Raw genomic sequence first — 55290 nt, forward strand, 5'->3', positions numbered from 1 at the left:
TCCCCATTATCGGGGACACTCACAAGGTAACGGGGCATTGGCGCGCTACTACTCGTGAGCCGTTTTTCACCCCTGACGGCCAACCCATCGACTAGCCCCTACAGTGGGGCTTTTTTCATACCTAAAAAGGGAGGAAAAGAGATGACGATTTTCGGTGTCGACGTCTCAGAACACCAAAACGGCATGAGCCTCGCACAAGCCAAGAGCGAAGGTATCAGCTTCGCAATCCTACGGCTGTGTGACGGCACCTACCGCGACAAAGTTTTCCACTCGCACCTCAAAGACGCAGAACGCGCCGGGCTTCTGATTGCGACCTACTGGTACCTGCGCGCACCGTCCGAGGGTACGACGATTGCTCAGCAGGTTGATGTCATCGACCAGCAGATGGGTGGCCGTCGTGACTTGTCGGTGTGGATTGATGTGGAGAGCGTCGCAGGGAACCGGAAACTGCTCACAGAAGCGGACGTGTGGGCGGCTAAACGGGAGCTAGAAAAGCGCGGATACCACGTGCCGGGAATCTATTCCGGCGCGTGGTACTGGGAGAACATGCCCGGTGGCGAGCCGTCAATGTCCGGACTCGGTGCTCTGTGGGGATCCAGCTACGGACGCAACCGAACACTGCCATACCGCGCCGCATACGACGGTGACGGCGGCGACAACCACAGAGGGTGGGACTACCCGCTAGGCAACAAGAAGCCAGACATTCTGCAGTACGGCTCAAATGGCCTCGTCGCTGGCTTCAAGGTTGATGTCAATGCGTATAGGGGAACCATCGACCAACTCAAACTCGTTTTCACAGGCGCACGTGCGACACAGCCTGCGCCTCAGCCGGGACGAGAAAGGAAACCCATGGAAAAGATGCTCGACTACCGGCGTGACCAGATCTGGCAAGACACCGGCTACAACTGTGGCCCTGCGTCGGCTCAAACCATCATCAGAGCCGCCACCGGTGTTCTTCTGCCGGAGGCGACCCTGGCACGTGAGATGGGCACAACGACGCGGGGCACCGACTGGATTGGCCAGATTAAGCCTGTGCTCGACAGGCACGCGCCTGCGGGGAAGTGGGCTTTGGCGGAAATGCCGAATGACCCGCCAACCGGGGCGCAGCGAGACCAGCTGTGGCAGCGAGTCACCGCCAGCATTGATGCCGGTTTCGGTGTGTTGGCCAACATTGTGGCCCCACCGTCGAACTACCCGCGCGCAAGCTACAAGAGTCGTCAGAATCTCGCGTACTCCGGAGGCACGGTCTACCACTACCTGTGCGTGATGGGCTATGCCGTCGATGACGCGGGGCAGCGGCATGTGTGGCTCGCCGATAGCGGCTTTCAGCCCTACGGGTCGTGGGTTACGTTCGAGCAGCTCGCAACGATGATTCCGCCCAAGGGCTATCTGTATTCCACTGTGGTGAAGAAAAAGGAGGCGCCTATGACCGCACCGCTTACGCTCAACACTCCGTGCAAGAGCCATGTTCCTGGCTCGAAGCACATCGCACCACTTGCTGACTACATCATGTATGCGGACGCGGGAGTGTTCGCACTGCGGCAGCAGGTAGGAGAGCTACAGAAGCAAAACGCGGAAGTACTCAAGCAACTCGATGAGCTCAGGCAGCTTGTCGCTAACAATAAGTAAGCACCCCGCCGGGGTGCTTTTTTCATGCCTGCGTCAATACCGGCGCGGGCATTTTTCATACCTCAAAGAAGGAGAAACAATCATGGAAACCATTCGTAATTTCATTCCAGCGTCTGCTCGTGCCAGCTGGTACGCGGTAGCGTCAGCGCTCGTCGCAGCGCTCGTATCCTGGGGCGTCCTGGACGACACCGCAGCACCAGCCATCACCGGTGTCATCATCGCAACCGTCACCCTCATCTTCGCTCTGCTGCACTCTGACACACCATGGCGTCAGGCCGTCTACGGTCTCGCCGCAGCGCTCGGTGTCCTCGGCGTCTACCTCGGCTGGGGCAGCGAAGTGCAGATGGATGCGCTGCTGGCGGTTATTGCCCCGGTTCTCGGCCTGGGAACCGCCGCTGCGACCACCAATGCCGGCGAGTATGTCGGTGAGCACCGGTTGGGCGAGTAGGGGTTGGCGCGGTGACGGAAAAACTGTTCAACCCGCGCCTCATCGCTACGGTCTGGGCAATCTATGCTGCAGCCACCAGCGCCGGATACTACGGGCATTCGGTGACCGCACTCACACCAGTCGAGGCAGCGCTGCCCGCCGGTAGCCCGGCGTTGGCATGGGCGGCCGCATCGCTGCTTCTGGCTATTGGTGCGGCCACTCCGCCGAAAGGGAAGTGGGCTGCGCTTGGCAGAGTCAGCCGAACCGCAGGCATTGCAATCTGCGGGGCGTTGCTGACGATGTGGGCGAGCTCGTATGCGATTGACGCGATTCGCGATGGGTCACGCATGTGGGTGAGCGCGAAGAATTATCTGCTGTTGGCTATTACTGCGGCTGCGTCTGCCACAGTGATGGGGCGAAACCGCTCCCGTGGGGAGGTTGCGTATGGAGATCAACTGGGGAAGCTTAATTAACTCCATTCCGGGAGCTTTGGTCGGCATTATCGTGGCGTGGATTGGCTGGAAGGGCCGTAAAGAAGAGTCGTCGGTGACTTTCAACGGGACGCTTCTGCAGAGCCAGGACAATCGGATTAAGAAGCTTGAGGACAGGCTCGATAGCGTCGAGAGTCGCCTGCGAGACACGGAAGCAATGCTCCGTGTGGAGGAAGACCGGACGCATCTTCTTCGCCGTGGTCTCACGGACGCGATTGATTGGCTACGCGAGTTCATTGACTGGGCGCGTTGTGGTGCGGAGGGTGCTGCTCCGGAGCCGGACCTTGCGAGGCTGACTGGGATTGTGGGAGATTCGCAGGTGTTGCCGACGGCGCGGAACCCGCCGACCGAGGAATAAATCAAGGATCTTTGCCCCGCTGGTTTGAGCTGTTCGGAATTTCCGAACGGTTCGCCAGCGGGGCGTTTTTCATGCCTTGAGTCAGGAAAGAGGGAATCGTAAACAGGTTCGAGCTGCCCGCGATTGCAAAACTGCAGGATTCAGCAGGCAATACGTGGCTCATTTTTGGCTCATTTTTGGCTCAAAAAGTCGCAGAATAGGGCGTAATCAGGCGTAAAGATAAACGCCGATAAACAAGTAAAAACCCGCTACCACCTCGTAAAACGAGAGGTGAGAGCGGGGGTAACAGTTGTGCCCCAGAGAGGAATCGAACCTCCGACACCGGCTTTAGGAGAGCCGTGCTCTATCCACTGAGCTACTAGGGCAATCATCTTCCGGGTAAAACAGCCGTGAAAACACATTCTCGGCGGCCGGAAAATTACTTCATCACTTTAACGCATCTGCGAGCTCTAGTGGCAATTGGGTCCTCGACCTGACACGCAAACATGCAGGAAGCTCGCTATTACCCCCATGTGCTTTTGTGCTCGGCGGTGCCGCCCGGAATCTGGCTAACATGGTTTATAACGAGCGACTTTCTTGCGCTTGCGGTCGCAACAGCGCTACTTATTTTCCGGTCGCTGTTTTGGAGGAGGATGACAATATGATTAAGCCAACTTTCACGGATGTCAACGGTGTCAAGATTAAGTGCTCCATGACCACGGACTCGGACAAGCCGCACCTTTTGGTTTCGCGCATGGAAGATGATGGCTCTTTGACTCCGATTCTGGAGATGAACGTGTACGACTCCAAGTACATGGCCAACGCTTGCGAGATTTACTTGAAGCAGGCCGCTTCGGCTAACCTTCAGGGTTCGATGGCTGGCCTGTCTCCAGATGAGATGGCTGAACAGTTCGGTTACGAGGGAGATCCGACCAATCACTAGTCGAAACGACGCCGCCCGCACTCAGGCCGAGAGCCCTGTATACAGCGGATATGTCGATGTAGACGTCATCGGAATCGGCGCCGGTAGTCCGAGCCACATTACGCTCGAGGCTATCGGCGCTCTTGCTGATGTCGACGTAGTTTTTGCTCTCGACAAGGGTGATGCCAAAGCGGACTTGTTGGCTGCGCGACAGGCGATCGTCGATAAGCATGCGCCGCATGTCGAACTCGTTACCGTTCCCGACCCGCCACGTGACCGCACGCCCGATAACTACGGCGCAGTCGTCCGTGACTGGCATCAGCGCCGTGCAGAGCTGCTTGCCGACGCCTTCGTCGCTCACCTCGGACGAGAGGGCAAGCGCCGCGGTGCGTTCTTGGTCTGGGGTGACCCCTCCTTGTATGACTCAACATTGCGGATTTTGCAGCGCGTCCGCGACCTTGGGCTGGACGTGCGCTCGCGAGTTATCCCCAGTGTGACGGCGATTTCCGCGCTGACCGCAGCGCATGGAGAGTGCCTGAACCAGATTGGTAAGCCGGTATTGATTACCACTGGTCGGCGCCTGGGGGAGCGTGCGCCTGGCATGGATGCGGTGGTGATGCTCGATGGCGGTGCAGCCTGGCTCGAGCACGCGGACCCGGAGGAAGAGATTCTCTGGGGTGCATTCCTGGGAACGGAGCTGGAGACGCTCCGCCGTGGTCGCGTTGGCGACGTCGGCGAAGAGATTGCGGAGCTGAAAAAGAAGCTCCGTGCGGAGCACGGTTGGATTATGGATATCTACCTGCTGCGTTCCGGCGCCTAGGACTGAGCAGTCGCAGCGGTGCCAGTTCGGCTAGCTGACTTTCTTGCCCAAGAAGCCCTCTGCCCATCGGTGGAGGGCTTTTTCGGCGGCTTCGACGCCGTCGGCGACGGTTACCTTGGTGAGGACCTGATCGTCGTTAGGCAACACGCGTGCGGGATCGCCTGCGGGACGGACGGTGATGCTGACGTGGTCGGCATTGATGACCTCGACGGTTGCTAGTGCGAGCATCTCGACGTTCGTCTGCTCAGCAACCGCAAAGCGGTAGGCGGTGTCGTTTTCCCACTCGGTGGTGGAGTTCCGAAGGAACTCGGCGACGGAGTCAGGGGCCAATTCTGTGAGTAATTGGGTTGCGACCGGGGCGTCATCGACGCGGGAATCGTGGCGCAGCGGACGGCAGTAGAAGCGGCCGGCATTTACTTCCATGGGTTCCATACCGTCCACTCTAGACGTCCTGAACAGTGTTTAAGGGCGCCGGGGGAGGGGCTGAAAAGAATCAAGCGGGGCTGGCTGCGAATCCCATCGCAACCAGCCCCGCTTAGAGCTTTAGAACTACTTCAGTTCCATCAGGACATCGCCCTTGCCGACACCTGAGCCAGCCTCGGTAGCCAGACCCGTGACAACGCCGTCCTTGTGAGCCTTGACTGGGTTTTCCATCTTCATGGCCTCAAGGACAACCACGGTGTCACCCTCGGAGACTTCCTGGCCCTCTTCGACGTTGACCTTGATGACGGTGCCCTGCATCGGAGCAACCACAGCGTCACCGGAAGCGGCCTTCTTGGAACCGCCAGCGCGCTTCTTCTTGCTCTTCTTCTTGGCACCAGCGTTGCCGCCGCCCAGAGCCAGGTCGCCCGGCAGGGCTACCTCGACGCGGCGACCGTCGATCTCGACGACAACCTTCTGAGCCGGAACGGTGTCGGTGTCAGCGTCGGAGTCACCGTCGTACGGAGCAATCGGGTTGTCCCATTCCTCTTCAATCCACTTGGTGTAGACGTCAAACTTCTCGCCATCGCCGACAAACGCCGGGTTCTCCACAATGTGGCGGTGGAACGGAATGACCGTTGCCAGGCCCTCAACCTGGTACTCGGACAGAGCACGAGCGGAGCGGCGTAGGGCCTCTTCGCGGGTCTCGCCCCAAACAATCAGCTTGGCCAGCATGGAGTCGAACTGGCCGCCGATGACGTCGCCCTCCTTGATGCCGGTGTCCATGCGGACACCCGGGCCGGACGGTTCGACGTACTTGGTGATGGTGCCCGGAGCCGGCATGAAGTTGCTGCCGGCGTCCTCGCCGTTGATGCGGAACTCGAAAGCGTGACCGCGCATCTCCGGGTCTTCCTTGATGGACAGTTCCTTGCCTTCAGCAATGCGGAACTGCTCGCGGACCAGATCGAGGCCGGTAATTTCCTCGGTGACCGGGTGCTCCACCTGTAGACGAGTGTTGACCTCGAGGAAGTTAATCAGACCGTCAGCGCCAACCAGGTACTCAACGGTGCCCGCACCGTAGTAGCCAGCCTCGCGGCAGATGTCCTTAGCGGACTGGCGCAGGCGCTCATCCTGCTCTGGGGTCAGGAACGGAGCGGGTGCTTCCTCGACGAGCTTCTGGAAACGACGCTGTAGCGAGCAGTCACGGGTGGAGGCGACAACGACGTTGCCGTGCTTATCAGCGAGAACCTGGCACTCGACGTGGCGTGCCTTGTCCAGGTAGCGCTCTACGAAGCACTCACCGCGACCGAAGGCCGCAACGGCCTCACGGGTAGCGGACTCGTAGAGGTCGGCGACCTCTTCCATCTTGTGTGCGACCTTCATGCCGCGGCCACCGCCACCGAAAGCGGCCTTAATGGCGATTGGCAGACCGTGCTCCTTAGCGAACGCGACGACCTCGTCTGCATCCTTAACTGGCTCCTTGGTGCCTGGAGCCATTGGAGCGTCAGCCTTCAGCGCGATGTGACGAGCGGTGACCTTGTCGCCCAGGGCGCGGATGGACTCTGGTGACGGGCCAATCCAGATCAGGCCAGCGTTCTCAACAGCCTCAGCGAAGTCGCCGTTCTCCGACAGGAAGCCGTATCCCGGGTGGATGGCATTAGCGCCGGACTTCTTTGCGGCGTCCAGAATCTTGTCGAAAACTAGGTAGGACTCAGCGGAAGTGGTGCCACCGAGAGCAAAAGCCTCATCCGCCATGGTCACGAAAGGAGCGTCCGCATCCGGCTCAGCGTAAACGGCGACGGAAGGAATGCCGGCGTCCTTCGCAGCGCGAATAACGCGAACGGCAATCTCGCCACGGTTGGCGACGAGAACCTTCGTGATTTTTTCAGTGGTCTGCTCGGACACGAAATCCTCCATTTTTCGTGGGCACCCCGAGAATTGGCCCTCGGGGCAAGGTTGCGACAGTCATTTGTAGGAATCACAAGCAGCACTGCAGTTAACTGAGTGGTGAACCGCAATGCGGTTCACCACGCGGTAGCTAACAGCGTGTGACCCAATGTCTCCATTGTGTCACAGGTGCGGTAAGCAACCTCTTTTTGCTCGCTACATAAGGGGGTAGGGATTGTGGTCTTGAGCAGCGTTCAAGTGGTCATGGGGGCAGCTGAAGTGGCTATTTTCCGCCCAAAAACCTAGGTTTGTGGTTAAAATTATCACCCAAGAGTGCAAGAGCCGCCCCCTTGATTGGGGGCGGCAGGGGGAAACTAAATCTCCGGTGTAGCGTCAGCCGCTGACGCTGGAAAAACGGTGGGGGAAGCGCCCACCGGTTGCGTCGATCGCCTACAGGCTTCCCGGCTCCGAACCGTGGGCAATGGGCATGCCAATCATATTGCCCCACTCAACCCACGAGCCGTCGTAGTTGCGAACATTCTCGTGGCCGAGCAGGTGGTGCAGTACAAACCAGGTGTGCGCGGAGCGCTCGCCGATGCGGCAGTAGACAATCGCCTCATCTTCAAATTGGACGTGCGCGTAAATCTGCTCGAGCTCTTCGCGATCGCGGAAACGCGAGTTCGGGTGAACGGACTGATTCCATGGAATGTTTACCGCGGTTGGAATGTGGCCACCACGCAGGACGCCTTCCTGTGGGTAATCGACCATGTGGGTTCGTGCACCGGCATACTCCTCCGGAGTGCGCACGTCGATAATCGGAGCCTTTCCAATGAGCTCACGTGTATCGCTGAAGTAGGCGCGCAGTGTCTTGTCGTCGCGCTCGACGACAGGGTAGTCAGTGCGTGGGTAATTGGGGACCTCGAAGCTCGTGTCTCGTTCTTCAGTCATCCAGGCATCGCGGCCACCGTTAAGCAGGCGCACGTCGGGATGCCCAAAAAGCTCGAAGACCCAGAGTGTGTAGGCGGCCCACCAGTTGGACTTGTCGCCGTAGATTACGACGGTGTCATCGCGCGAGATGCCCTTCTCGCGCATGAGCTCGGCAAAGCCTTCGGCGTCGATATAGTCGCGGCGCACGGGATCGTTAAGGTCGTGATGCCAGTCGATGCGAACCGCGCCCGGAATATGTCCAATGTCGTAGAGCAGTGAGTCCTCGTCGGATTCAACAACGCGCAGACCGGGAGAGCCCAGTCGGGCAGCAAGCCAGGAGCTAGAGACGAGGCGCTCAGGGTGGGCGTACTGCTGGAACTGGGGGTGCGGGTCGTGCGGAACAGCCATCGGATACTCCCTTGGCGCAAGTTGGGTGGGTGGGACTTTCTGACGTTTATCGTCAATTGCATATCTAGTTTACGGGTCGCGTGGCGAACGGCGGAATAGTCCCCAGTGTGAGCGCTTTCCGACGGCAACAATTGCGTCCGCGGCCACCCTGGGATACGCCTCACAGTTGGGGGTAAAAGCAGTGTTTTCAGCGCGCTTGGAGTCCAGGTAGTGCCCTAAAATTTAGCTGAGAGTTAGCGCAAAAACTGTGTTGATTCGTATCACTGGAAAATGGGCTGAAATGGGCTATCTGCCTGGGTATTCGCTGCGTTACGGAGACAATTGAGTGCCGGAAGTCCATGTATTTTCTTAAAAGGAGTGCCTGTGCACAAGAACATTGTTGTATTCGAGATCGAGGGCGGCTCGGACAAGTACTTCGACGGACACCGCAAGGACACCATGCCAATCGTCAACGCTATCCGCGAAGCCGGTTGGTCCGCTGAGGTCGTCTACTACCGACCGGAGTGGAAGGACGACCTGTACGACTACGTCTCCCAGAACTTCGACGGCTACATCTCCCGCGTAAACCCGGGCAACATCCCGGGTGGTGAGAGGGGCTACTTCGAGCTTCTGACCAGTCTCTCGGTCGCTGGTTTGGTTGGTATGTCCACCCCGGGCGAAATGATGGCCTACGGCGCAAAGGACGCACTGGTCAAGCTCAAGGACACCGACCTGGTTCCGTCTGACACCGCTGCATACTACGACGTCGAGGCATTCCACAGCACTTTCCCGACCTCCCTGTCCTACGGCGAGCGCGTCCTCAAGCAGAACCGTGGCTCCACCGGATCTGGCATTTGGCGCGTGCGTATCGCTGACGAAGAGGTTGCTAAGAACGTTGAGCCGGGCACCCCGCTGCCGCTGAACACCAAGCTGAAGTGCACCGAGGCCGTGGACAACCACACCGAGACTCGCGAGCTCGGCGAGTTCATGGATTTCTGCGACCAGTACATCATCGGCGATAACGGCATGCTCGTGGACATGCGCTTCATGCCGCGCATCACCGAAGGCGAAATTCGCATTCTGCTGGTCGGTCCGCACCCGGTCTTCGTGGTTCACAAGAAGCCGGCCGAGGGCGGCGACGCTTTCTCCGCAACCTTGTTCTCTGGCGCGAAGTACACCTACAACAAGCCGGAAGAGTGGCAGGACCTCATCGACATGTTTGCTGAGGCTCGCCCGGTCATTGCCGAGAACCTCGGTGGCGACAATATCCCGCTAATCTGGACCGCTGATTTCATGCTGGCAGACGGCGAGAACGGCGAGGACACCTACGTTCTCGGCGAGATCAACTGCTCCTGTGTCGGCTTCACCTCCGAGCTGGATATGGGTATTCAGGAGCTTGTTGCTCAGGAGGCCATCAAGCGCGTTGAGGCTGCTAACAAGTAGTCTCAACAGCTAAGAAAACCGCACCAATTTGGTGCGGTTTTTGCTTTACGACGTCCTTGCGATGCCTACCGATTCCAGAACTGGGAGACCGAATAGCCGTAGCGATACAGAGCTCGGCGCACGACAGGTAGCGACAGTCCGATCACACTGGATGAGTCGCCATTGATGCCATCGACAAACCAGCCGCCTAGAGCCTCCAAAGTAAACGCGCCAGCGCACTTCAGCGGCTCGCCCGTCGCAGCGTAGGCACGGATGTCCTCTTCTGGGACTTCAGCGAAATCGAGGGAAGTAATCGCCACCTCAAGGTGCTCGCCCTTTGGTGTCACGACACAGTGACCAGTAATCAGCTCAGCCGTCCGGCCACTCTGTTGATGCCAGCGCTCAATGGTCTTTTCTTCCGTGTGGGGCTTGCCCTGCAACTGCCCGTCGAGAAGCAGCATTGAATCCCCGCCAATGACAATGTCATTGGGGTAGGCCGGAGAGGCAGCGTGTGCCTTGGCCTGTGCGAGTTCCTCGACGATGCGTACCGGCGATGCGTCCGGAAGGGCTGTGATTACGGCATCCTCGTCGACGTTGGGCGCTACTGTGATGGGCTCGATGCCTGCAGAGCGCAGAATGTGCAGTCGCGAAGGGGAAGTGGAAGCCAAGACGATTCGGGGGCTGCTCATAGTTAGTGATTTTAGTGAGGGCGGAATCGTAAAGCCTAATTTTTGTGGCAAACATGCGTGGGGTTGGCCCGATTGTAAGAACAGGCAGATTTTTTTAGATGGCAGCTGCCTTCTAGTGATGTAAAGTAAAGTGGACATCAAGTTAAAGAAAGTACACAGATGAGTGGGGAAGAACGTTCGAACCAGGTCAGGAGATACCGACGCTGGTTGGAGCTGAGCCAAGCGGATTTAGCCGCGAAGGTGGAGGTCTCGCGGCAAACCATTGCAAATATCGAGCGGGGAAATTACTCGCCTTCGGTGTATTTGGCGTTGCGTATCTGCAAGGTACTGGGAAAAACAGTCGAAGAAATTTTTGGTGAGGAAGGATACTGACAATGTCCTATGCGGATGTCGTAATTGAACGCAACAGCGCCACGGTGGACGATGAGTATCAGCAGATGTTGCTGCATAAGTCCTACACGTACGGGTTCACAATGATGATGTGGGCTAATTACGTGCTTGCAACGGTACTGATTTGGCTCATTCCAGAGCCAAAGATGGTGGGCGTGACAGTGGCAATCATCTTGATGCCGCTGGTTGGACTCCTGTTTTCGCAGCGGTGGTTGCGACGTCAAGTGCCAATGCCGAAGATTAATGGTCTTACAAAAGGCGAGATTGCAGCACTCGTAGCCGTCATTGGGCTGTGGCTGATTGGTTTTATCAGAGTGCAAATGCTCTCTGAGGCAAGCGCTGGTGGGGCACTATCGGAATCGTGGGGATTCATTGCCGGCGCTGTGGTGGGTGCTGCCATCGGTCTGGCGTTTGTGTATTTCCTGTTCAAGGTGGTGTGGCCGGTAGCTCGCAACCGTGATCAGCGTCGGCTGGACCGGGAGCTCGATGACGAGTTTGATGGCGAGTCGCTGGGTGAACAGCGCTAGTAATAAGCAGTGGTCAAGGCTAAGGCAGTAACAAAAACCAAAGCGCCACCATCGGAAAACCCGATGGTGGCGCTTTGTGCTAGCGAATCGACGCAGCTAGCGTGCGGTAACGACTACGCGGTAAGCGGTAGCTGTACTAGTAGAAATGGACGTTGCGGAACGTGCCCGGTACGTGCTGGTGCGGCTGGTGGAAACCCTCTTCCAGCCGACCCCAGTTGTTGCGCGGGCCGCGGTCCTCTGGGGCACCGCCGGCTGCTGCCATACCTGCGAACAAAAGCGCGAGCGTGGCGGTTTCAGCGTCTGACGGGTTGCCCTTGAGGACGGACATGAACGGTGCAGCCGGGGCTGTAGCGGCGTCCTTGTCTTCGGTTGCTGGGGTGTTTTTGGAATCGGTCACAGCGGAATGTTCCCATGCTTCTTGGCGGGTACGTTAACAACCTTGCGATCCAGCAGACGCAGACCCTCGATGATCTGGCCGCGGGTCTCGCTCGGCGGGATAACGGCGTCGATGAAGCCGCGCTCAGCAGCCATGTACGGGTTGACCAGGGTGGCCTCGTACTCTGCCTCGTACTCCTTCTGCAGTGCGACGACATCCTTGCCCTCGGCCGCAGCAGCCTTGAGCTCCTTGCGGTAGATGAAGCCGACAGCGCCGGAAGCACCCATGACCGCAATCTGAGCGGTCGGCCATGCCAGGTTGATGTCAGCGCCCATGTCCTTGGAGCCCATCACACAGTAAGCTCCGCCGTAGGCCTTACGGGTGATGACGGTAATCTTCGGGACGGTGGCCTCAGCATATGCGTACAGCAGCTTGGCGCCACGGCGGATGATGCCGTCGAACTCTTGGTTGGTGCCCGGCAGGAAGCCTGGAACGTCAACCAGCATGATGATCGGAATGTTGAAGGCGTCACAGGTGCGGACGAAGCGAGCCGCCTTCTCGGATGCCTTGATGTCGAGGCAGCCAGCGAACTGAATCGGCTGGTTGGCGACGAAACCGACCGAGCGACCCTCCACGCGACCGAAGCCGATGACCACGTTCTGTGCGTAGTCCTCCTGAATTTCCAGGAAGTCCTCGTCGTCGACCAGACGGGTGATGACGTCCTTGATGTCGTACGGCTGGTTTGGGGAGTCCGGAATCAGCGTGTCGAGCTCGAGGTCAGTCTCAGTGATGTTGTCAGCGATGGAGCCCTCGAACGGCTCAGCCTCCATGCGAGGAGCCTCAGCGCGGTTGTTGGACGGCAGGTAGCTGACTAATTCCTGAACGAAAGTCAGAGCGTCTTCGTCATCAGCGGCGGTGTAGTGCGAAGTACCGGAGGTGCTCATGTGAGTACCAGCGCCACCCAGCTCTTCCTGTGTGACCTCTTCGCCAGTGACGGTCTTAATAACGTCCGGGCCGGTGATGAACATCTTGGAAGTGCCATCGACCATGACAATGAAGTCGGTCAGAGCCGGGGAGTAGACGTGGCCACCAGCGCAGGCGCCCATGATCAGGGAGATCTGTGGGATAACACCAGAAGCCTGGGTGTTTCGGAAGAAAATCTGGGAGTAGAGGCCGAGGGAAACAACGCCCTCTTGGATGCGGGCACCAGCACCCTCGTTGATGCCGATAATTGGGACACCGGTCTTGATGGCCAAATCCATGATCTTGACAATCTTTTCACCGTAGACTTCACCGAGCGCGCCACCGAAGATGGCGCCGTCCTGCGAGAAGACACAGACCTGGCGGCCATCGATGGTGCCGTAGCCTGTCACAACACCGTCAGTGACAGGGCGCTTGGCGTCGAGGCCGAAGTTCTTGGAGCGGTGACGTGCGAGAGCGTCAACCTCCACGAACGAGCCCTCGTCCAAGAGGAACTCGATGCGCTCACGAGCGGTCATCTTGCCCTTGTCGTGGACGCGGTCAATGCTGGCCTGGCCCATTGGAGCCTGGGTCTCTGCGAGACGGGCTCGCAGATCGGCCAGCTTTCCAGCAGTAGTGGTCAAATCCGGGGTTTCACCGGTTGATGTATTTGCGGCAGTCGTCATACCAACTAGTTTACGTTTCGAAAACGGGGGGAGGTAGTTGGGGGCAATCGCTGTTAACAAAAGTAGGGGTAATGACTAGCTCGTTGTACAGCAAAAAGCCTGCTCTTACAGTGGAATATTGCCGTGCTTGCGCGCAGGCCACGGTACTTTCTTTGAAGTTAGAAGGCGCAGATTTTTTATCACTCGAGTTCGTGTCTCGGAGGGGAGGATGACTTCATCAATTAACCCCCGTTCGGCGGCACGATAAGGCGTGAGCATGTGTTGCTCGTATCCCATTTCCAGTTCAGCAATGAGTTCTTTCACACTCTCGGGAGTGCCAAATCTATCGGCCGCTGGGTCTGCTGCGAGAGCTGCTTCGGTGGCGGTTCGAATCTCGGCACGATGGAGGAAGCGTACTGCGCCTGAGGCGCCCATCACGGCGATCTGTGCCGTCGGCCAAGCCAGATTTACATCCGCGCCGAGCCCCTTTGATCCCATCACGCAATACGCGCCGCCATAGGCTTTGCGCATGGTGACGGTGATTTTAGGAACGGTTGCTTCTGCATACGCATAGAGCAATTTAGCGCCACGGCGCAGAATTCCCTGGTGTTCTTGATTTGAACCGGGGAGAAAGCCGGGTACGTCTACGAGAAAGACGAGTGGAATGTTGAAACAATCGCAGGTTCGGACGAATCGCGCGGCCTTCTCCGCTGCATCGATATCTAGGCAGCCCGCGAATTCCATGGGCTGATTAGCGACAAACCCAACAGATTGACCGTTGAGACGGCCAAGGCCAATCACGACATTGGCTGCTCGGTTTTCCTGGATTTCCAGGAACTCCGCATCGTCGCAAAGCGCGTAGATGACTTCGTGCACGTCGTACGGCGTGGATGGGCTGTCGGGAATGAGACTGTCGAGGGTGCGATCGGTGTCGGTGATTTCGTCACTGGCATCGGAATCCCAGCTGGGCGCGGGGGAGGTTGTGTTGTTGGGGAGGTAGTCGAGCAAATCGCAGACCCAGTCGAGTCCATCCTGCTCGCTAGCGGCGGTGTAGTGGGAGTTTCCGGCGATCTCCATATGGGTGTCGGCGCCGCCGAGCTCGTGCTGGCTGATTTTTTCGCCTGTGACTGTTTCGATTACGTCAGGGCCGGTGACGAACATACGGGAGTTTTCCTCCACCATGACAACGAAGTCCGTCAGTGCTGGGGAGTAGGCATTTCCGCCCGCGCAGGCGCCAAAAATGACTGAAATCTGCGGAATGACGCCGCTGGCGCGAACGTTGTGGTGGAACGTCTGGGCAATAAAGTCCAGTGAGACTGCGCCATCTTGGATGCGGGCGCCGGCACCTTCGTACATGCCAATAAGGGGGCGGCCGGTAGTGATGGCAAGTTCCTGAATCTTGACCATCTTTTCGCCGTAGACCTCTCCGAGTGCACCACCGAAGATTGTGCCGTCCTGAGAGAAGATGCAGACCTCACGGCCGTCTATGGTTCCCCAGCCGGTGATGATTCCGTCGGTCGCGGGGCGTTTGGCTTCCATCCCAAATGCGGTAGTGCGGTGGCGGGCTAGCGCATCAAATTCGACAAAAGATCCTTCGTCCAGCAGGTAGTCAATGCGCTCGCGGGCATTCATGCGCTCAGTCAGTTTGAGCTTGTCGTAGCCCCGCGACCCCATCGGAGTCAGTGCAGCAGTGCGTCGGCGTAGAAGGTCTTCATTGAGGAAAGCGGTGGTGTGTTGCTCCGCCGCCAAACGTGAGGAAATAGTCATGTTATGGAATGTAGTGTTTGGGAAGGAAAATAGTAAAGCAGGCGAGCTGTGATGATTCTCACGCTGTAGAGCTCTTGAGAAAGGTCACGACTCAGTGAATCCGGCCATGGCGCTAGACTGCTGTGCATGACCAACCCCAGGATTGTTGCTTCCCGCAAGCCTCTTGACGCCACGCGTGTGCGCGCAGCCGCGCCGGGCTGGAATTCCATTGAGGTTGTCGAAACCACTGGTTCGACCAACGCTGATCTTCGGAAACAGGCGGCACTGGGGCAGGTGGCAGATCTCAGTGCGCTTATCGCCTCGGAGCAGACCGCAGGTCGCGGTCGACTGAGTCGTAGTTGGACGGCCCCGAAGGGTGCGTCCATTGCACTCAGCGCGCTGCTGCGCCCGGAAGGGCTCGCACCCGAGCAACTGGGTCTGTTGCCGTTAGTCGCGGGCCTCGCAGTTGTCGATGCTGTTGTGGAAGTTGCGGGTCTTGCGCCTGAACGCGTTTCCCTGAAGTGGCCGAACGATGTCCTGGTTGACGGTCGTAAGCTCTGCGGAATTCTGGTGGAGGCCGCGTCGCTGACACCGCCAATTCTCATTCCGGGAATCGGCGTCAACGTTTCCCTGCAGGAAGATGAGCTGCCGGTGCCACACGCCATTTCGCTATACCTGGCGGGAGCGGAAAACCTCGACCGCGACGACATCTCCGCTGGTGTGCTGCGTGCGCTGGGACGTCGTCAAGCGCAGTGGCGAAAGGGCGATGCGGAGCTGCTGCGGGACTACGAGGCGGTGTGCGCGACCATCGGTTCGAACGTGCGCGTGGAGTTGCCGGGGGATCGCGTGCTGGTGGGCAAGGCGGTTGGCGTGCGTGCCGACGGCGAATTGATCGTCACCGATGAAGCTGGCACAAGTCACTTTGTTGCGGCCGGTGACGTGTTCCATGTTCGTGCCACTGACGGCGGCTATGCGTCCCCGCAGGCTGATTCGGAGCGGGGGTAGTGCTGTATGACCTTTCCCGATGATGAGTTGGACACGCGCGAGGCAATTCTGCTGGACACCAATCCAACTTTTGGTCGGCTGGTGTGGCCGCTCTTGGAACTCATGGTTATCACGGGCGTCTGCTGGTTGCTGATTGGTTTTATCGACGGCCCTGCGATTGCTCCGGGAGATCTGCAAGGTGTGCGTCAGCTGCTGCTCTTCGCGTGGCTGGGGCTTATTCTCTGGCGCGTCGTTCGTCCGGTACTAAGTTGGTTGGGGGAGCGGTTCGTACTAACTGATAGGCGAATTATTCTGCGCCGTGGCATTCTGCGCCCGCAGGTGGTCTCGATTGATCTGCGTTCGGTACGTGCGGTCAATCGCAAGGGCGGCGTGCTGTATCTGCACACCCGCAGTTTCGGCCCGCCGCTGGCTGTGGAAGATATTCCCAGCTCTCGTAAGGTGGCTAAGTTGGTCTCCCGGTTGACTTAGAATTTTGGGTCATAACCTACAATCAGGGGTGTGATTGCTTCGGATACCCCTGAAAACTCCACTAATTCCACTTCTAATTCCGCTGCAGCGCTAACTGCTGCGCAGCATCCCGCGCATGCTGATGGCGTGCCGGTTGTGGCGGTGATTGGTGACGGTCAGCTGGCTCGTATGATGCAGACTGAGGCCATTGAGCTGGGACAGTCCATCCGTTTGCTCGCCGGTTCGCCGGATGCTTCCGCAGCGCAGGTGTGTGCGGACGTTATCATCGGCGACTACCACGTCTGGGAAGATGTTGAGCGCGCTGTCGCCGGTGCGCAGGCCGTGACTTTCGACCATGAGCACGTTCCCACCGAATTCCTCAACAAGCTGACCGAGATGGGCTACTCGGTTCAGCCTCAGCCGTCGGCGTTGCTGTACGCGCAGGATAAGCTGCTGATGCGCCAGCGCCTGGAGGAACTGGGCGCTCCAGTACCTGCCTACGCTGCAATTGAGTCCGCCGAGGATGCCGAAGCATTCTTCGACCGCGTTGACGGTGCCGTCTGCCTGAAGGCTCGCCGCGGCGGTTACGACGGTCACGGCGTGTGGTTCCCGAAGGACCGCGAGAATCTGCGCACGCTTGTCGACGAGCTGTTGGGCAAAGATGTGCCGCTGATGGCCGAGCGGAAGGTCGCGCTGGTTCGTGAGTTGTCGGCCATGTGTGCGCGCACGCCGTCGGGCGAGGTCAAGGCCTGGCCGGTCCTCGAGTCCGTGCAGCGTGACGGCATCTGTGTTGAGGCAATCTGCCCGGCGCCAGGGCTTGCCGACGACCTTGCGAGAGCGGCCGAAAAGCTCAGTGTGACCATCGCTTCCGAGCTGGGAGTAACCGGCGCGCTGGCAGTTGAGCTGTTCGAAACCGTCGATGCTGACGGCAATCCGGAGATTTTTGTCAACGAGTTGGCCATGCGGCCACACAACACTGGTCACTGGTCGCAGGACGGCTGTGAGACCAGCCAGTTTGAGCAGCACCTGCGTGCAGTTGCTGACATGCCACTGGGTTCCACTCGCCCGACTGCGCCGGTGACGGTAATGGTCAATACGCTCGGTGGCGATGAGGCCTCGGATGTACCTATTTCACAGCGTTTTGCTGAGGTATGGCGTCGTTTCCCATCAGCGAAGATTCACTGGTACGGGAAGGATTGGCGCCCTGGACGTAAGCTGGGGCACGTCAACCTGTGCGGCTACGACGCAAGCCCGGAAGGCATCGCGGAGACCCGGCGGGTTGCCAACCTCGCTGCTGGCTACATCGTCGATGGCGTGTGGGCAGACGGCTACACCGCATAGGTGGCTGGCGCTGTATAAGAATTAGATTGCTATCTCAAGGAGACAACATTGGCTGAAGCAAACCAGGTGGCAAGCCCGAAGTTGGCCAACGTAACCGGTCCGCTGGTCGGTCTGATTATGGGGTCGGACTCGGATTGGCCGACCATGGAGCCCGCAGCGGAGGTCTTGGCTGAGTTCGGAATTCCCTTTGAGGTAGGTGTGGTCTCTGCACACCGCACTCCGGAACGCATGATTGACTACGCAAAGTCCGCCGCTGACAAGGGGCTGCGCTGCATTATCGCTGGCGCCGGTGGTGCAGCACACCTGCCGGGCATGGTTGCGTCGGCCACTCCGCTGCCGGTTATCGGCGTGCCACGCGCGTTGGAGAACCTGGAGGGCGTCGATTCCCTGCTGTCAATCGTTCAGATGCCGGGCGGCGTTCCGGTGGCAACCGTCGGTGTGGGCGGCGCTAAGAACGCTGGCCTGCTGGCTGTGCGTATTCTCTCGGCCGGTTACCCGGAGCTCATTGTGGCGATGGAGAACTACCAGGCCAACATGCGCGATCAGGTCCTGGAAAAGGACGAGCGTCTGCGCAAGAAGCTGATGGGTGAGTAGGGCGCGCAACCAGCCCCGAACTACCCGCGCATATGAACTGCGGGGTAGTGGAACGTGTCCGGGTCGGCGGTCTCCCAGGCTTCGGCCCAGTTGTGGAAGCGAGTTCCGCTCAGCAGCTCGCCTGGCTGCAGCCAGTTGTAGAGCTCCGCGTAGGTCTCACCGACCTGCTCATTGGTGCGCCGCAGCAGGTGGGACGGCCCCAGCTCAGAGAAGCTATTCAGGCCCATCGATGCCAACAGGCTAGCTGCTTCCGCGACCGTGGCATTGTGATAGTTGGCCACACGCTGACCCTTGTCGTCGACATCCAGGGCCTTCCACAGGCTCGGATCCTGGGTAGCCACACCCACCGGGCAGGTGTTTGTATGACATAGCTGAGATTGGATACAGCCGGTGGCCATCATCATGCCGCGAGCCGAGTTCACAAAGTCAGCACCGATGCACATGCGCTTCACAATATCGAAGCCAGTAATGACCTTGCCGGACGCACCGAGCTTAATGCGATCTCGCAGACCGGCACCTACGAGCGCGTTATGGACGAGAATCAGGCCGTCGGTAAGCGGCAGGCCAACGCGGTCGGAGTATTCCAGCGGTGCAGCACCGGTGCCGCCTTCAGCGCCGTCGACGATGATGAAGTCCGGGGTGATGTTCTCTTCCAGCATGGCCTTGCACACGGCGAGGAACTCAAGCTGGGAGCCAACACACAGCTTGAAACCGACCGGCTTGCCACCGTTGAGCTCGCGCATGGTGCCCATAAACCGAACAAGTTCACGCGGGGTGGAGTAGACGCGGTGGTACGGCGGGCTCATCACACCCTTGCCAACTGGTACGTGGCGAGTAGCCGCGATTTCCTCATTGACCTTGTGACCTGGCAGCATGCCGCCGAGTCCAGGCTTTGCGCCCTGGCTAACCTTCAGATAGGTTGCCTTGACCTGCGGAATCTTAGCCTTTTCGCGGAAGAGCTCCGGATCGAAGTCGCCATCCTCGGTACGCGCACCGAAGTAACCGGAACCCAGCTGCCAATAGAGGTCGGCACCATACTTCAAATGGTAAGGGCTGATAGCGCCCTCGCCGGTGTCCTGTACGAAGTTGCCCAGCTTCGCGCCCTTATTCATTGCCATGACAGCGTTAGGGGACAGAGAGCCGAAACTCATGGCTGAGATGTTGAAGATAGACGCTGAGTACGGCTGGGCGCAGTCCGGACCGCCAATATCTACGCGCGGATCCTCGATGACGTGCTGGCTCGGCGCCATCGAGTGGCGGACGTACTCGTAGCCGGGCGCATTAATCTTTCGCTCAGTACCGAATGACTTCTTCGAGGACAGCCCCTTCGCACGCTCGTAGACCACGGTACGGGTATCGCGGTCGAATGGAGCGCCGTCGAAGTTGCGTTCGATGAAGTACTGCTGCATCTCAGGGCGAATGGTCTCACCCATGTAGCGCAGATGGCCGATGACCGGGAAGTTCCGCAAGATGGAGTGCTTCCTCTGAAGCATGTCATAGATAGCCACAACATCCAGGAAGAGGATGAAGGCCATCAGAATCCACCACCATGGGCTCAGATCCCATACAGCCAGTGCGCCCAAGACGTTGATGAGGGCGAGAATCGCAAGAATATATGGTCGGGTAATCACGGTTTCCAGGTTATCGCGACTACTTAGAGCGCTTCTCGACGGGACAGCTGCGACTAAATCACACGGGCTTTTTCGGCCGTAGAAATAGCAGTGACACGCTCGCTATCGCCACCGCGCACGACGACGGCAGCACCTCCACGAACCCAAGCCGACAGCACATTACATGCCCATTTATCTGCGGTGACCTGTGAAGAATCAGGCACCAGCCAGCCGTCGGAAACGACGCGGGAACCGGGCGTGAGCTGCATCTCGTCCGCATAATCGCCAGCAGATGAAAGCAGTTCTGCAGCCGACTTTTCCCCAATAACGGGGGTTTGGTCGGAGTCCGGGCCTGCGCCTAGATATGCGTCTGGGTGGAAACGAACTTCCGGACCAAAGTCAATGACTCCCGGTGGAATATCATCACCGCATTCCACGACACCGCGGCCAAAGGGATCGTCGGTAAGCACTGCGAGGTAGGCATCTGGGAACTTCTCTTCCCACGTGCTGACGTTGCTGACAGTGGTGAATACGACCAGCGGCTCCTCATCGCTAACGGTGACGCCAGCACGCTCGCAGCCCAGGATGATGCAGGCGGACTGCCAAATCAACGGCAAGTCAATCCATACTTGGTCTCCGGCGACGAGGTCGAACTCATCGTGCAGCATGTTGGCGATCTTGCTGGCCCAGTTGTCCAGAGTTTGGGCCGATAGATCAGTACGACCGCCGGTAGTTTCGTCATAACAGGTCAAACGAGGCACGGACGGGTCGGCCTCGAGAAGTGTCTTCAGAATCTCCACGCCTCCAAGGGTAACGAGATTCTCTCCAGGCCGTCGGGAAGAGTCCCCTAACTCAACAGCAGGGTGAACAAAAGGACCGTCGGCAAGCAGGCGATTGTCGTAATCACGCCACAATCGCGCGCCTGTTCAAGGTTCCGGCCGAAACGGGAGGCGAAGGTGTAGACGTTCTGGGCTGTCGGCAGGCCGGCGATAATCACAGCTGCCAGCAGCGCATGCCCGCTGAGACCAAAGACAAAATGGCCGAACAGGAGAGCCAGCGCGGGGTGCAGGAAAAGCTTCAGCGTAGACGCCACCACGACGGCGCGACGAGGGGAGCGGCCGGCTTCCATAAACGGCATGCCATGCAAACTAATACCGAAGGCCAAAAGTGCCATTGGCACCGCGGCCTGCCCCAATAGCCCCACTGGATGCGCTACGAACTGAGGTAGTTTGATAGCAAACGCATTAACCGCAAGTCCCACCATCGCCGCCAGAAAGATCGGGTTCTTCAGCGGTGCCATGATGACATTGCGCGGTCGGAAATGGCCGCGGTTAGTGAGGATTTCCAGCACGGTCATGGAAGCGGGCGCATAGAAGGCAATCTGAAAGATAAGGGCTGGGACGACGGCGGTAGCGTCGTGAAGCACTGCGACAGCGATGGGCACGCCGAGATTAGCGACGTTGTTGTAACTCGACGACATCGCGCCGACCACAGCATCGGCGCCGCGCTGTTTGAACATGGGTGCCACAAAGATCCGGTAAAACGCCGCCGTGCCAAGCGCCGACAGTGCCGCGACGCCAAACGCCGAACCGAAGATGCTCGCCGAATCCGCCGTCGCGAGCGTGTGCGCGAGCATGCACGGCATCGCAATCCAGAACACGACCATATTCAGGGTAAAAGATGCCCGCTTATCGACGATCTCACTGCGCCCAAACAACCAGCCAACAATGATCAGTACTGCGACGGAACCAAAGCCGGTGAATATTTCGGTGAGAGCGGGCATAAGTGCATATTTTAGACAATAAAAAACGGACCCAATCCAATCCCCTTGGTGGGGAAGGACTGAGTCCGTTTTACGCTGTTATCGCATGTATCGTCATGCGGCCAGCGCGTAAATAAGGCCTTTCGGCGGGTATTCGAATGATCGGCTCCCGCCGACCAGCCATCTTTAGCGGCTGGTGAACGGCAGGAGTGCCATCTCGCGGGCGTTCTTCACAGCGGTAGCGACCTGGCGCTGCTGCTGCGGAGTCAGACCGGTGACGCGGCGGGAACGAATCTTGCCACGGTCAGAGATGAACTGGCGGAGCAGGTTAATGTCCTTGTAATCAACCTTCTCAACGCCTGCGGCCTTGAGCGGGTTCTTCTTCGGGCGGCGGGACTGCTCCATCCGCGCCTTCTTGTTAGAGTGATTGCGCTTCATTGGTGCTCCTCGACTTACCAGCTGGACTTACGGACGCCCGGGAGTTCGCCACGGTGGGCCATCTCACGAACGCGGACACGGGACAGACCGAACTTGCGGAGGTAGCCGCGCGGGCGACCATCTGCAGCGTCACGGTTGCGGACGCGAATCGGGGACGCGTCACGCGGCTGACGGTTCAGCTCGTACTGTGCGTCCATGCGCTCTTCGTCAGTGGAGTGCGGGGACTTGATGATGCGCTTCAGTTCAGCGCGACGTTCTGCATAACGAGCGACGATTTCCTTGCGCTGCTCGTTCTTGGCAATCTTGGACTTCTTAGCCATGAATTAGCGCTCCTCGCGGAATTCGACGTGCTTGCGGACAACCGGATCGTACTTCTTAATGGTGATACGGTCCGGGGTATTGCGCTTGTTCTTACGGGTCACGTAGGTGTAACCGGTGCCCGCAGTGGACTTCAGCTTGATGATTGGACGAATGTCATTACGTGCCATTTTTTAGATCTTCTCCCCACGTGCACGAATCTGAGCAACAACAGCCTCGATACCGTACTTGTCGATGGTCTTCAGACCCTTCGGGGACACATTCAGAGTGATGTGACGCCCCTCAGAGGCGAGGTAGAACTTCTTACGCTGCACGTTGGGGTTCCAACGGCGCGACGTGCGCCGGTGGGAGTGGGACACGGTCTTGCCGAAAGACGGCTTGCGTCCCGTAACCTGGCAAATCGCCGACATAGGGATTCCTTTGCTTCCTTGCCGCCCAATGCCGACATCACTGGTGCGCCACGCCGGACTATTGAATAACCGAGGAATCCACCTGGCCTTTTCCGGGGCGCTGCCCACTGACACTCGACGCTGAGCGCGTAAACGAATAACTAGACAACAGCGAGAGAACAGTTTACACACGAGTTGCGGGATAACCTAATCGCTGTTCCACTGTGGTTTTCTCGGTGCGACTCTCGAGTGTCGTCATAGAGTTCGTGCTTGTCGACGGGCGTTAGTGCAGGGCCCTTTTTTAATTTTCGGGCTCGAGCCTGTAATATTCCATCGAGTGTCACATGCCGGTTTATAGAAATATTGACCCGGTGCGTGTCATTGTAAGTCGTGTTCGTACCCAACTCAGGCACGATTCTCTCACTCTTAGCTGGGGGAAAGCGACCTGAAGTTCAATCCTGAGGGAAACGAGAATTAATGAAGAAGGACATCCATCCTGATTACCACCCGGTGGTTTTCAAGGACGCAGGCACGGGTCACTCTTTCCTTACCCGTTCCACCGCCACCTCCGACCGCACTGTCGAGTGGGAAGACGGTAACGAGTACCCGCTGATCGTCGTTGACGTCACCAGCGAGTCGCACCCGTTCTGGACCGGTGCTCAGCGTGTCATGGACACCGCTGGTCGCGTCGAGAAGTTCCAGCGCCGTTACGGTAACCGCATTCGCCGCGCGAAGAAGAACTAAGAATAGGAGGGGAATAAGAAAATGGCAGTACCAAAGCGTCGCATGTCGCGTGCTAACACCCGCGCTCGCCGTTCCCAGTGGAAGAGCAACAACGTCGCTCTCCAGGAAGTCAAGGTAAACGGTCGCGTCTACAACGTTCCTCGTCGCATCGCCAAGGCTGTTCAGCTCGGCCTGGTTGACGTCGAGAAGTTCTAACGCGCATCTTTTAGGATGCTGACAACGTTCCTCGCTGAACCGAAGAGCGCTTCGAGCGCCCAGAGCGCGTTCAGTGTGTAAGGAACAGTTGATAAAGAGCTTTTTAAACCTCACCCCATCGCTTGTACTCGGCGATGGGGTGAGGTTTTTCAGTTCTATGGCCAGGTTTTATGGGAGCACTCTCACGAAGAATCTGTGTCACATTTACACTCACCTTATATTTTCAAGGCACAATGGGCAGTATGAAGATTTTGGTAGTTGATGACGATCAAGCGGTACGCGAAGCGTTGCGGCGATCGTTGACTTTTAATGGCTACACGGTCGAGCTCGCCGAGGATGGCGCAGAGGCCTTGGAAAAGATTGCCAAGGATCGTCCGGATTTGGCCATTTTGGATGTCATGATGCCGAAGCTGGACGGCCTGGATGTTTGCCGTCGGCTGCGCAGCGAAGGCGATGATCTGCCGGTCATGATGTTGACTGCACGTGATTCGGTCTCCGAGCGCGTAGCTGGTCTTGATGCCGGCGCAGATGACTACCTGCCCAAGCCGTTCGCATTGGAAGAGCTGCTCGCTCGTGTCCGTTCGCTACTTCGTCGTTCTGCTTTGGAAGTGCCTGCGATGGAGGATGCCGCAACTCTGCAGTTTGAGGATCTCTCCTTGGACCCGGAAACTCGTGAGGTCTTCCGCGGTGAACGCCGCATTAGCCTCACTCGTACAGAATTTGCGCTGCTGGAATTGCTGATGAGCAACCCGCGGCGTGTACTCTCCCGTACCGCCATCTTGGAGGATGTCTGGGGCTATGACTTCCCGACGTCCGGCAATGCGCTGGAGGTCTACATTGGTTACCTGCGTCGTAAGACTGAGGCAGAGGGAGAGCCGCGTCTGATTCACACCGTTCGTGGTGTCGGTTATGTGATGCGGGAGACCGCACCGTGATGTTGCGCCGTCGTCGTTCGACCGGCGGTGGCGTGCAATCAAATCAGCGTTCTGCCACGGAGGTCAATCCGGGGCAAGGTACCGTCGGTAAGCAAGAGAAGTCCGCGAATACTGAGACGATGGCAGGGGAATCGCTTCCCGGCCTGCCGCGGAGCTCGCGTATCCCTTCGCTGCGTTGGCGGCTGACTATTCTGACAGCGCTCATTGTGGCGATGTCGGTGGGGCTGATGACGCTGGCTGCATTTTTTACTGTGCAGGCAGCGCTATACCGCGAGGTGGACAGTAACCTCCGTAGCCAGGCGGAAAAGCTGCTGATGTCACCGTACGCTTCGGAGTTTGCCATTGGCCCCTCCTTTGAAGCGGACTCGAACAGGATTCTGAACCCCGATTTGGACGCGGTGTACTTTGCCCACGGCAGTGTGGCGGGCAAAGGCGGTGGCTCAATCTCTATTGGTGGCCCCGAACTTGCGGTGTTGCGGGGGAATCGACAGGAATCGATTCGCACCGATGAGTACAACGGCCGTCGTGTATACGCCGTCCGCTCCGAAGACGGTGCGACGCTGATCCTTTCGCAGGATCTGAGCTCGACGCAGTCGGTCTTGAAAGCGCTCAGTGCAGTGCTGCTGAGTATCTCTGCTATCGGAATCCTCTTCGCAATCGGATCAGGTATTACGGTGGCAACAACGGGTCTGCGCCCGGTCACTCGGCTGCGCATTGCTGCGGAGCGGGTGACGGAAACCGACGAGCTGCGCCCAATCCCTGTGGAGGGCGACGATGAGCTTGCGCGCTTCACCCGCAGCTTCAATGAGATGTTGGCTGCACTTCAAGCGTCGCGCATTAAGCAGGCGGAGCTGGTTGCAGATGCTGGTCATGAGTTGAAGACTCCGCTGACGTCGTTACGCACAAATATTGAACTGCTGATGATGGCCTCCCGTTCGGGAGCGGCAATCTCGGATGAGGATCGCGCGGATCTGGAAGCTGACGTCATCGCACAGCTGGAAGAGCTGTCGACGCTGGTCGGTGACCTGGTTGATCTGGCACGCGAAGATGGCCCGCAACAGGTTATTGAGCATGTCGATGTCGACGAAATCATTTCCACGTCGCTGGCGCGTGTTGAGCGTCGTCGTCCGGACATTACTTTCGATGTGCAGACAGCTCCGTGGTATGTCTACGGGGATTCGGCGGGTCTTGGTCGCGCAGTTTTGAACTTGATGGACAATGCTGCAAAGTGGTCGCCAGAAAATGGCACCGTGCGGGTTCGTCTGACGCCGCTCAGCGAGGTTGTTGCTGAATTCACGGTGGCGGACTCGGGGCCAGGTATCCCGAAGGAAGATCGAGACAAGGTCTTCGAGCGTTTCTACCGTTCCATTCAGTCGCGGTCGATGCCTGGATCCGGCCTGGGCTTGGCCATTGTGAAGTCGGTCATCGTCCGCCACGGGGGTACGATTACTGCCGATGAGTCCGATGATGGCGGTGCCTTGATGAGAGTAACGCTGCCGGGCAGTCCGCACAGCGGAAAAGGTGACGACTCCGATTCCGCTCAAGAGCCTAGCTAGAAACGCATAACCCCACGTCAAAGCTGATGTAATCCTCGCTGCGCGCAGCCTTTTAAGGAAGTGCGTGGCGGGGATTCGGTGTTTCATTCGGGGAATTTTCGGCGAGACTGCAGACTGCTCTCAGCCAATTGTTAGACAGACAGTGCAAGGTATTACGTATGAGCAACTCTTTCAACGATTCCTCGCGAGGAGATGAGCGGGGACACTACTCCTCGCAGTCTCACAACTTCAGCGAGAACCGTGCCATGGGGAATGCTGGTGAGACAAACCAGTTTTCTGCCGACGAGCGCGGCTGGGAGAATTCCCACTACAACACCATCCCGTCTCAGCCGAACGGCGCTTACGGAGGCGGTTCAGAGTGGGATGTTGCGGCCAATCAGCAGAAGACCAAGGGTGCCCAGGGGGCTAAGGGCATGGGGGCGCTGGCAGTCGCTGCCCTGATGCTGTGCTCGGCCGGTATTGGTGGCGGTGTCGGCGCATGGGTAGTTCACAACTCGCAGTCGTCGGCTCCCGCGGACAACGCGCTGGATAAGCCTGCGGAAACCCGTCAGGTAGCAGCAGCTGAGGGGTCCGTGGAGAAGGTCGCGCAGAAGGTCCTTCCCAGTGTCGTCTCCATCACCACTGTCTCGGAGCGGGGCACGGCGTCGGGCTCAGGTTCCATTCTGTCGTCCGACGGCCTGGTGCTGACGAATAATCACGTCGTCGCAGGCGCAGGTCCGGACGCACATATGGAAGTCCTGCTTTCCGACGGCACCACGCACCCGGCAACTCTGGTTGCAGGGGATGCAGCGACTGATATTGCCGTTATTCGAATTGAAGGTGTTAACGGGCTGCGCCCAATCTCTCTGGGTAACTCCTCGCAGGTCCAGGTTGGCCAGGAAGTGGTGGCCGTTGGTTCGCCACTGGGACTGACCTCCACTGTTACGCAGGGCATTGTCTCCGCTAAAAACCGTCCAGTGACCGCCGCTGGTGAAGACGGTCAGTCCTCGGTCATTGATGCAATCCAGACCGACGCGGCGATTAATCCGGGTAACTCCGGCGGAGCGCTAGTGGATATGGAAGGCAACCTCATCGGTGTGCCCAGCGTGATTGCCTCTAACAGTGAGGCATCGGAACAGGCGGGCAGCATTGGCCTTGGTTTCGCAATTCCGGTTAATCAGGCTCGTCGCATAGCGGAAGATCTGATTGATTCCGGTAAGGCGCGGATGCCTGTCATTGGTGCCCAGATTGATTCGCGTCCGATTGCACGTGGTGCACTGGTGCGAGAGGTAACGCCAGACGGCCCAGCTGATAAGGCGGGACTGAAAGATGGTGACCTGATTACCAAGGTTGATGACCGCACACTTGACAACGGCGTTGCACTAATTGCGGCTATTCGGTCGCATCGGATTGGGGATTCTGTCACACTTACAGTTACAGATGAGCGAGGCGGCAACGAGCGAACGGTCGATGTCACCTTGGTAGAAGCCCAGGATTGATAGGCAGCGTGGTGGAGTTAGTACCTCACCATCTGTAGAAGAGTTTTCGAGTGAAACTTCGAGTGAAAAGCTGTGGGAGAAAGCGAGATAGAGCAGATGAGTGAAACCGTGAGTACTGAGCCAAGTGACGTCAACCTCGCTGAGATGGAGCGTCTTATCAACGACGACGGCCAGGTTCGAAATGCGTTTGTTGTCCTCGTGGGCGACCATTTTGAGAACCCGGATGGTGCGGCTTCGCTCATGGTTGAGCTGTTGGAAGAAGACGGCTACTCGGTCGATGCTGTGGTCAGTACGGGTGCAGTGAAGCGTGAGATCCGGAAGGCCCTAGATACCGCTGTTGTCGGTGGCGCAGATTTGGTCGTTACGGTGGGCGGTGTTGGTGTTGGGCCTCGTGCGAAGACCCCGGATGCCACTCGCAAGGTTCTCGATGTGCGACTGCAGGGCATCGAGCAGGCTATTCGTAACTCCGGTATGGGAGCTGGCGCATTGGATGCCGGTCTGTCCCGCGGTTTGGCCGGTGTGTCCGGTCAGACAGTGATTATCAATCTCGCGGAGTCTCGCGCTGCAGTGCGCGATGGCATGGCGACAATTCTCCCGCTGGTCTCTCATGTGCTTGATGATCTCTGCCGCTGGAGCGTTTAGGAATGGGCGACGCTAAGCAGCCCAATCAGCCCGAGCAAGCTGCGCCGCGCAGTGGAAGCCGTAGGCAGCGCCGCCGCGCAGGTGCACCGGCGAAAAACTTTGCCCAGTCACGCAGTGCGAAAACCGCGCGCACAGTGCACTATCACGATGAATCCCCGGAGGATGCTCGTGATTTTGATGTGGACTATTGGATAAAACAGCGCCCACCCCATTGGGGATGAGCGCTGTGTAAAAGCGTTAGTTCGCTTCTTATCGGAAGCCTGCAACTAGCAGCTAGAGGCTAGTTCAGCTCCGTCTTCGGCTTGCCGTTCTGCTCTGCCAGCAGGTCACGAATCTCAGTCAGCAGGTCAGCCTCGGTGACCTCTGGCTCAGCGGAGGTCTCCAGACGAGCCTCACGCATCGCGTTGAACTTGTTCATCGGAGCAACGATGACGAAGTAGACAACCGCTGCGACCAGCAGGAAGTTGATGACTGCGGTGATGACAGCTGCGAAGTCAAGGTAGGTCGACGGGTTGCCCTTGATGATTTCGAAGCCGAGGCCAGTGACCTCAGCGCCACCGATGGTGTTCAGCAGCGGCTCGAGCAGGCTGTCGGTGAAAGCAGTGACGATTGCGGTGAACGCAGCACCGATGACAACACCGACCGCCAGGTCGATGACGTTGCCGCGCATGATGAACTCTTTAAAGCCCTTAAGCATAGGAAATTTCCTTCTGTAGAAACGGAACAAACCAAACGAGACCTGTGAGTCATCGTGTTGCTCATGGCAGGCCCATACGATTTTGAGAAACGGGGCAGTGCGATATCAGGCAGTGCCACTCTTCTTCGCTCTAATCGTAGTTTTGAATTGCCTGGCCATTGTATCCCCGCACTAAGTTGTGGGACAAGTCAACTTTCTGCGAAAAACACTGTTCAGGACCATAAAATCTTTGAACCAGTGAGATTTTGGTCACTAACCCGCGAGTAACAGTGTGAGCGGAGATGCTAGCGATGTCGCAGCCACCACCTCCGCGGCGCCGGTGGGCAGAGCGACCAAGACCACCTCATCGTCGACGATGTTGACCACCCTTGCCCCGTGTGCAAGCGGCGCCGCCACCCCGCGCTCATCCGCTGTCGACACAATATCCACGCTGTCACCAGTGCGAAGAGCGGACACAATGCCCGCATCAGTCAACGTGATGGCAATAATTTTGCTTTCCGACGTCCCCGTCAGCGACTTGGCAAGTGACGGGCCGACCATTCGCTGCTCTGTAATTATCTCTCTCGGTGACATGCCGGTGGCCAGGGTGCGTCCCCGCACAGAGGCGATGTCCGTTACGGCTCCACCGGGAACGAGCTCCCGGGGAATGTCCTTGAAAGCCACATCTTGTTCTGCCACCGATGCGCCAGCGGCAATGGATTTGGCGCTAACCACTACCCGAATATGGCCGCTGCGGGGTGTCAATGACTCCACCGCCGCCAGGCCGACTGCGCATAGGAAAACAGTGAGGGCAACCATCCGCCGAATAGTTGTGGGGCGGAGCTTTCGGAATGGACGCGGAAACCGGGACGAATATTTTGGGCTCATATTAAGTTAGGCGCGAAAATCCCGGAATCGGTTCCATTAAATCTGTGAAATCCCCGCTGGCGTGATCACATAATCGGCAGGAATGTCGTGCTCATCGTAGGCAAGCTCCGTGCGCAATTCGGTGTTGAAAACTGCAACAGCGATGGCCGCAGCTCTCACCCCATCCGTATCACTGTCGCGTCGAGCGAAAACCAAGCTGCGATCGTAGTAACCAGCGCCACGCCCTAACCGCATCCCGGTTGCGGGGTCGGCCGCAACTGCCGGCAGGATAATGGCGTCGGCAACACCCAGCTCAGCTGGGCCAGCAGAGTCTTCCACCGAAACAGGTTCCAAGAGTCCAAATCGGCCCTTGTGGAAGCTGCCGTTGTAGTAACCCCAGTGCAGCGGTTGTGGTGGACCGGGCGGGCAGACGGGAAGCAGAATTCGTGCTCCGGAAACCGCGTTTGCCAGAGCCTCCACAAAGCCCTGGCCGGGCTTACCGCCAGTCGAACTAGAAACGCTTGCGCCGGGTTCGTCACCAGCGGGGACATAAGCGGCAATGACAGGTTTTGCGAGGTCGCCGACGGTGTTGGATAACCATTCTTGCAACCGCTGTACCAGTGCTTCGTCGTCAAGCATGCGCTCACGCTGCCCCTTGGCGGCGCGTGCGGCGAGTACCTCGTGCCGTGTGCGGGCTTTGAAATCAGACGTGGTTTCGGGAAGCGGAGCCATACCTGCAAACCTACTCTGTCAGGTAGGGGAGCGACCTCTGTCGTCAGCGCAGGAGAAAATTTCTGATTAATGCGTTGAAAAAGCGGGGTCAGCCTCCGAGCAAATGGAAGTTATATAGGTATCGTTGCCATTATGGTCTCATCGTCTAAAGAGTCTGGTTCGGACATGACTACTCCGGTTCGAACTGTCATCGTTCCTGCCGCGGGCATGGGTACGCGATTCTTGCCTGCCACCAAGACAGTGCCGAAAGAATTGCTGCCCGTAGTTGATACGCCGGGCATCGAGATGATTGCTGAAGAGGCCGCCGCCACTGGTGCGCAACGCCTGGCTATTGTCACAGCGCCGAGTAAGGATGGCGTGCTTGGGCACTTCGACCCGCGCCCGGACCTTGAGCAGACTCTCGCCGAGCGTGGCAAGGACAAGATTGCAGCGAAGGTACGCCGCGCCACCGAGGTCATTCGCGTGGAATCCGTTGTTCAAGATCGACCGCTGGGCCTGGGGCATGCGGTGTTGGTCGCAGAGCCGCTGCTCGAAGACGATGAGGACAGCGTTGCTGTCATGCTTCCCGACGATCTCGTGCTCCCAGTGGGCGTGATGGATCGGATGACGGAAGTGCGCGAGCGCTTTGGTGGTTCGGTGCTGTGTGCGCTGGAAATTCCTCATGAAGAGGTCTACAACTACGGTGTCTTCGATATTGAGGACGCCACCCCGGCGGAGTCTGGTGAGCTCGGTGCTGACGCGGCCGACGCTGATGCCTGGGACGATGTGAAGCGAGTCAAGGGCATGGTGGAAAAGCCGGACCCTGCGGATGCTCCATCCAACTTCGTTGCAGTCGGACGTTACTTGCTCGATCGCGCCATCTTCGATGCGCTGCGCCGCATCCCGCGCGGTAAGGGCGGCGAATACCAGCTCACCGATGCAATTGAGCTGCTGATTCAAGAGGGGCATCCGGTTCATGTGGTCGTTCACAAGGGGTTCCGCCATGACCTGGGAAATCCTGGTGGCTTCATTCGTGCTTGCGTAGACTTTGGACTCAGGCATCCGGACTACGGCGAGGGGCTGCGCGACTACATGCAGCAGCGTCTGGCGCAGGATGAACAGGCTTAAAGCCTTTTTATAGAGGCTTGTACTGAGAAGCTGAATAGCATAAAGCGCACCGCGGGTTGGTGCCGAGGAAGGTAAAACATGCGTTCTGTGGAAGAACAGTTGGCGGCAATCACCGCACACGCTGTGATGCCTGATCCTGTGCGCGTTGCTATTTCGGAATCCCTCGGCATGCTGTGCGCTGAAGATGTCATCGCAGAGCAGCCGTTGCCGGGATTCGTGCAGTCAGCGATTGATGGTTATGCGGTGCGCGCTGTCGATATCGTCGGCGAATCTGGTTCTTTACCTCCGGATGCGCGTCAGAGTGATGTTGATTTTCGCGAGGTCGAGCTGCCTGTTGTCGGTGAGGTGACAGCCGGCTCTCACCACCCGATGCGTCTCCAGCCGAAGCAGGCCGTGCGCGTACAAACTGGTGCGCCGCTGCCATCGCTTGCCGACGCCGTCGTGCCCCTAAACTGGACCGACCGCGGTGGCCGTCGAGTTAATGTTCTCCATCCGGTCTACTCCGGTGACTTTGTGCGCAAGGTCGGTGACGACGTGCAGCCGGGTGACGTGGCGGTGTCCTTGGACTCGGTGATTTCGCCGTCACAGGTTGGATTGCTGGCAGCGGTGGGGCGTTCGAAGGTTTTGGTGCACCCCAAGCCACGTATGTCCGTGATTTCCATTGGTAATGAGTTGGTCGATGTTGACCGCACACCGGGGCTCGGTCAGGTCTACGACGTCAACTCCTACGCGCTGGCTGCAGCCGGCCGCGATGCTGGGGCTGAGGTACACCGAGTGGGTATTGCCACCGGTGAGCCCCGCCGCATCCGGGAAATCATCGAAGGCCAGCTCATTCGCAGTGAGCTCTTGGTCATCACGGGGGCTGTCGGCGGTGCCGCGGGTGAGCAGATTCGCCGTGTGCTGGCTGAATTGGGCGAGGTTGATGTTTCCCGCATCGCTATGCATCCTGGTTCAGTCCAGGGCTTTGGTCTGCTGGGAGATGACAAGATTCCAACGTTCCTCCTGCCGTCGAATCCGGTCGGCGCATTGGTCGTTTTTGAGGTCATGGTTCGTCCCCTCATCCGACTGGCGTTGGGGAAGCGCAATCCCCGCCGCCGCGCTGTCACCGCTCGTGCTGTCGGCCCGATCGAGTCGGCGGAGAAGCGCCGTGGCTACATCCGTGGCCAGCTCATGCGTGACCGCGAGACCGGCGAATACATGGTGCAGCCGCTGGGAGGTTCCGGCGGTGCGCAAGCCCATCTTTTGGCCGGTATGTCGGAAGCCAACAGCCTCATCGTGATTCCGGAAGACGTGCTGCACGTGCGTCCGGGAGATGTAGTTGACGTGCTGTTCATGGCGCGCCAGGCCTAACCTCACTCCACTACCGCGAGTATTGTTGCTGTGCGTACTTCTCGTCTAGTAACCAGTGGCGGCCGAGTCCGCCTGCGTGTGCCAGAGCGCTCTGATGCCTCTGCATGGCGGACACTGCGGCTGCGCGACGAGCCCATTTTGCGCCCCGTGGAGCCAACCCTCGAGGACGACTGGGATAACGCCCACAAGGCTTCTGTTTTCCGCCGTAACCTGCGCAGTTGGCGTCGTTCAGAGGCTGCGGGAGACATGATTGTCTCCACCATTGAAGTAGACGGCCAGTTCGCTGGCATGCTCACACTCGGCGGTATTACACCTTTCCCCGTCGCTCACGCATGGATTGGCTACTGGGTCGGCAGCGGCTTTACATGTGGAGGGGTCGCCACTGCGGCAGTGGCGTTGGCGTCGGATTATGCCAAGAGAGTTGGCGTCCACCGAATTGAAGCGACTGTGTTGGACAGCAATGTCCCGTCGATACGCGTGCTGGAAAACTGTGGGTTCGAGTACGAAGGCGTGGCGCGGGAAGCCTTCCATATGGATGGCGCGTGGCGCGATCATCTGACTTATGCGCGGGTGGGGGAGGACAGTGCAGTGGACCTCATCGTGGCGAGTGGTCGCGCGCAATATGAAGAGGCGGAGAAATACCCACCGCAACGGCGCGCCTGAGTAGTCTGAGTAACACACGCCGATAGGGTGATGACAACTCTACTATTGGGCGAATTCGCTCTAGATACGCTGACTGCCTTCGCAAATGCCTCTGTGGAAGGGCATGTGGGTGGCGTATTTGGGCCGGGGAGAGACGGCGAAACCCCGGGCGAAATCGCAAGGAGACACAAAATATGTCAACTTCACTGTTGCTGATACTCATCGTTGTACTGTGGCTGTTTGTGCTGGCCCCGCTGGTGGTCAATACGCGCAAGCCGATTCGTCGTACTTCCGATGCGCTAGGTAAGACCCGCGTGCTGCATCGTGGTGGCGAGGAGTTGGCCACGACGCGCCGCCGTCCGTCTTTTAAGGAGTCGGACGTGCGCGTAGCCGAAGAAGTCGACGATTCTCTCGAAACCGTTGACGCGCAGGTCGACGATGACTTCGATGTCAGCGACGTGCTTATCGACGACACCGTGGACGAGGCGGCCGACCCGGCCGTCGTTGACGGCGATATCGTCTACGAGCTGGAAGCGGCAGATGCAGAGGAGGAGACCCCGCAGGCGGATGATTCCGCTACCGAGGAAGCCACTGCTGAGTCTTCTGACCGCTCTGACATGGACGTGTCCGATGATGAGTCTGCAGACCAGTCGCTGCAGGCTGTCGTTAATGACGAGGATGCTGAATCTGACTCCGCCGTTGCCTCCGCCGAAGGTGACGTGGTTCGTGCAGATGAGTCCTCTTCCGATGTGAGCGTTGACGTTCGCCGTCAGTTTGTCGACGCCGATGACTTGATGTTCGAAGATGCCGTTGAATCTGACGCTGATTCCGGTGCCGCGGCTGACGCTGAGCACGCGGACGCTGAGGCGCTCTCTGAGACTGAAGAGGCAGCAGACACCGTAGACGAGCAGGCGGAACCCGACGAGACCGGCGAGGACGACAGCGACCACAGTGTCGAGTCCAACGATGACGCAGTCGCTGTCGATGACACCTTGACCGAAGATGATTACGCGTTCGCTGAGAAGCGCCGTGGTCGTGGTGGGTTCGATCCGATTTCGGATGCCCAGTACGCTGAGACTCGCTTTGCCCGCCGCCGCCGTTCGGTTGCTGGGCTGGCAGCGTTCATCGCGGTCACGGTCATCATCGCTGCTTTCGCCGGTGGTTGGACCTGGTGGATTCCACTGGTCGGTGTCGGCTTGATGACCCTGTATCTGGTCAACCTGCGCCGCACCGTGCGTGCAGAGCAGGAACTGCGAGCTCGCCGAATTCGCCGGATGAAGATGGCCCGCCTCGGCGTGCGTAACCGCGAGGATGATGAGCTGGGAATTCCACAGCGACTGCGCCGTCCGGGCGCGGTAGTGGTCGAGCTTGATGATGAGGACCCGGATTTCGCAGATCTGGCCTACACTGACCACCGCTTTGATGACGACGATTATGACGAAATGCCACAGGCTCGTGTGAGCTAGTCCTGTGAACTGAGCCGTAGAACAACCTTAAAGTTGTCTGAGCACGTCAGCGCGATTTTTTGTTAGAAACTCGGCCTGTTACGATGTCACTACCTAAGACATGACACACCGGGTGTGTTTGGCGGAAGGCTTCTCCCGAGGGGTTGGGAGAAGCCTTTTTGCATGTTAAAGTCGCTGGCCTCTCGCAGCCGCAGTGCTACCGTGCTTTGACCGTGCCGTCGGGTAGCATGTCCCTCATGGATCGACCGGTAATGCGCGATATCGCGCTCGTGATTCTCCGCCTAATACTCGGAATTATCTTCATCTGCCATGGCTGGGACAAGATTTTTATCACCGGTATCGACAAGACGACCGGTTACTTTGTCGCCGCGAATATCCCGCAGGCGCACTTGACGGTCTGGGTTGTCGCTCTAGTCGAACTGGTCGGAGGCGCGTTGCTGATTCTGGGACTCTTGGCACCGACGGTGGCGATGGTCTTCATCATTGAGATGATTGGTGCCTGGTGGTCGATGCACCTGGGCAATGGCCTGTTTATCCGCGACAACGGTGCGGAGCTCGTGATGTCACTCATCGGTGGTCTGGTGATGATTTTCGTTTTCGGAGCCGGCCGTTTCAGTTTGGACAGGCAATTCATCAGGTAAGACCTCATTAGGTACAACCCCCTTAAGAGTTAAAAGCGGAGGAGATTCCCCGTGGAGTGCGAGGAAATTCGCGCAGCATTGTCAGCTCGCCTCGATGGCGAGCAGGCAAGCATTGCCGATGAAGTCATCGATGCCCATCTTGGGGCCTGCGAGGAGTGCCGAGCTTGGTACGAGCGAGCGGTGCGGCTGAACCGCGCCCTTACGGTTGGGCCTGCCGATGGTATGCCGGAGATTTCCACGGATGATCTCTCGGAGCGCATTTTGGTCTCCATCGAACCGGAGCGCCGGCGGCGTGAGCGCGCATGGCTGCTCATGGCCGGCACCGCCCGCGGGGTGCTCATTGCGCTGGGCCTTTGCTGGGCGGTCTGGGGGATTGCGACACTGGTCGACGCCTCCGGCATGATGACGCTCGGACTTTCCTCGGCGCAGCCGCAGGACGGTGCAGGAATCGCAACAAGCACGGGAGCGCCTATCGACGGTTCCACTGCCACCGTTGACCCAATGGAGCTCGGAGCACGCCTTGCCATCCAACTCGCGGCAATTCGGCTTGCATTGGCAGTGGGATTGTTCTGGGCTGCTTGGCGGCCACGCGCTGCCATGGGCATGGCGCCGGTCTACGGTGCCGTCGCCACGTTCAGCATCGGTTTTGGTATTCGTGACATTCTCATCGGTGCCCAGGGAGCATCAGAGATCGCTGGTCTGGCCTTGATGTTTGTCTCCGCTTTGACGCTGGCCGTTGTGTGGCTGGGTGGCTATACGCCGACGGCAATCGCACAGGCATGGCGGGCCGCCTCGGGGTTGCCGGTCACAGGCGTGCCACCACAGCGGGACTAGCTCCAAGACGGCAACCAGAACCGCCATTCAAAGTGGTTGAGAGGCAGCGGGTAGCCGGTCAAAATCGGCAGCCAGAACACAAACGCGGCCACCACTAGTGCGGCGTGCGTGCCAACGATTACCAACCCCACCGGCTTATCGCGGGGCCGCCAGTGTGAGAGATCGTCGGCAAGCAGAGCAAAGGCGATGAGTACGAATGGAATCAGCGCGGTGGCGTAGAAGAAGTACATCTGACGGTCGTAGCCGATGACCCACGGCAGCCACGAGGCGAGGAAACCGATGACTGGCAGCGCGTAGCGGCCGTCGCGGCGGCCGAGCCAGCGCCATGTGGCCCACAGGACCACGGGGACCAGCAACCACCAGATGGGCGGGGTGCCAAAGAGCATCATCCAGCCCTTGCACTCTTGGCCGCCACTGCAGGTGGTTTCGGTGGAGTAGTAGAGCATTGGCCGCCAGCTGACCAGCCACTCCCAGGGCTTGGACTCCCAAGGGTGTTTGTGGCCATTAGAGGTGGTCAGCTCGGCGTGGAACTTCAGCACGCTGTTCTGGTAGTGCAGGTAGTTCTGCACGGCCTCGGGAAGCCAGCCGGTGCCGGGGAGTCCCGTATCGCGGTCTTCGGGCGAGACATGGCGATAGACCGACGTTTCTTCGGCGAACCAAGAACGCCAACTTAAGAAGTAAACGCCCAGCGGAACCACCACCAGATCACGCAACGCCGGGGCGGTATCGCGGGCGAGTGCGCCGAGCACGGGCTTGTCCGCACCGGCATTCTTGCGTGACACCAAATCCGTGAAAACGGACCACAGGCCGAATGCGGCCATGTAGTACAGACCGGACCACTTCACCCCGGTGGCAAGCCCCAGCATGATGCCGGCGAGCAGTCGCCACCAGCGATAGCTGAGATAGGGGCCGAAACTACCGAGTTCCGTGGCGGATTCCAGGCGCTTGCGGGCATCGGCCTGGTCAATGAGAAGTGCCCACGCGGCCGCGATGATGAAAAAGGTCTGAATCATATCCAGCATGCCGACCCGAGAGGAGACAAACAGCACTCCGTCGGCAAGCGCGTAGAGACCAGCAATACCCACTGCCAACCGCGAGCCGCGAGAGATACGTCGGACGATGTCCATGAGCAGCAGGATGACCAGCGTGCCACACACCGCCGACATAGACCGCCAGCCCATTGGTGAATAACCGAAAATCCACTCGCCCAAGGCGATGACCTGCTTGGCCACTGGCGGATGCACAATCAGACCGTAGCCGGGATTGTCCTCAATGCCAGATGAGATGGGGTCGCGCGTGGACTCCAGAATCTGCCAGGCCTGTGGCACATAGTGCTTTTCGTCGAAGAGCGGGGTGCCATTGTCGGTCTTGGCAGCAAGCCCGATGAAACGCGTTAGCGCTGCGACGATTCCGAGAACCACAAAAGTGGCGGTATCCCATTTGTCCCACCGCCGCAGTGGCGGCAGCGGGGGAACCGGGGGAATCGGGCGCAGGAAACGTTTTTTCGCGCGGCGCTCGGTTTCCGGTGGTGGGGTTAAAGCGGCATCGGTCACGAATGTCAGTTTAAGCTATGGAATCATGACGCATTCGGCATCGAACTTCCAACCGCACGAGAACGAGCCCCTCAGTGAGGCTACGACGCTGGCTCCCGGCATCACTCTGGTGGCAACGCCGCTGGGCAATATAGCCGATGCCTCCGACCGCTTGCGCGGTGCGCTTATCGACGCCGATATCATCGCCGCGGAAGACACCAGGCGGGCGCGCAACCTAGCCACAGCGCTGGGCATTTCCCCCAAGGGGAAGTTTGTTTCGAACTTCGATCACAACGAAGAGAGCCGCACTGAGTCGCTGATTCAGGCGGCGAAGGCGGGACAGAAAGTCATTGTGGTGACCGATGCGGGGATGCCGGTGGTGTCAGACCCCGGCCTGGCTGTGGTGGCGGCTGCTCACGACGCGGGTGTGCCGGTGTCCTGCGTACCGGGACCGAGCGCGGTGACTACCGCATTGGCTCTCAGCGGCTTGGGTGTCGGCCACTTCTGCTTCGATGGCTTTGCACCTCGTAAACAGGGGGCGCGCCGGGCCTGGTTGGAATCACTGAAGACAGAGAAGCGAGCCTGTTGTTTCTTTGAGTCGCCGCATCGATTGGCTGCCACGTTGGCGGATGCCGCGGAGATTTTAGGTGAGGAGCGGCGCGCGTCGGTAAGCCGTGAGTTGACCAAGCGCTTTGAAGAGACTCGCCGCGCGACGCTGGGAGAACTGGCTGCGTGGGCGGAAGAAGGTGTCCGCGGAGAAATTACGGTGGTGATTGAGGGCGCGGGGCAGCAGGCGACGGAGGTATCCACGGAGGACCTAGTTGACCGCGTGGAGGAGCTCGTGGCTGATGGCATGCGGTTGAAGGATGCCGCGAAGCAGGCTGCGGCGGAGGCTGGAATGACAAAGCACCGTGATCTCTATCAGGCGGTTTTGGCTGCTCGCGAGGAAAATCGTTAGGCGATTGTTACTTTGTGCCAGGAAATGCCCAGCGCACGACAGTGAACAGGGTAAACGCCATTATTGGCAGTTTTTGCAAGCTGGGAAAAAATGAAGAAAACCTGAGAAAACCCGCATTCTAAGTTGAAATCCCAGGTCAATGGTGGACATGGTGGAGGAATGACGAATCCACCAGAACATGAAATACAACAAGAAGTAGGGGAGTCGGTCGTTGGCGAAGTCAGGGCCGACGATTCTCACGCTCCCGTGAACCTCGGGGTTACCGTCCCCGCCATTGCCGCAATTCTGGCAATTATCGTCTGGGGACTGGTGTGGCCGGACAGTTTCTCCACGTTTGCATCTAGTTCTCTGAACTGGGTCGTGGAGAACACCGGCTGGCTGTTTATCTTGGCTAGTACCGTCTTTGTCTTCTTTATTGTGTCCATCGCGATTTCCAAGTTCGGTCACATCCGCCTGGGCAAGGACGCCGAGAAACCAGAGTTTTCCACACCTAGCTGGATTGCCATGATGTTCGCCGCCGGTATGGGCATCGGTCTGATGTTCTACGGCGTTGCTGAGCCACTGACCTTCTACCGCGAAGGTGTGCCGGGTCACCAGCCAAAGGAAGTCGGTACCGCCATGGCATCGACGATGTTCCACTGGACTCTGCACCCGTGGTCGCTCTACGCCATCGTCGGCCTTGCCATTGCTTACTCGACCTACCGTCTTGGTCGTAAGCAGCTGATTTCCGCGGCGTTCATCCCGCTTATCGGTGCACGTCGCGCTGAGGGATGGTTGGGCAAGCTTATCGACGCACTTGCGATTTTTGCCACCGTCTTCGGTACGGCAGCCTCTCTCGGTGTTGGTGTGCTGCAGATTTCCGCTGGTTTGGAGATCAACGGTTTCACTGCCATCAAGGGCACAAGTTTGTGGATTGGTCTTATCCTCATTCTGGGTTGTGCCTTTTTGGCTTCTGCGCTGTCGGGTGTGGGCAAGGGCATTCAGTACATTTCGAACTTCAACATGGTTGCCGCTGGCCTGCTGGCTCTGCTGGTGTTGGTCCTCGGCCCTACCGTGGTGATTCTGAACCTGATTCCGACTTCTATTGGTAGCTACCTGAATTCCTTCTTTGAGATGGCCGCCCGCTCCAGCGCTTCCGCTGACGGTACCGCCGGCGAATGGCTCTCGTCGTGGACAATCTTCTACTGGGCCTGGTGGATCTCCTGGTCGCCGTTTGTCGGTATGTTCATCGCGCGCATTTCTCGCGGCCGTACTATCCGTGAGTTCGTCTTCACCGTCGTCGCAGTTCCGTCGATTGTCTCTGCCGTATGGTTCTCCATCTTTGGCGGCACCGCCATTACTCGTGAGCAGCAGGGTGCTTCCATCTATGGCGACGGCTCGGCTGAGAGCCAGCTGTTCAACCTGCTGGAATCCCTGCCGGGTGGCGCGATTACTTCCGTCATCGCAATGGTTCTGCTGGCTACCTTCTTCATTACCTCGGCGGACTCCGCCTCCACGGTGATGGGCACCATGAGCCAGTTCGGTCGACTCACAGCATCGCGCACGGTCACTGCTATGTGGGGTATTTTCACCGCTCTGATTGCGATTGTCCTATTGGTCACCGGCGGCAGCGATGCCCTGTCCAACCTGCAGAACATCACCATTTTGGCGGCAAGCCCGTTCGTCATTGTTATCTTGGCGCTGATGGTGGCGCTGGTTAAGGGGCTTTCCGACGATCCGATGTACCTCGATGACAAGGAACAGCGTCAGTTTGCCCTGCGCATGGCTCGCGAGCGCCGCTTGGCGGAAGCGGCCGAACAGCGCGAACGCCGCCGTGCTCGTAAATTGCGCAACTAGCTTTCCAACAGCAGCGGTGCGGCCTTGGCCTCAATCTCGGCCCATTCGCCCTCGGGCGTAGACCCGATGGTGATGCCACCGCCGATGCCAGCTTCGACCCGAACTCTCCCCGAGTTCGGGTCTTTTGCATACTCAGCGGTACGAATGGCGACATTGAGCTCAAGTGCATCCCCGTGGGCCGCACCAATCGCGCCACAGTGAGCGCCACGGGGCTCGGGTTCCCACTCGCGCAGAAGCTCAATTGCTCGCAGCTTCGGTGTACCGGTGACTGAGGCCGGTGGGAAGCAGGCATCGATCAGCTCAGCGTGGCTGAGCTGATCGGGAAGTTCCGCGGAAACTGTGGAAAACAGGTGCCACACGCCCGGTGCCGGACGCACACTGAGCAGATCCGTGACCTTCACAGTGCCAGTTTTGGCCACCTGGCCGAGGTCGTGGCGCACCAGGTCGACAATCATGATGTTCTCGGCGACATCCTTATCGCTGCGCAACAGCTCATGCGGGGGCCGGTCAGCGGGAATCGTGCCTTTGATAGGAGTTTCAGTCACGCTTGTGCCAGCGCGGATGAGGAACTCCTCAGGACTCAGCGAGGCCAGAATTGGAATTCCAGCATCGAGGTTGCCGGGCAAGAATGCCGCTCGAGCCGGCTGATACCGCGCCACGCGGGAGGAAAACCACGCGCCGGCGTGGGCTAGTGCAGCATTGTCCACATCGACGTTCGTGCCCGATCCCGCATTCAGCTCCGCGTGAAAGCGTGTAGAGATGCAGGTTTGGTACACCTCGCCCGCGGCAATTGCTTCCTTACAGTTCTCCACTGCAAGCTGGTGGCGTTCTCGGTCGCCCTGATCCCACTCCAGTGGTGTGGCCGCGGGGAGCGCGTCGTCACGCGTGTTTTCGTGCGAGTATTTGATGGTCTCCTGAAGGGCTTGGAAATCCGGATTTGAGGGGTCACCGGTGCCGGGGCCGTCGAAATGCCACGTGCCGTCGTCGGCAAGCAATGCGACGCAGGCAGCGATCCCATGCGCGCTGGTGCCGGAGTAGGGGCGGAACCCAAATAGCCACGCATTGGGGTCGGGGCTGGTGAAAAGCGCTGTCGAATCGCAGGCGGTGAGCTCGACGTTAGCGGCGAGAACCGCGCGATAACCGAACCAGGAGCCGACGAGTGCGGCGGGGCGATGACCGGCGGCGATAAGACGAGCTAGCGCAGTGGTCGCGCGCGAAGTGAAGTCAGCGGCCGAGTCGGAGGAGGTGGACCGAGTGGACATAGGACATAAGCGTAGTGACTGCGCGAGCGCGCGATGACGCTAGGGGACAGTTCTTGGAAGACTTCATGAGGGCACAGTTCATCGTGATGGTAGGTCATCTATTACCCTGTTAGATATGTCTCGCATTTTCACAGCAGTTGCGTGGCCGTACGCTAACGGTCCGCGACATATCGGCCATGTTGCAGGTTTCGGTGTCCCCTCGGACGTTTTCGCTCGCTACCAGCGAATGATTGGCAATGACGTGCTGATGGTCTCCGGTACTGATGAGCATGGCACGCCACTGCTTGTGCAGGCGGAGAAGGAAGGCGTTTCTGTCCAGGAATTGGCCGACCGTTACAACCGCCAGATTGTGCAGGACCTCGCGGGTCTGGGGCTTTCCTACGACCTGTTTACGCGCACAACCACGCGCAACCACTACGCCGTTGTCCAGGAGCTCTTCCGTGGGCTCTACGAAAACGGCTATATGGTCAAGCAGACCACGATGGGTGCGATTTCCCCGTCGACCGGTCGCACCCTGCCGGACCGTTACATCGAAGGTACCTGCCCAATTTGTGGCGCTTCCGGTGCCCGCGGCGACCAGTGCGACAACTGCGGTAACCAGCTTGACCCGGCCGATCTGATTGATCCGGTGTCGAAAATCAACGGCGAGACCCCGAAGTTCGTTGAAACTGAGCACTTCCTGCTAGACCTGCCGGCTCTGGCAGAGGCCTTGACCGAGTGGCTGCAGGAGCGCAAGGACTGGCGCCCGAACGTGCTGAAGTTCTCCCTGAACATCCTGAAGGACATCCGTCCGCGTGCAATGAGCCGTGATATTGACTGGGGTGTGCCGATTCCGCTGGAGGGCTGGTCGGAAAACGGGACGAAGAAACTCTACGTTTGGTTCGACGCCGTCGTCGGTTACCTATCCGCTTCCATCGAGTGGGCCTGGCGCATTGGTGACCCGGAAGCGTGGCGCAAGTGGTGGAATGACCCGGAGGCGCTGTCCTACTATTTCATGGGCAAGGACAACATCACCTTCCACTCCCAGATTTGGCCGGCTGAGCTGCTGGGCTACCGTGGCGAGGGCTCCCGCGGGGGCGAGGTCGGGGAGCTCGGTGAGTTGAACCTGCCGACGGAGGTCGTCTCCTCGGAGTACCTGACCATGTCGGGCTCGAAGTTCTCCTCTTCCAAGGGCGTTGTCATCTATGTGAAGGACTTCCTGGCGGAGTTTGGTCCGGATCCGCTGCGCTACTTCATCGCGATGGCAGGCCCGGAGAACCAGGACACCGACTTCACCTGGGATGAGTTCGTCCGCCGCGTGAATAACGAGCTGGCCAACTCCTGGGGCAACCTGGTCAACCGCACCGTGTCCATGGCTTTCAAGAACTTCGGTGAGGTGCCAACTCCGGGCGAACTCACTGACGCTGACCGTGAACTGCTCGACCTGGCTGAGCGTTCCTTCGCCGAGGTCGGCGACGCGCTTGCGCTGTCCCGCTTCCGCGCCGGTATCACCGCCGCCATGCACTTGGTCGGAGAGGCCAACGCCTACATTGCTGCGCAGGAGCCGTGGAAGCTGGCGAAGGACGAGTCCCAGCGCGAGCGTCTCGCCACCGTGCTGTGGACAGCACTGCAGGTAGTCAGCGACGCCAATGTGCTGCTGACCCCGTACCTGCCGGAAAGCTCGCAGAAGGTCTTCGAGACCCTGGGCGGCGAGGGGATCTGGGCCGCAATGCCAGAAGTCCAGGAAGTCCAGGACGACATGCCGGTCGAACCGGTCGGCGCTGACCTGCCGGCAGAGGGTAGGAGCTACCCAATCATCACCGGTGACTACGTCAATCAGAAGGCCGCCTGGCGTCGCTTCGACATTGAGCCGGGTACGCAGCTTGCCAAGCCGAAGCCGATTTTCACCAAGCTCGACTCTGAGTTGGCTGAGCACGGCCCCGAGTGGGCACAGGTGAAGTAGGGGCTCAGTAGAGGTATGGGAAAGCGCAAACGCAAGATTGCAGAACCCGCGGAGTATCTCACTCCGCTGTTTGACGCCCACACGCATCTCGCGTCCTGTGGGGCGCAAACTCCGGAAGAGATTGCGGCGCTCATGGACCGGGCCGCCGCAGCGGGCGTCGTCGGAGTCTGCACGGTCGGCGATGGCATGCCGGAAACCGAACTGGCCTTTGCCGCTGCGCACGCGCACCCCAACGTCTGGGCCGCCGCCGCCATCCATCCGACGCGCGCGCACGAGCTTGACGACGACGCCAAGGCCCGCTTAACCGAAATGGCTGCCGACCCCAGGGTTGTGGCCGTGGGGGAGACGGGATTGGATTGGTACTGGCTGGATTCCCTCGACGGCTGCGCGTCGAAGAGCGAACAGCTGGCTGCGTTGCAGTGGCATATGGAGCTCGCAGCAACCGTCGGCAAGCCGTTGATGATTCATAACCGCGACGCCGATGAAGACCTGATGGCGGCGTTGGACGGCTACGACAATACGGTCATTTTGCACTGTTTCTCTTCGCCCATCGAGGTTGCCCGCGAAGCCATTGCACGCGGTTACCTGCTGAGTTTTACCGGCAACGTGACCTTCAAACGCAATGATTACCTGCGGCAGGCTGTGGCTGAGGCGCCGGCGGAGCAGCTGCTGGTGGAAACCGATGCCCCGTACATGACCGCGGAGCCTTTCCGAGGTGCGCGCAACGAGTCCACTTTTATCGGTCATCAGGCGCGTGCGATGGCCGCAGCCCGAGAAATCGGGGCGGAGGAGATGGCACAGATTTTGACGGATAATGCACGTCGGGTGTACGGCATTTAAGCACGTGCTGGCGTATTGCCGCCCCTGAGCTGTGGAAATGCAGCCGGGGCGGTTTGTTGTATTTCCCGTCACTTTTATCGATATATTTTAGACAACACTGAATCTTTACCGTACTGTTACAAACTGTATTTCTTTCATTTGCTAGCTGCCCCATCCTCCGAAAGGCTGTGACGAACCCCGTGAGTGCTGCGAAGAAGCGTCATCTCAATCGTGCTAATGACGGAGTCTCCACTTCGTCCAAGATTGCCGCAGGCGGTCTGGTCGCTGCTGTTGCTCTGGGTGGTACTGTCGCAGCATCCAACTATGACACCATCACCGTCGAAATCGACGGTAAGGTTGAGCAAATCGCAACCTGGTCCAAGGATGACAAGGCCATTCTGCAGAAGGCTGGTGTCGAAACCACCGGTGGCGACCTGGTTCAGCGTCAGGGCGATCTCACGGACGGCGGCAAGCTGGTCTACCGCTCTGCCAAGCCAGTCACGATGATTGTCGATGGCAAGCCGCAGGAGCACAAGACCAATGCCATCACTACCGATGAGCTGATTGAAGGTCTGAAGAAGCAGGGGCTCATCTCCGATAAGGACAAGGTCGAGGTCGAAAAGGGCGAGATTTCCGCTAAGGGAGTCGAACTCGACGTCGTTCGTGCCAAGAATATTGTGCTTCACGACGATGCCAAGGACATCGACCTGACCGTCCCGGCTATGACCGTCGGAGATGTGCTGGCTCAGCGTGGCATTGAACTGCGTGAAGATGACACCGTCGAGCCGGGTCTGGATGCTCCGGTCACCGAGGGGATGCGCATCGCTCTGTCTCGTCTGATTGATAAGACCATCACCGAGACTGAGGAGATTCCAGCTCACGAGAACATCATTGAAGATGATTCGATGTTCGAAGATGAGCGCATCGTTGAGCAGGAAGGTGAACCGGGCCAGGTAGAGCGTCAGGTCAAGGTCACCTCTCGCGATGGTGAAGAGCTCGGACGCGAGGTCCTGGAAGAAAAGGAGCTAAAGGCTCCGGGTATCTCCACTATTCGCCAGGGCACTAAGTCCCGCATTGCAGCTCCGGCTGCCGGCTACGGCGTGTGGGATCAGCTGGCTCAGTGTGAGTCCGGCGGCGACTGGGCTATCGATACCGGTAACGGTTTCTCCGGTGGTCTGCAGTTCACCGATTCCACTTGGGCAGCTTACGGCGGTACTGAGTATGCACCGCGTGCATCGCAGGCTTCCCGCGAGCAGCAGATTGCTGTCGCTGAGCGTGTCCAGGCTGGTCAGGGTTGGGGCGCATGGCCCGCTTGTACCGCTTCCATGGGGCTTCGTTAAAGCTAGTTCCGTCTAGCCATAACGAGCTAAGCCTATTTTTTGTGTTGACCCCGTAGTATCTAACTGTGACTAAAGCAGAAGTTTCTTTCTTGGGGCCGGTCGAAGTACGCGACTTGGCGGCGCAGTTGGATATTGTCCCGACGAAGAAATTGGGGCAGAACTTCGTCCACGACGCCAACACCGTGCGTCGAATTGTCGCTGCGGCGGACTTGCCGGAGGATTCCTACCCTGTTGAGGTTGGCCCCGGCTTGGGCTCGCTGACCCTCGGGCTGCTCGAACACTGCGGCCGCGCGGCGGCTGTTGAAATCGATTCGCGGCTGGCGGCGCGTCTGCCCCAGACAGTCACTGAGCGCGCTGAGGGCTGCGCGCTAGAGCTCATTGAGAAAGATGCGCTGAAGGTCAGCCGCGAGGACTTTCAGACCGCCCCAGATGCGCTGGTGGCCAATCTGCCATACAACGTTTCGGTACCGGTGCTGCTGCACATGCTTGCCGAGCTCCCCACCATCCGCCGTGTGCTCGTGATGGTGCAGTCCGAGGTCGCTGACCGGCTGGCGGCTCAGCCGGGCTCCAAGATCTACGGCGTCCCCAGCGTCAAGGCCGCCTACTACGGCACAGTGCGTCGCGCCGGTGCCATTGGTCCGCACGTCTTTTGGCCGGTCCCGAAGGTTGATTCCGGGCTTGTGCGCATTGACTGCTACGCCCGCTCCGACGCTCCTGAGAACTCCAATGCCGCCGATGCCCCCGAGGCTCCGTGGGAGATTTCGCCGCAATTCCGCGCGCGCCTTTTCCCGCTTATCGACGCTGCTTTTGCGCAACGCCGCAAGACCCTCCGTGCGGCCCTATCGGGGATTTACGGATCTGGTGCCGCAGCCGAAGAAGCGCTTATGGCAGCGGGGATTGACCCCAAGCAGCGAGGAGAGAAGCTCGAAATTGCCGATTTCGTTCGCCTCGCTGAGGTCTCACGAGACCAGCGCTTTTAATAAAGGACAGGCAATCTTTCCCCATGCACCGTGATGACACCCCCAGTAGGGCCGAGATCGGCCGGCGCGAACCGCGCAGCCTGGCTTGGACTAAGTTCTGGCCTGACGACGACGGCTGGGTGTGCAACTGCATAGTTTTCCGCGGTGACCGCTTGCTGCTTCTGCTGCGTGAATACGAGGGCTTCCTCGGGGGCCAGTGGGATTTGCCCGGTGGCAAGCTAGACGCGGGGGAGGAGCCCGTGGAGGCCGCTGTGCGCGAACTGCGTGAAGAGGCCGGCTTGCGCGCAGCGGAGGTCAGCGAATTTGCCCATTATTCCAATCCGGACTTGGGCGGGGAGAATTTCCGCTTCCACACGGTGACCTTTCTAGTACGCGAGGCCGACGACACGCAGAATGTCCAGCTCAGCGGCGAGCATCCGGAATTTAAATGGGTAACCCGAGAGCAGTTCGAGGAGCTGCCGGTGGCCTGGTATGTCCGGCGTGTGCTTGGCAACGTCGAATGGGGCACAATAAATACTCATCATGGCGAATCTGATTAATTGCGAGAATATTTCTAAGTCCTTCGGGCTCAAGACTCTGCTCGACGGCGTCAGCCTCGGTGTTCAAGAGGGCGACCGCATCGGCGTTGTCGGTTTGAACGGTGGCGGCAAGTCCACACTGCTGAAGATTCTGGCAGGCGTGGAGCCGGCGGACTCCGGACGTATCTCGCGAGCCAACGACATGGCCATGGCTCATGTCACCCAGGGCGCCGAGCTCGACCCGAATTCCACCGTGTTTGAGTGCGTCATTGCACCGCTGGGACTCGCTGAACACGAGTGGGCGGGTAACGCTTCCATCCGCGAGGTCCTCGATGGCATCGGTATCAATGACCTCGGTATGGATACCAAGGTCGCCAATCTCTCCGGTGGTGAGCGCCGTCGCGTTAACCTGGCGGCCGCACTGGTCCGAGATCTGGATCTGCTCATTCTCGATGAGCCAACGAACCACCTCGATATTGAGGGTGTGCAGTGGTTGGCCGATCATGTCCTTTCGCGCCGGGCAGCCCTGGTCGTCGTCACGCACGATCGTTGGTTCCTGGATACCGTTGCCACGAAGACGTGGGAAGTCCACGATGGTACCGTCGATTTTTACGATGGCGGTTACAACGACTGGACGTTCGCGCGTGCCGAGCGTGCGCGCCAAGCCGATGCCGCCGAGCAGCGTCGCCAGAACCTTGCGCGTAAGGAACTCGCGTGGTTGCGCCGGGGTGCGCCGGCCCGCACCTCGAAGCCTCGCTACCGCATCGAAGCAGCTGAGGCTCTCATCGCCGATGTCCCGGCGCCGCGTGATTCCGTGGAGTTGATGGCGTTTTCGCAGCGTCGACAGGGCAAGGTGGTCGTAGAGCTAGAGCATGCGTCCCTGGAAACGCCCGATGGTAGGGAATTGCTTAACGACGTCACGTGGCGTCTGGCCCCCGGCGAGCGCATTGGCCTGGTCGGTGTCAACGGCTCGGGTAAGACGACTTTGTTGCGCGCATTGGCGGGAGACTACCCCTTAAGCGATGGCAAGCGGATTGAGGGCAAGACGGTGCGCCTGGGTTGGCTGCGACAGGAGCTCGATGATCTGCCGCTGGATATGCGTGTGCTCGACGCTGTGGAGGACGTGGCGACCTACATTGACCTGGGCAAGAAGCAGATTAGCGCCTCGCAACTGGCGGAGCGACTGGGTTTTTCCCCGAAGCGGCAGCGCACCCCAATCGCAGACCTCTCCGGCGGTGAGCGCCGTCGCTTGCAACTCACACGCGTGTTGATGAGTGAGCCGAACTTCCTGCTGCTCGACGAGCCGACGAATGACCTGGATATTGACACGCTGCAGGAATTGGAAGATCTGCTGGACAATTGGCCGGGCACGTTGGTGGTCATCTCGCACGACCGCTACCTGATTGAGCGTATTGCCGACTCGACCTGGGCCCTCTTCGGCGATGGCGAGCTGACGAACTTGCCAGGCGGGATTAGTCAGTACCTCCAGCGTCGCGCACAGCTGGCTGACTCGGCCGCTAGTGGTGGTGCCTCTCAAGCAAATGCCGGTAGTCCGCAGACCCGTGGCGCAGCTTCAGAGGAGGATACCTCGAAGCTCTCGGCTGCGGAAGCTCATGCTGTCCAGAAGAAGATGAGTGCTCTGGAGCGGAAGATGGCGAAGCTCAGCCAGCAAGAAAGTGAACTGCATGCGCAGATGGCGGAAGCGAGTGCTGATGTAGCCAACTTGGACACACAAAAGCTGGCGGACCTCGATCGCCGTGCTGCGGAGGTGGTTGAGCAGAAGGCAGAGCTGGAGATGGAGTGGCTGGAGCTAGGGGAGCAGCTCGAGGGCTAGCATCTTACTTCAGCTACTAGCCGAACATTTTAGGTATGAGCCGGGTACTCGTGGTCAGCGTGCCCGGTTCTTTCAATTTGCACCGTGGCGTGTTCAATCCCGTGGACGTCGTGAAGCAGTGCCTGCGCACGGTCGAGCAATGCGTGCTCGTCGCCGTTGGGGAGCGTGTCACAGCGCACGAGGTGAACAGATGCCAGCAGGTCGCTGCCGTTGAGGGACCAGACGTGGAGATCGTGGACATCGACCACTCCCTCTAGGCCGGACAGGTCAGCAGTGATTTTCTCAGTGTCGACGCCCTTCGGGGTGTACTCCAGCAACACGTGGAGACAGTCGCGCACCAGAACGGCGGCTCGGGGGACGATGAAGAGCGCAATCACGATGGAGACCACAGAGTCGATGGCAGTCCAGCCGGTGTATGCGATAGCGATAGCGGAGATAATGACGGCAACCGAACCAGCGGCGTCGACAAGCACATGCAGATACGCACCGCGGACGTTGACGCTTTCCTTGGCAGCCCCCGCGAGCAGAAAGGCCGCAATAACATTGGTGAGCAGGCCGATGACCGCGATGATGAGCATCGACGTGGTCTGAATTTCCGATTGTTCTGGGGAGCCAAAACGCCGGATTGCGCCCCAGAGAATCACAGCGGCAATGATGAAAACTGTCAGACCGTTGATAAGAGCAGTCAGAACCTCAACACGACGGTACCCGTACGTCGCGCGGTGATTCGCACCGCGCTGGGCGATAGCCAAACCGGCAACTGCCATAAGCAGGCCCGCGGAGTCCGTCACCATATGGCCGGCATCTGCCAGCAACGCCAGCGAACCCGAAACCAAGCCACCGATGAGCTCGGCGAGAAATACGACAAGAGTCAGACCCGCAGCCACGAGCAGGCGACGGGCAGGAGTATTCGCGGGGTCAAAATGAGCGTGGTCATGGCCGTGTGAATGACCGTGTGAATGACCGTGGCCGTGCGAGTGGCCAGAGTGTTCAGTCGTGTCCATAACCCCTAATGGTAACAGGGTTATTCAGCCTCCGGAAGATAGCTATCCGCCCACGCATAAATCAGGTCAGCAGCGCGCGCGGCGGACTTAGCGCGAGTGAGCAAGTGGTCCGCGCGATCCAAGCTCATCAGAGATTTTGGATAGCGAGATACCTGGAAAATCTTCTGGGCGCTATCGATACCAACAGTCTGGTCGGTCGGGGAATGCAGAATAAGCAGCGGCTTGCGCAGCTGGCTGAGATAAACCTCCGGGTTGTAGTCCGCCAACACTTCCAAGAACTCACGGGAGATGGGAATGCCACGACCTTCAATCTGCAGAACCTGCGTGCCGTGCTCATCGACCGTCGAAATGTCACCGGCGATGCGCACAATCGAGTGTGCCGGATCGAAGGGTGCACCGATTGTCGCAACCGCCTTGACCTTCGGCATATCGTGGCCGGCGTTCAGCGCCGCTGCACCACCGAGCGAGTGCCCAATCAGTAGCGCGGGGGCCTCAAATTCTGCCTCCATGAACTCGTAGGCGGCCTTAAGATCATCGATGTTGGTCTGGAACGTCGTCTCACCGAAATCACCAGTGGACTGCCCGAGGCCAGTGAAGTCGAACCGGAATGCCGCAATGCCCTTCTTCGCCAGCGCCTTACAGGTGCGTGACGCGCCGGGCACCATCCGATTACACGTGAAGCAATGACCAAATAGCGCCCACGCGCGTGGCTGACCGTCCGGCAAATCAATTGATGCAGCCAGAGTCTCGCCGGTCGATCCCGTAAATTTTAGGTGCTTTGTTGGCATAGGTTATATCCGCGTCTCAGTGTGTGCTCAATGTGTGTACGTTTTCGCTTTACGACGCCCATTGTGGTGGCGACCGTACGCAATATTAAGCCCGGGTGCCACAAATAAGTGAGGGATTGGGCGAAAAATTCGACCAATCCCTCAATCTCCTAGTGGCTGTGAGTTAACGCACCGGAACCCCTGGCCCCAGCGGAATGCCCGCGAGGTACCACACGACAAAGAATAGGAACCAGCCCACCATCATGCACAGCGAGTACGGGATGGCCAGTGACATCAGCGTGCCGACACCCGCCGGCTTGTAGTACTTCTGCAGGAAGGTCAGCGCCAGCGCAAAGTATGGCGACATCGGTGTAATGATGTTGGTCGGGGAGTCACCAATACGGAATAGCTGCTGGGAGACCTCTGGGGAGACGTTGACGTACATCAGCATCGGTACCACGACCGGCGCCATCAGTGCCCACTGCGCGGAGCCAGAGGTAATCAGCAGGTTGAGAACAGCCACCATCAGGACGAAGGCAGCAAAGAGCAACAGCGGCGGCAGATCCGCCTTGGTCAGGAATTCGGAGCCCTTGATAGCGGTCCACTGGCCGATATTGGACCACTTGAAGTAGGCCGTGAACTGCGAGACGGCGAAGAAGAGCACCATCATTGTGGTCAGTGTGCCCAGGCCGCGTTCCATGAAGGCGGGCACGTCTGCTGAGGAGGTGATGGTTTTGGCACCGATGCCGTACGCAATGCCGACCACTGCGAAGAAGAGGGCGATGGACGCCACGACGTCGGTAAGCAGCACGGAATTCAAGATGCCGTCGCCTTCGCCGCGCAGAGGCGAACCCGGGATGAACAGGGCAGCGAACCAAAGCGCCAGGAAGATGACAGCGGCGATGTTGCCGTAGCGGAGGCCACGTCGTTCGGCATCGTTGAGGATTAGCTTGTCGCGGCCATTGCTGGAGCTGCTAGATGCGGTGTTCCGCTCCTCCTTCTTGGCGTTTTCCTCGGCAGCTTCCTCCGAAGCGCCCGGTTTGGTGAATTCCGCGGCATCGTGGTCAATGTGGTCGTCGTGGACGGTCTTCTCCACGTGCTTGGTAATAAACAGTTCAGTAACGGCGGTAATAATCAGAGCCAGCACAATCGACGAGGCCATAGTGAAGAAGTAGTTGGCCAGCGGTGAAACTACGTATTCCGGATCCACGAAGTGCGCTGCATGCGTGGAGATACCTGCCAGCAGCACATCGGTGATGTTGAGCACCAGTGACGAATTGAACCCGGCCGACGAGGCGGCAAAGGCGACCATCGCACCGACAATAGGGTTACGACCAACTGCGGCGAATGAGGCGGCACCCAGCGGAATGAGAATCACGTAGACGGCATCAGAAGCGATTGAACCAGTCACGCCGGCCAGTGCAACAATGAATGTCAGCAGGACAGGGGAGTGCACCTTGGAAATTGCCGCGCGGATTGCCGAGCCGATGTAACCGGAGTACTCCGCAATTGCGACACCGAGCATGCACACCAGAATCAGGCCAACTGGTGCGAAGTCCGTGAAGTTCGTTACCGCCTCAGAGACCATCTTTTGCAGGTACTCTGCGGTAGCAAGGCTTTCCACCTCGATGATGTCACCCGACGCGGGATCCTTGGCCTGCATACCCGCAGCCTCACCGAGCCACGAAGAAACGATGACTACACCGGCAAGAATCACGAATAGCCAAAATGGATTTGGCAGTGCGTTGCCGATACGTTCCAGTGTTGCTAGGAACCCCTTTGGCTTCGGTGGCGCTTTGTCCGGTTCCAACGTTTTTGACTGTCCCATATATATAAATCCCTCTGTGTTAGACGTTGGTAAAAGGTTAGGGGAAAGTAAGTTGCGTCACAACGTAAAAGGCCAGAGGCATATGTATGTCGGGTGCGAGCAGGCGCATAAGGGAAAGTTAAGGGAATAGCTAGGGAATAGCTGTAGTGCACCTTCTTCGACTAGAGTTAATCAGGTTATGGGCAAGAAGAAGTCGAAGAAAGAAAAGGTCAGCGCCAACAACGCGGTGGTGGCCACCAATCGTCGTGCCCGCCATGACTACAACATTCTGGACACCTACGAATGCGGTGTCGTTCTCGTGGGCACTGAGGTCAAGGCGCTGCGCGAGGGCAAAGCATCGCTTAATGACGCCTTCGCGACCATCGACGACGGCGAAGTGTGGCTCCGCGGGCTGCATATCCCGGAGTACTCCTACGGTTCGTGGACTAATCACTCACCGCGTCGCTCGCGCAAGCTGTTGTTGCACCGCAAGGAGATTGACACCCTGTGGGGCAAGGTCCGCGATGGCAACAACACGCTTGTACCCCTGAAGCTGTATTTCACCGACGGCCGCTTGAAGGTCGAGCTCGCACTCGCCCGCGGTAAGCAGGATTATGACAAGCGCCAGGACATCAAGCGCCGCACGGAGGAGCGCGAAGCTACTCGTGCGCTGGGCCGTCGTGTGAAGGGCATCAAGGGGTAAAAGAGGTCTTCATTAGAAGAAACCCTTTTTAGAAGGGGAACTCAGTCGCATCGACTGGGAGGATGAGTAGGCCAATGACGTTTTCGTGACGGTCAAAGGCAACTCGAGCCATCCATTCGCCAGCCTCATGTTTGAGGGTGGTGATGACGAGACTTGTGCCGAGAATCTTCGACAGGAGTTTCTGCGAGGTCGGTTCCTTAGTCCTGGTTCCCCCGAGGCTGGTGACTTGGGTGTCGTCGAAAGATTCGAACGCCCCAGTCTCGGTGAGAACATCTTCCCAGACAGAGTAGATAGTGGACCAGGGGAGATCCTTCCGGAGCTTTGGGGAAATCATGCTTACGGTTTCTGCTTCTTCGCCGTTGATGATGTGGCGAAGGAATTTTTCGCCGAGCTCGGCGATATGTGTAGTTTTTGTGGCAGTCATCAATTCTCCTGAAACGGGGTTTTGGACACTTCCGAACCGCTTGAATGCCGCTTGCCGGGAGATATTGAGTACATTTCCAATCTCTGCCCATGAATGGCCCGCTGCGCGAGCCTGCGCCACGGCATCTTCAAGTTCTTGTTCGGCAATGTTCGTTGCTTGCAGTCGGTGACGGATTGTCGTCAATGGATCCATGACTGCAGTCAACCATTGGTTGACGTCAGTGTCAACCCGGAGTTGACATTCGGGGGGGGGCTGTGGGCCTTGCGGCGAAGCTTGTTGACTTTTCCCGTCGTAAAGCGTTATTCTTGAACATCCTTTGAGTGCTACGCACTTTCCCGTGCTCGAAGGCATTGTATGGGGCTGACATGGTTTCGACACCGTACAGTGAGCCAGGGGAAGCGTGCCGGTGCAGGCTAGAGACCACCGTTTAAGCGTCGTAGCAACTGATTAAGCGCCGAGAACACTCAGCGCGACTACGCTCTCGCTGCCTAATTAAGCGACTAGCGTGTCTGTCAGACCGGGCTTGCCCTTTGGTCCGGACCCTGGCATCGACTTAAAAGGGCTCGCCCGATGGGTGTGCCGTAAGGCTCATCGGGGATCTTCTTACTTGCGGCTGGGCCCGTCATTCGGACATGTTTGCCTGAGCCGAAGGGTCGAGTAGAGGCGATCGTGCGAACTGCGCACGGAGAAGCCCTGGCGAGTTGGCGGTGGACCCGAGTTCAATTCTCGGCAGCTCCACAAATGGAAATCCCCGGTCATTACGACCGGGGATT

At 58.8% G+C, this 55290-nt stretch carries 57 protein-coding genes, 1 tRNA gene and 1 other RNA gene; 35 read left to right on the forward strand and 24 right to left on the reverse strand.

Translation table 11 applies throughout. The features are described 5' to 3' along the window. Window positions 1-141 precede the first annotated feature (141 nt). From HMPREF2878_RS11470 to HMPREF2878_RS05595, 4 genes are all read left to right on the forward strand, one after another. Window positions 142-1629 (forward strand): GH25 family lysozyme, encoded by a 1488-nt coding sequence (locus HMPREF2878_RS11470; RefSeq protein WP_083310824.1) that lies wholly within the window; start codon window positions 142-144, stop codon window positions 1627-1629. Window positions 1630-1711: 82 nt separating this feature from the next. Continuing rightward, window positions 1712-2077 (forward strand): phage holin, encoded by a 366-nt coding sequence (locus HMPREF2878_RS05585; RefSeq protein ID WP_070437662.1) that lies wholly within the window; start codon window positions 1712-1714, stop codon window positions 2075-2077. 11 nt (window positions 2078-2088) lie between these two features. Continuing rightward, window positions 2089-2529, forward strand: a complete 441-nt coding sequence (locus HMPREF2878_RS05590; protein WP_048731073.1) for a hypothetical protein — start codon at window positions 2089-2091, stop codon at window positions 2527-2529. Then, entirely contained in the window at window positions 2501-2905 is a 405-nt protein-coding gene (locus tag HMPREF2878_RS05595) for a hypothetical protein (RefSeq protein ID WP_141753115.1), read from the forward strand. Before HMPREF2878_RS05590 ends, HMPREF2878_RS05595 begins: the two co-directional genes overlap by 29 nt. Window positions 2906-3197: 292 nt before the next feature. Here the strand turns inward: HMPREF2878_RS05595 and HMPREF2878_RS05600 are convergent. Continuing rightward, a tRNA-Arg gene (locus HMPREF2878_RS05600) sits at window positions 3198-3270 on the reverse strand. 275 nt (window positions 3271-3545) lie between these two features. On the opposite strand from HMPREF2878_RS05600, the gene HMPREF2878_RS05605 reads away from it, so the two are divergent. Further along, window positions 3546-3827: a cg0963 family protein gene (locus HMPREF2878_RS05605; RefSeq protein ID WP_016423292.1), complete on the forward strand. Its 282-nt coding sequence runs from the start codon at window positions 3546-3548 to the stop codon at window positions 3825-3827. Further along, entirely contained in the window at window positions 3778-4626 is an 849-nt protein-coding gene (gene cobF, locus HMPREF2878_RS05610; protein WP_016423291.1) for a precorrin-6A synthase (deacetylating), read from the forward strand. Before HMPREF2878_RS05605 ends, cobF begins: the two co-directional genes overlap by 50 nt. A gap of 30 nt (window positions 4627-4656) precedes the next feature. Here cobF and HMPREF2878_RS05615 read toward each other — a convergent pair whose 3' ends face one another. From HMPREF2878_RS05615 to HMPREF2878_RS05625, 3 genes are all read right to left on the reverse strand, one after another. Further along, complete coding sequence (locus HMPREF2878_RS05615; RefSeq protein WP_042388876.1) at window positions 4657-5058, reverse strand: hypothetical protein; 402 nt, start codon at window positions 5056-5058, stop codon at window positions 4657-4659. Between the two features lie 117 nt (window positions 5059-5175). Continuing rightward, entirely contained in the window at window positions 5176-6963 is a 1788-nt protein-coding gene (locus tag HMPREF2878_RS05620) for an acetyl/propionyl/methylcrotonyl-CoA carboxylase subunit alpha (protein WP_042388874.1), read from the reverse strand. 420 nt (window positions 6964-7383) lie between these two features. Then, window positions 7384-8268 carry a sulfurtransferase gene (locus tag HMPREF2878_RS05625; RefSeq protein WP_049189714.1) on the reverse strand — a complete coding sequence of 295 codons (885 nt, stop codon included), beginning with the start codon at window positions 8266-8268 and terminating at the stop codon, window positions 7384-7386. A 363-nt stretch (window positions 8269-8631) separates the two neighbouring features. On the opposite strand from HMPREF2878_RS05625, the gene HMPREF2878_RS05630 reads away from it, so the two are divergent. Next, window positions 8632-9690 carry a Cj0069 family protein gene (locus HMPREF2878_RS05630; RefSeq protein ID WP_016423287.1) on the forward strand — a complete coding sequence of 353 codons (1059 nt, stop codon included), beginning with the start codon at window positions 8632-8634 and terminating at the stop codon, window positions 9688-9690. A gap of 65 nt (window positions 9691-9755) precedes the next feature. On the opposite strand, the gene HMPREF2878_RS05635 is transcribed toward HMPREF2878_RS05630, so the two are convergent. After that, a complete protein-coding gene (locus HMPREF2878_RS05635; RefSeq protein ID WP_016423286.1) occupies window positions 9756-10358 on the reverse strand; it encodes a Maf family protein in 603 nt (200 codons plus the stop codon). A gap of 159 nt (window positions 10359-10517) precedes the next feature. Between HMPREF2878_RS05635 and HMPREF2878_RS05640 the strand changes: the two genes are divergently transcribed. Both HMPREF2878_RS05640 and HMPREF2878_RS05645 read left to right on the forward strand, forming a co-directional pair. Next, window positions 10518-10730, forward strand: coding sequence for a helix-turn-helix transcriptional regulator (locus HMPREF2878_RS05640; RefSeq protein ID WP_048733637.1), 213 nt, complete (start codon window positions 10518-10520; stop codon window positions 10728-10730). A 2-nt stretch (window positions 10731-10732) separates the two neighbouring features. Then, the gene (locus HMPREF2878_RS05645) at window positions 10733-11275 is read left to right on the forward strand and encodes a hypothetical protein (protein WP_049193052.1); all 543 of its coding nucleotides are present in this window, start codon (window positions 10733-10735) and stop codon (window positions 11273-11275) included. A 136-nt stretch (window positions 11276-11411) separates the two neighbouring features. On the opposite strand, the gene HMPREF2878_RS05650 is transcribed toward HMPREF2878_RS05645, so the two are convergent. The 3 genes from HMPREF2878_RS05650 to HMPREF2878_RS05660 form a co-directional block, all read right to left on the reverse strand. Continuing rightward, a complete protein-coding gene (locus tag HMPREF2878_RS05650; RefSeq protein ID WP_016423284.1) occupies window positions 11412-11672 on the reverse strand; it encodes an acyl-CoA carboxylase epsilon subunit in 261 nt (86 codons plus the stop codon). Continuing rightward, the gene (locus HMPREF2878_RS05655) at window positions 11669-13297 is read right to left on the reverse strand and encodes an acyl-CoA carboxylase subunit beta (protein ID WP_016423283.1); all 1629 of its coding nucleotides are present in this window, start codon (window positions 13295-13297) and stop codon (window positions 11669-11671) included. Before HMPREF2878_RS05655 ends, HMPREF2878_RS05650 begins: the two co-directional genes overlap by 4 nt. Before the next feature lie 105 nt (window positions 13298-13402). Next, complete coding sequence (locus tag HMPREF2878_RS05660; RefSeq protein ID WP_049171320.1) at window positions 13403-15043, reverse strand: acyl-CoA carboxylase subunit beta; 1641 nt, start codon at window positions 15041-15043, stop codon at window positions 13403-13405. Window positions 15044-15169: 126 nt separating this feature from the next. Between HMPREF2878_RS05660 and HMPREF2878_RS05665 the strand changes: the two genes are divergently transcribed. From HMPREF2878_RS05665 to purE, 4 genes are all read left to right on the forward strand, one after another. Further along, window positions 15170-16027 (forward strand): biotin--[acetyl-CoA-carboxylase] ligase, encoded by an 858-nt coding sequence (locus HMPREF2878_RS05665; protein WP_049171316.1) that lies wholly within the window; start codon window positions 15170-15172, stop codon window positions 16025-16027. 6 nt (window positions 16028-16033) lie between these two features. Continuing rightward, complete coding sequence (locus HMPREF2878_RS05670) at window positions 16034-16495, forward strand: YdbT family protein (protein WP_049171313.1); 462 nt, start codon at window positions 16034-16036, stop codon at window positions 16493-16495. A 30-nt stretch (window positions 16496-16525) separates the two neighbouring features. Next, a complete protein-coding gene (locus HMPREF2878_RS05675) occupies window positions 16526-17815 on the forward strand; it encodes a 5-(carboxyamino)imidazole ribonucleotide synthase (protein ID WP_080969567.1) in 1290 nt (429 codons plus the stop codon). A 117-nt stretch (window positions 17816-17932) separates the two neighbouring features. Beyond that, the gene (gene purE, locus HMPREF2878_RS05680) at window positions 17933-18409 is read left to right on the forward strand and encodes a 5-(carboxyamino)imidazole ribonucleotide mutase (protein ID WP_049171375.1); all 477 of its coding nucleotides are present in this window, start codon (window positions 17933-17935) and stop codon (window positions 18407-18409) included. A 20-nt stretch (window positions 18410-18429) separates the two neighbouring features. On the opposite strand, the gene HMPREF2878_RS05685 is transcribed toward purE, so the two are convergent. From HMPREF2878_RS05685 to rpmB, 7 genes are all read right to left on the reverse strand, one after another. Then, the gene (locus HMPREF2878_RS05685) at window positions 18430-20040 is read right to left on the reverse strand and encodes an FMN-binding glutamate synthase family protein (RefSeq protein WP_049171310.1); all 1611 of its coding nucleotides are present in this window, start codon (window positions 20038-20040) and stop codon (window positions 18430-18432) included. A gap of 53 nt (window positions 20041-20093) precedes the next feature. Next, a complete protein-coding gene (locus tag HMPREF2878_RS05690) occupies window positions 20094-20819 on the reverse strand; it encodes a TIGR03089 family protein (protein WP_049171307.1) in 726 nt (241 codons plus the stop codon). Window positions 20820-20866: 47 nt separating this feature from the next. Continuing rightward, window positions 20867-21802 (reverse strand): AEC family transporter, encoded by a 936-nt coding sequence (locus tag HMPREF2878_RS05695; protein WP_049189712.1) that lies wholly within the window; start codon window positions 21800-21802, stop codon window positions 20867-20869. A gap of 165 nt (window positions 21803-21967) precedes the next feature. Continuing rightward, entirely contained in the window at window positions 21968-22219 is a 252-nt protein-coding gene (gene rpsR / locus HMPREF2878_RS05700) for a 30S ribosomal protein S18 (protein ID WP_005511410.1), read from the reverse strand. Window positions 22220-22233: 14 nt separating this feature from the next. Next, window positions 22234-22539 (reverse strand): 30S ribosomal protein S14, encoded by a 306-nt coding sequence (gene rpsN / locus HMPREF2878_RS05705; RefSeq protein WP_005511414.1) that lies wholly within the window; start codon window positions 22537-22539, stop codon window positions 22234-22236. A 3-nt stretch (window positions 22540-22542) separates the two neighbouring features. After that, a complete protein-coding gene (rpmG, locus tag HMPREF2878_RS05710) occupies window positions 22543-22707 on the reverse strand; it encodes a 50S ribosomal protein L33 (RefSeq protein ID WP_005511413.1) in 165 nt (54 codons plus the stop codon). Between the two features lie 3 nt (window positions 22708-22710). Continuing rightward, on the reverse strand, window positions 22711-22947 hold the full coding sequence (gene rpmB / locus HMPREF2878_RS05715; RefSeq protein WP_016423274.1) for a 50S ribosomal protein L28: 237 nt from the start codon (window positions 22945-22947) through the stop codon (window positions 22711-22713). Between the two features lie 456 nt (window positions 22948-23403). On the opposite strand from rpmB, the gene HMPREF2878_RS05720 reads away from it, so the two are divergent. The 6 genes from HMPREF2878_RS05720 (at window position 23404) to HMPREF2878_RS05745 (ending at window position 28476) form a co-directional block, all read left to right on the forward strand. Then, window positions 23404-23670 carry a type B 50S ribosomal protein L31 gene (locus HMPREF2878_RS05720; RefSeq protein ID WP_005511390.1) on the forward strand — a complete coding sequence of 89 codons (267 nt, stop codon included), beginning with the start codon at window positions 23404-23406 and terminating at the stop codon, window positions 23668-23670. A 21-nt stretch (window positions 23671-23691) separates the two neighbouring features. Further along, a complete protein-coding gene (gene rpmF, locus HMPREF2878_RS05725; protein WP_005511439.1) occupies window positions 23692-23865 on the forward strand; it encodes a 50S ribosomal protein L32 in 174 nt (57 codons plus the stop codon). A gap of 242 nt (window positions 23866-24107) precedes the next feature. Further along, a complete protein-coding gene (locus tag HMPREF2878_RS05730) occupies window positions 24108-24800 on the forward strand; it encodes a response regulator transcription factor (protein WP_005511429.1) in 693 nt (230 codons plus the stop codon). Beyond that, window positions 24800-26356, forward strand: coding sequence for a sensor histidine kinase (locus HMPREF2878_RS05735; protein ID WP_049189711.1), 1557 nt, complete (start codon window positions 24800-24802; stop codon window positions 26354-26356). The genes HMPREF2878_RS05730 and HMPREF2878_RS05735 overlap by 1 nt, the downstream gene beginning before the upstream one ends. Before the next feature lie 158 nt (window positions 26357-26514). Beyond that, window positions 26515-27834 carry a S1C family serine protease gene (locus HMPREF2878_RS05740; protein WP_070549887.1) on the forward strand — a complete coding sequence of 440 codons (1320 nt, stop codon included), beginning with the start codon at window positions 26515-26517 and terminating at the stop codon, window positions 27832-27834. 72 nt (window positions 27835-27906) lie between these two features. Beyond that, window positions 27907-28476, forward strand: coding sequence for a MogA/MoaB family molybdenum cofactor biosynthesis protein (locus HMPREF2878_RS05745; RefSeq protein WP_005511427.1), 570 nt, complete (start codon window positions 27907-27909; stop codon window positions 28474-28476). Between the two features lie 280 nt (window positions 28477-28756). On the opposite strand, the gene mscL is transcribed toward HMPREF2878_RS05745, so the two are convergent. The 3 genes from mscL to HMPREF2878_RS05760 all read right to left on the reverse strand — a co-directional run bounded on the left by mscL (window position 28757) and on the right by HMPREF2878_RS05760 (window position 30751). Next, the gene (gene mscL / locus HMPREF2878_RS05750) at window positions 28757-29173 is read right to left on the reverse strand and encodes a large-conductance mechanosensitive channel protein MscL (RefSeq protein WP_049189708.1); all 417 of its coding nucleotides are present in this window, start codon (window positions 29171-29173) and stop codon (window positions 28757-28759) included. Between the two features lie 252 nt (window positions 29174-29425). After that, window positions 29426-29971 carry an SAF domain-containing protein gene (locus HMPREF2878_RS05755; RefSeq protein WP_224433571.1) on the reverse strand — a complete coding sequence of 182 codons (546 nt, stop codon included), beginning with the start codon at window positions 29969-29971 and terminating at the stop codon, window positions 29426-29428. 105 nt (window positions 29972-30076) lie between these two features. Then, entirely contained in the window at window positions 30077-30751 is a 675-nt protein-coding gene (locus tag HMPREF2878_RS05760) for a 5-formyltetrahydrofolate cyclo-ligase (RefSeq protein ID WP_049171297.1), read from the reverse strand. Window positions 30752-30883: 132 nt separating this feature from the next. Between HMPREF2878_RS05760 and HMPREF2878_RS05765 the strand changes: the two genes are divergently transcribed. From HMPREF2878_RS05765 to HMPREF2878_RS05790, 6 genes are all read left to right on the forward strand, one after another. Continuing rightward, window positions 30884-31858 carry a UTP--glucose-1-phosphate uridylyltransferase gene (locus tag HMPREF2878_RS05765; protein WP_016423265.1) on the forward strand — a complete coding sequence of 325 codons (975 nt, stop codon included), beginning with the start codon at window positions 30884-30886 and terminating at the stop codon, window positions 31856-31858. A gap of 78 nt (window positions 31859-31936) precedes the next feature. Continuing rightward, window positions 31937-33208, forward strand: a complete 1272-nt coding sequence (gene glp / locus HMPREF2878_RS05770; protein ID WP_005511382.1) for a molybdotransferase-like divisome protein Glp — start codon at window positions 31937-31939, stop codon at window positions 33206-33208. 30 nt (window positions 33209-33238) lie between these two features. After that, window positions 33239-33871, forward strand: a complete 633-nt coding sequence (locus HMPREF2878_RS05775) for a GNAT family N-acetyltransferase (RefSeq protein ID WP_049193056.1) — start codon at window positions 33239-33241, stop codon at window positions 33869-33871. 173 nt (window positions 33872-34044) lie between these two features. Continuing rightward, the gene (gene glpR / locus HMPREF2878_RS05780) at window positions 34045-35316 is read left to right on the forward strand and encodes a divisome protein SepX/GlpR (protein ID WP_070652975.1); all 1272 of its coding nucleotides are present in this window, start codon (window positions 34045-34047) and stop codon (window positions 35314-35316) included. Window positions 35317-35552: 236 nt separating this feature from the next. Further along, on the forward strand, window positions 35553-35957 hold the full coding sequence (locus HMPREF2878_RS05785) for a DoxX family protein (protein ID WP_038629133.1): 405 nt from the start codon (window positions 35553-35555) through the stop codon (window positions 35955-35957). 51 nt (window positions 35958-36008) lie between these two features. Then, a complete protein-coding gene (locus tag HMPREF2878_RS05790; RefSeq protein WP_049189705.1) occupies window positions 36009-36791 on the forward strand; it encodes a zf-HC2 domain-containing protein in 783 nt (260 codons plus the stop codon). Here the strand turns inward: HMPREF2878_RS05790 and HMPREF2878_RS05795 are convergent. Next, window positions 36788-38284, reverse strand: coding sequence for a dolichyl-phosphate-mannose--protein mannosyltransferase (locus HMPREF2878_RS05795; protein ID WP_370551033.1), 1497 nt, complete (start codon window positions 38282-38284; stop codon window positions 36788-36790). The two genes, HMPREF2878_RS05790 and HMPREF2878_RS05795, sit on opposite strands and share 4 nt — an antisense overlap. Window positions 38285-38369: 85 nt before the next feature. Here HMPREF2878_RS05795 and rsmI point away from each other — a divergent pair, with 85 nt between their 5' ends. Next, the gene (gene rsmI, locus HMPREF2878_RS05800) at window positions 38370-39281 is read left to right on the forward strand and encodes a 16S rRNA (cytidine(1402)-2'-O)-methyltransferase (RefSeq protein ID WP_016423259.1); all 912 of its coding nucleotides are present in this window, start codon (window positions 38370-38372) and stop codon (window positions 39279-39281) included. Window positions 39282-39440: 159 nt separating this feature from the next. Then, on the forward strand, window positions 39441-41117 hold the full coding sequence (locus HMPREF2878_RS05805) for a BCCT family transporter (protein ID WP_016423258.1): 1677 nt from the start codon (window positions 39441-39443) through the stop codon (window positions 41115-41117). Here the strand turns inward: HMPREF2878_RS05805 and HMPREF2878_RS05810 are convergent. Next, window positions 41114-42379 carry an aminodeoxychorismate synthase component I gene (locus tag HMPREF2878_RS05810; RefSeq protein WP_016423257.1) on the reverse strand — a complete coding sequence of 422 codons (1266 nt, stop codon included), beginning with the start codon at window positions 42377-42379 and terminating at the stop codon, window positions 41114-41116. The genes HMPREF2878_RS05805 and HMPREF2878_RS05810 overlap by 4 nt on opposite strands. A 115-nt stretch (window positions 42380-42494) precedes the next feature. Here HMPREF2878_RS05810 and metG point away from each other — a divergent pair, with 115 nt between their 5' ends. From metG to HMPREF2878_RS05835, 6 genes are all read left to right on the forward strand, one after another. After that, the gene (gene metG / locus HMPREF2878_RS05815) at window positions 42495-44321 is read left to right on the forward strand and encodes a methionine--tRNA ligase (protein ID WP_070601717.1); all 1827 of its coding nucleotides are present in this window, start codon (window positions 42495-42497) and stop codon (window positions 44319-44321) included. A 15-nt stretch (window positions 44322-44336) separates the two neighbouring features. Then, on the forward strand, window positions 44337-45161 hold the full coding sequence (locus tag HMPREF2878_RS05820; RefSeq protein ID WP_049171274.1) for a TatD family hydrolase: 825 nt from the start codon (window positions 44337-44339) through the stop codon (window positions 45159-45161). 179 nt (window positions 45162-45340) lie between these two features. Next, window positions 45341-46480 carry a resuscitation-promoting factor gene (locus HMPREF2878_RS11595; RefSeq protein WP_049193061.1) on the forward strand — a complete coding sequence of 380 codons (1140 nt, stop codon included), beginning with the start codon at window positions 45341-45343 and terminating at the stop codon, window positions 46478-46480. A gap of 65 nt (window positions 46481-46545) precedes the next feature. After that, window positions 46546-47460, forward strand: a complete 915-nt coding sequence (gene rsmA, locus HMPREF2878_RS05830; RefSeq protein ID WP_049193062.1) for a 16S rRNA (adenine(1518)-N(6)/adenine(1519)-N(6))-dimethyltransferase RsmA — start codon at window positions 46546-46548, stop codon at window positions 47458-47460. A gap of 23 nt (window positions 47461-47483) precedes the next feature. Beyond that, window positions 47484-47999 (forward strand): NUDIX hydrolase, encoded by a 516-nt coding sequence (locus HMPREF2878_RS10995; RefSeq protein ID WP_070429942.1) that lies wholly within the window; start codon window positions 47484-47486, stop codon window positions 47997-47999. Then, a complete protein-coding gene (locus HMPREF2878_RS05835) occupies window positions 47983-49812 on the forward strand; it encodes an ABC-F family ATP-binding cassette domain-containing protein (RefSeq protein ID WP_049171263.1) in 1830 nt (609 codons plus the stop codon). The genes HMPREF2878_RS10995 and HMPREF2878_RS05835 overlap by 17 nt, the downstream gene beginning before the upstream one ends. Before the next feature lie 29 nt (window positions 49813-49841). Here the strand turns inward: HMPREF2878_RS05835 and HMPREF2878_RS05840 are convergent, their stop codons facing one another. The 3 genes from HMPREF2878_RS05840 to HMPREF2878_RS05850 form a co-directional block, all read right to left on the reverse strand. Beyond that, window positions 49842-50816 carry a cation diffusion facilitator family transporter gene (locus HMPREF2878_RS05840; RefSeq protein WP_070652977.1) on the reverse strand — a complete coding sequence of 325 codons (975 nt, stop codon included), beginning with the start codon at window positions 50814-50816 and terminating at the stop codon, window positions 49842-49844. Window positions 50817-50836: 20 nt separating this feature from the next. Next, complete coding sequence (locus HMPREF2878_RS05845) at window positions 50837-51604, reverse strand: alpha/beta hydrolase family protein (protein WP_049193066.1); 768 nt, start codon at window positions 51602-51604, stop codon at window positions 50837-50839. Between the two features lie 163 nt (window positions 51605-51767). After that, window positions 51768-53411 carry an AbgT family transporter gene (locus HMPREF2878_RS05850; protein WP_083295722.1) on the reverse strand — a complete coding sequence of 548 codons (1644 nt, stop codon included), beginning with the start codon at window positions 53409-53411 and terminating at the stop codon, window positions 51768-51770. A gap of 178 nt (window positions 53412-53589) precedes the next feature. On the opposite strand from HMPREF2878_RS05850, the gene smpB reads away from it, so the two are divergent. Further along, window positions 53590-54093, forward strand: coding sequence for an SsrA-binding protein SmpB (gene smpB / locus HMPREF2878_RS05855; RefSeq protein WP_038626299.1), 504 nt, complete (start codon window positions 53590-53592; stop codon window positions 54091-54093). A gap of 28 nt (window positions 54094-54121) precedes the next feature. Here smpB and HMPREF2878_RS05860 read toward each other — a convergent pair whose 3' ends face one another. Next, window positions 54122-54517, reverse strand: a complete 396-nt coding sequence (locus tag HMPREF2878_RS05860; RefSeq protein ID WP_016423247.1) for a DUF3887 domain-containing protein — start codon at window positions 54515-54517, stop codon at window positions 54122-54124. A 356-nt stretch (window positions 54518-54873) separates the two neighbouring features. Here HMPREF2878_RS05860 and ssrA point away from each other — a divergent pair. Then, window positions 54874-55258, forward strand: a transfer-messenger RNA (tmRNA) gene (ssrA, locus tag HMPREF2878_RS05865). Window positions 55259-55290: the final 32 nt, after the last annotated feature.

Source organism: Corynebacterium sp. HMSC065H09, assembly GCF_001812845.1.
GTDB lineage: Bacteria > Actinomycetota > Actinomycetes > Mycobacteriales > Mycobacteriaceae > Corynebacterium > Corynebacterium jeikeium_D.

Bases quoted from the DNA above. Each gene is read 5' to 3' on its own strand.
- HMPREF2878_RS11470 (WP_083310824.1), top strand. From the start codon at position 142: ATGACGATTTTCGGTGTCGACGTCTCAGAACACCAAAACGGCATGAGC.
- HMPREF2878_RS05585 (WP_070437662.1), top strand. From the start codon at position 1,712: ATGGAAACCATTCGTAATTTCATTCCAGCGTCTGCTCGTGCCAGCTGG.
- HMPREF2878_RS05595 (WP_141753115.1), top strand. From the start codon at position 2,501: ATGGAGATCAACTGGGGAAGCTTAATTAACTCCATTCCGGGAGCTTTG.
- HMPREF2878_RS05605 (WP_016423292.1), top strand. From the start codon at position 3,546: ATGATTAAGCCAACTTTCACGGATGTCAACGGTGTCAAGATTAAGTGC.
- cobF (WP_016423291.1), top strand. From the start codon at position 3,778: ATGAGATGGCTGAACAGTTCGGTTACGAGGGAGATCCGACCAATCACT.
- HMPREF2878_RS05615 (WP_042388876.1), bottom strand. From the start codon at position 5,058: ATGGAACCCATGGAAGTAAATGCCGGCCGCTTCTACTGCCGTCCGCTG.
- HMPREF2878_RS05620 (WP_042388874.1), bottom strand. From the start codon at position 6,963: ATGGAGGATTTCGTGTCCGAGCAGACCACTGAAAAAATCACGAAGGTT.
- HMPREF2878_RS05625 (WP_049189714.1), bottom strand. From the start codon at position 8,268: ATGGCTGTTCCGCACGACCCGCACCCCCAGTTCCAGCAGTACGCCCAC.
- HMPREF2878_RS05635 (WP_016423286.1), bottom strand. From the start codon at position 10,358: ATGAGCAGCCCCCGAATCGTCTTGGCTTCCACTTCCCCTTCGCGACTG.
- HMPREF2878_RS05640 (WP_048733637.1), top strand. From the start codon at position 10,518: ATGAGTGGGGAAGAACGTTCGAACCAGGTCAGGAGATACCGACGCTGG.
- HMPREF2878_RS05645 (WP_049193052.1), top strand. From the start codon at position 10,733: ATGTCCTATGCGGATGTCGTAATTGAACGCAACAGCGCCACGGTGGAC.
- HMPREF2878_RS05655 (WP_016423283.1), bottom strand. From the start codon at position 13,297: ATGACGACTGCCGCAAATACATCAACCGGTGAAACCCCGGATTTGACC.
- HMPREF2878_RS05660 (WP_049171320.1), bottom strand. From the start codon at position 15,043: ATGACTATTTCCTCACGTTTGGCGGCGGAGCAACACACCACCGCTTTC.
- HMPREF2878_RS05665 (WP_049171316.1), top strand. From the start codon at position 15,170: ATGACCAACCCCAGGATTGTTGCTTCCCGCAAGCCTCTTGACGCCACG.
- HMPREF2878_RS05670 (WP_049171313.1), top strand. From the start codon at position 16,034: ATGACCTTTCCCGATGATGAGTTGGACACGCGCGAGGCAATTCTGCTG.
- purE (WP_049171375.1), top strand. From the start codon at position 17,933: ATGGGGTCGGACTCGGATTGGCCGACCATGGAGCCCGCAGCGGAGGTC.
- HMPREF2878_RS05695 (WP_049189712.1), bottom strand. From the start codon at position 21,802: ATGCCCGCTCTCACCGAAATATTCACCGGCTTTGGTTCCGTCGCAGTA.
- rpsR (WP_005511410.1), bottom strand. From the start codon at position 22,219: ATGAAGCGCAATCACTCTAACAAGAAGGCGCGGATGGAGCAGTCCCGC.
- rpsN (WP_005511414.1), bottom strand. From the start codon at position 22,539: ATGGCTAAGAAGTCCAAGATTGCCAAGAACGAGCAGCGCAAGGAAATC.
- rpmG (WP_005511413.1), bottom strand. From the start codon at position 22,707: ATGGCACGTAATGACATTCGTCCAATCATCAAGCTGAAGTCCACTGCG.
- rpmB (WP_016423274.1), bottom strand. From the start codon at position 22,947: ATGTCGGCGATTTGCCAGGTTACGGGACGCAAGCCGTCTTTCGGCAAG.
- HMPREF2878_RS05720 (WP_005511390.1), top strand. From the start codon at position 23,404: ATGAAGAAGGACATCCATCCTGATTACCACCCGGTGGTTTTCAAGGAC.
- rpmF (WP_005511439.1), top strand. From the start codon at position 23,692: ATGGCAGTACCAAAGCGTCGCATGTCGCGTGCTAACACCCGCGCTCGC.
- HMPREF2878_RS05730 (WP_005511429.1), top strand. From the start codon at position 24,108: ATGAAGATTTTGGTAGTTGATGACGATCAAGCGGTACGCGAAGCGTTG.
- HMPREF2878_RS05735 (WP_049189711.1), top strand. From the start codon at position 24,800: ATGTTGCGCCGTCGTCGTTCGACCGGCGGTGGCGTGCAATCAAATCAG.
- HMPREF2878_RS05740 (WP_070549887.1), top strand. From the start codon at position 26,515: ATGAGCAACTCTTTCAACGATTCCTCGCGAGGAGATGAGCGGGGACAC.
- mscL (WP_049189708.1), bottom strand. From the start codon at position 29,173: ATGCTTAAGGGCTTTAAAGAGTTCATCATGCGCGGCAACGTCATCGAC.
- HMPREF2878_RS05755 (WP_224433571.1), bottom strand. From the start codon at position 29,971: ATGGTTGCCCTCACTGTTTTCCTATGCGCAGTCGGCCTGGCGGCGGTG.
- HMPREF2878_RS05760 (WP_049171297.1), bottom strand. From the start codon at position 30,751: ATGGCTCCGCTTCCCGAAACCACGTCTGATTTCAAAGCCCGCACACGG.
- HMPREF2878_RS05765 (WP_016423265.1), top strand. From the start codon at position 30,884: ATGGTCTCATCGTCTAAAGAGTCTGGTTCGGACATGACTACTCCGGTT.
- glp (WP_005511382.1), top strand. From the start codon at position 31,937: ATGCGTTCTGTGGAAGAACAGTTGGCGGCAATCACCGCACACGCTGTG.
- glpR (WP_070652975.1), top strand. From the start codon at position 34,045: ATGTCAACTTCACTGTTGCTGATACTCATCGTTGTACTGTGGCTGTTT.
- HMPREF2878_RS05785 (WP_038629133.1), top strand. From the start codon at position 35,553: ATGGATCGACCGGTAATGCGCGATATCGCGCTCGTGATTCTCCGCCTA.
- rsmI (WP_016423259.1), top strand. From the start codon at position 38,370: ATGACGCATTCGGCATCGAACTTCCAACCGCACGAGAACGAGCCCCTC.
- HMPREF2878_RS05805 (WP_016423258.1), top strand. From the start codon at position 39,441: ATGACGAATCCACCAGAACATGAAATACAACAAGAAGTAGGGGAGTCG.
- HMPREF2878_RS05810 (WP_016423257.1), bottom strand. From the start codon at position 42,379: ATGTCCACTCGGTCCACCTCCTCCGACTCGGCCGCTGACTTCACTTCG.
- metG (WP_070601717.1), top strand. From the start codon at position 42,495: ATGTCTCGCATTTTCACAGCAGTTGCGTGGCCGTACGCTAACGGTCCG.
- HMPREF2878_RS05820 (WP_049171274.1), top strand. From the start codon at position 44,337: ATGGGAAAGCGCAAACGCAAGATTGCAGAACCCGCGGAGTATCTCACT.
- HMPREF2878_RS10995 (WP_070429942.1), top strand. From the start codon at position 47,484: ATGCACCGTGATGACACCCCCAGTAGGGCCGAGATCGGCCGGCGCGAA.
- HMPREF2878_RS05835 (WP_049171263.1), top strand. From the start codon at position 47,983: ATGGCGAATCTGATTAATTGCGAGAATATTTCTAAGTCCTTCGGGCTC.
- HMPREF2878_RS05840 (WP_070652977.1), bottom strand. From the start codon at position 50,816: ATGGACACGACTGAACACTCTGGCCACTCGCACGGCCACGGTCATTCA.
- HMPREF2878_RS05845 (WP_049193066.1), bottom strand. From the start codon at position 51,604: ATGCCAACAAAGCACCTAAAATTTACGGGATCGACCGGCGAGACTCTG.
- HMPREF2878_RS05850 (WP_083295722.1), bottom strand. From the start codon at position 53,411: ATGGGACAGTCAAAAACGTTGGAACCGGACAAAGCGCCACCGAAGCCA.
- smpB (WP_038626299.1), top strand. From the start codon at position 53,590: ATGGGCAAGAAGAAGTCGAAGAAAGAAAAGGTCAGCGCCAACAACGCG.
- HMPREF2878_RS05860 (WP_016423247.1), bottom strand. From the start codon at position 54,517: ATGACTGCCACAAAAACTACACATATCGCCGAGCTCGGCGAAAAATTC.